At 39.0% G+C, this 57,671-nt stretch carries 46 protein-coding genes and 1 pseudogene (1 of these 47 running past the window's edge); 30 read left to right on the forward strand and 17 right to left on the reverse strand.

The window, feature by feature from the left end; all coding sequences use genetic code 11:
* Nucleotides 1–122: 122 nt before the first annotated feature.
* From IQ236_RS12575 to IQ236_RS12585, 4 genes are all read right to left on the reverse strand, one after another.
* Nucleotides 123–314 (reverse strand): hypothetical protein, encoded by a 192-nt coding sequence (locus IQ236_RS12575; RefSeq protein ID WP_193869574.1) that lies wholly within the window; start codon nucleotides 312–314, stop codon nucleotides 123–125.
* 1 nt (nucleotide 315) lies between these two features.
* Nucleotides 316–951: a recombinase family protein gene (locus IQ236_RS12580; RefSeq protein ID WP_193869575.1), complete on the reverse strand. Its 636-nt coding sequence runs from the start codon at nucleotides 949–951 to the stop codon at nucleotides 316–318.
* A gap of 585 nt (nucleotides 952–1,536) precedes the next feature.
* Nucleotides 1,537–1,710 (reverse strand): hypothetical protein, encoded by a 174-nt coding sequence (locus tag IQ236_RS28040; RefSeq protein ID WP_265578686.1) that lies wholly within the window; start codon nucleotides 1,708–1,710, stop codon nucleotides 1,537–1,539.
* Entirely contained in the window at nucleotides 1,698–2,456 is a 759-nt protein-coding gene (locus tag IQ236_RS12585) for a tyrosine-type recombinase/integrase (RefSeq protein WP_265578687.1), read from the reverse strand. Before IQ236_RS12585 ends, IQ236_RS28040 begins: the two co-directional genes overlap by 13 nt.
* 117 nt (nucleotides 2,457–2,573) lie before the next feature.
* Here IQ236_RS12585 and IQ236_RS12590 point away from each other — a divergent pair, with 117 nt between their 5' ends.
* The 4 genes from IQ236_RS12590 (at nucleotide 2,574) to IQ236_RS12605 (ending at nucleotide 5,216) form a co-directional block, all read left to right on the forward strand.
* Nucleotides 2,574–2,975 (forward strand): helix-turn-helix domain-containing protein, encoded by a 402-nt coding sequence (locus tag IQ236_RS12590; protein ID WP_322744136.1) that lies wholly within the window; start codon nucleotides 2,574–2,576, stop codon nucleotides 2,973–2,975.
* A 168-nt stretch (nucleotides 2,976–3,143) separates the two neighbouring features.
* Nucleotides 3,144–3,428 carry a UPF0175 family protein gene (locus IQ236_RS12595; protein WP_193869577.1) on the forward strand — a complete coding sequence of 95 codons (285 nt, stop codon included), beginning with the start codon at nucleotides 3,144–3,146 and terminating at the stop codon, nucleotides 3,426–3,428.
* Nucleotides 3,429–3,923 carry a DUF3368 domain-containing protein gene (locus IQ236_RS12600; protein WP_193869578.1) on the forward strand — a complete coding sequence of 165 codons (495 nt, stop codon included), beginning with the start codon at nucleotides 3,429–3,431 and terminating at the stop codon, nucleotides 3,921–3,923.
* Between the two features lie 111 nt (nucleotides 3,924–4,034).
* Complete coding sequence (locus IQ236_RS12605) at nucleotides 4,035–5,216, forward strand: MFS transporter (RefSeq protein WP_193869579.1); 1,182 nt, start codon at nucleotides 4,035–4,037, stop codon at nucleotides 5,214–5,216.
* Nucleotides 5,217–5,298: 82 nt separating this feature from the next.
* Here the strand turns inward: IQ236_RS12605 and IQ236_RS12610 are convergent, their stop codons facing one another.
* The 5 genes from IQ236_RS12610 to IQ236_RS12630 all read right to left on the reverse strand — a co-directional run bounded on the left by IQ236_RS12610 (nucleotide 5,299) and on the right by IQ236_RS12630 (nucleotide 8,799).
* Nucleotides 5,299–6,504 (reverse strand): RNA-guided endonuclease InsQ/TnpB family protein, encoded by a 1,206-nt coding sequence (locus tag IQ236_RS12610; protein ID WP_193869580.1) that lies wholly within the window; start codon nucleotides 6,502–6,504, stop codon nucleotides 5,299–5,301.
* A 167-nt stretch (nucleotides 6,505–6,671) separates the two neighbouring features.
* Nucleotides 6,672–7,052, reverse strand: coding sequence for a hypothetical protein (locus IQ236_RS12615; protein ID WP_193869581.1), 381 nt, complete (start codon nucleotides 7,050–7,052; stop codon nucleotides 6,672–6,674).
* A gap of 3 nt (nucleotides 7,053–7,055) precedes the next feature.
* The gene (locus IQ236_RS12620; RefSeq protein WP_193869582.1) at nucleotides 7,056–7,526 is read right to left on the reverse strand and encodes a hypothetical protein; all 471 of its coding nucleotides are present in this window, start codon (nucleotides 7,524–7,526) and stop codon (nucleotides 7,056–7,058) included.
* Nucleotides 7,527–7,662: 136 nt separating this feature from the next.
* A complete protein-coding gene (locus tag IQ236_RS12625; RefSeq protein WP_193869583.1) occupies nucleotides 7,663–8,031 on the reverse strand; it encodes a cupin domain-containing protein in 369 nt (122 codons plus the stop codon).
* Between the two features lie 87 nt (nucleotides 8,032–8,118).
* Nucleotides 8,119–8,799: a DUF6940 family protein gene (locus tag IQ236_RS12630; protein ID WP_193869584.1), complete on the reverse strand. Its 681-nt coding sequence runs from the start codon at nucleotides 8,797–8,799 to the stop codon at nucleotides 8,119–8,121.
* 206 nt (nucleotides 8,800–9,005) lie between these two features.
* On the opposite strand from IQ236_RS12630, the gene IQ236_RS12635 reads away from it, so the two are divergent.
* Nucleotides 9,006–9,431: a hypothetical protein gene (locus IQ236_RS12635; RefSeq protein WP_193869585.1), complete on the forward strand. Its 426-nt coding sequence runs from the start codon at nucleotides 9,006–9,008 to the stop codon at nucleotides 9,429–9,431.
* A 71-nt stretch (nucleotides 9,432–9,502) separates the two neighbouring features.
* A complete protein-coding gene (locus IQ236_RS12640; protein WP_228041592.1) occupies nucleotides 9,503–10,090 on the forward strand; it encodes a hypothetical protein in 588 nt (195 codons plus the stop codon).
* Between the two features lie 115 nt (nucleotides 10,091–10,205).
* Here the strand turns inward: IQ236_RS12640 and IQ236_RS12645 are convergent, their stop codons facing one another.
* Entirely contained in the window at nucleotides 10,206–10,427 is a 222-nt protein-coding gene (locus IQ236_RS12645) for a hypothetical protein (protein WP_193869586.1), read from the reverse strand.
* Entirely contained in the window at nucleotides 10,387–10,956 is a 570-nt protein-coding gene (locus IQ236_RS12650; RefSeq protein ID WP_193869587.1) for a zeta toxin family protein, read from the reverse strand. Before IQ236_RS12650 ends, IQ236_RS12645 begins: the two co-directional genes overlap by 41 nt.
* 253 nt (nucleotides 10,957–11,209) lie before the next feature.
* On the opposite strand from IQ236_RS12650, the gene psb34 reads away from it, so the two are divergent.
* The 8 genes and pseudogenes from psb34 to IQ236_RS12690 all read left to right on the forward strand — a co-directional run bounded on the left by psb34 (nucleotide 11,210) and on the right by IQ236_RS12690 (nucleotide 14,989).
* Nucleotides 11,210–11,377, forward strand: a complete 168-nt coding sequence (psb34, locus tag IQ236_RS12655) for a photosystem II assembly protein Psb34 (RefSeq protein WP_193869588.1) — start codon at nucleotides 11,210–11,212, stop codon at nucleotides 11,375–11,377.
* A gap of 297 nt (nucleotides 11,378–11,674) precedes the next feature.
* On the forward strand, nucleotides 11,675–12,136 hold the full coding sequence (locus IQ236_RS12660; protein ID WP_265578688.1) for a helix-turn-helix domain-containing protein: 462 nt from the start codon (nucleotides 11,675–11,677) through the stop codon (nucleotides 12,134–12,136).
* Between the two features lie 14 nt (nucleotides 12,137–12,150).
* Nucleotides 12,151–12,780, forward strand: a pseudogene (locus tag IQ236_RS12665) (IS630 family transposase); the annotation flags it as partial.
* Between the two features lie 29 nt (nucleotides 12,781–12,809).
* A complete protein-coding gene (locus IQ236_RS12670) occupies nucleotides 12,810–13,091 on the forward strand; it encodes a transposase family protein (RefSeq protein WP_193869590.1) in 282 nt (93 codons plus the stop codon).
* A gap of 147 nt (nucleotides 13,092–13,238) precedes the next feature.
* Nucleotides 13,239–13,442: a hypothetical protein gene (locus IQ236_RS12675; protein ID WP_193869591.1), complete on the forward strand. Its 204-nt coding sequence runs from the start codon at nucleotides 13,239–13,241 to the stop codon at nucleotides 13,440–13,442.
* A 136-nt stretch (nucleotides 13,443–13,578) separates the two neighbouring features.
* Nucleotides 13,579–14,181, forward strand: coding sequence for a hypothetical protein (locus IQ236_RS12680; RefSeq protein WP_193869592.1), 603 nt, complete (start codon nucleotides 13,579–13,581; stop codon nucleotides 14,179–14,181).
* A 56-nt stretch (nucleotides 14,182–14,237) separates the two neighbouring features.
* On the forward strand, nucleotides 14,238–14,654 hold the full coding sequence (locus IQ236_RS12685) for an element excision factor XisH family protein (RefSeq protein ID WP_193869593.1): 417 nt from the start codon (nucleotides 14,238–14,240) through the stop codon (nucleotides 14,652–14,654).
* Complete coding sequence (locus IQ236_RS12690) at nucleotides 14,642–14,989, forward strand: XisI protein (RefSeq protein WP_193869594.1); 348 nt, start codon at nucleotides 14,642–14,644, stop codon at nucleotides 14,987–14,989. Before IQ236_RS12685 ends, IQ236_RS12690 begins: the two co-directional genes overlap by 13 nt.
* A 100-nt stretch (nucleotides 14,990–15,089) precedes the next feature.
* Here the strand turns inward: IQ236_RS12690 and IQ236_RS12695 are convergent, their stop codons facing one another.
* Nucleotides 15,090–18,647 (reverse strand): WD40 domain-containing protein, encoded by a 3,558-nt coding sequence (locus IQ236_RS12695; protein ID WP_193869595.1) that lies wholly within the window; start codon nucleotides 18,645–18,647, stop codon nucleotides 15,090–15,092.
* A 385-nt stretch (nucleotides 18,648–19,032) separates the two neighbouring features.
* On the opposite strand from IQ236_RS12695, the gene IQ236_RS12700 reads away from it, so the two are divergent.
* From IQ236_RS12700 to IQ236_RS12740, 9 genes are all read left to right on the forward strand, one after another.
* Nucleotides 19,033–25,836: a LamG-like jellyroll fold domain-containing protein gene (locus IQ236_RS12700; RefSeq protein WP_193869596.1), complete on the forward strand. Its 6,804-nt coding sequence runs from the start codon at nucleotides 19,033–19,035 to the stop codon at nucleotides 25,834–25,836.
* A gap of 206 nt (nucleotides 25,837–26,042) precedes the next feature.
* Nucleotides 26,043–26,540 (forward strand): AMP-binding protein, encoded by a 498-nt coding sequence (locus tag IQ236_RS12705; protein WP_193869597.1) that lies wholly within the window; start codon nucleotides 26,043–26,045, stop codon nucleotides 26,538–26,540.
* 103 nt (nucleotides 26,541–26,643) lie between these two features.
* A complete protein-coding gene (locus IQ236_RS12710) occupies nucleotides 26,644–28,650 on the forward strand; it encodes a thioester reductase domain-containing protein (RefSeq protein WP_228041594.1) in 2,007 nt (668 codons plus the stop codon).
* A gap of 32 nt (nucleotides 28,651–28,682) precedes the next feature.
* On the forward strand, nucleotides 28,683–29,420 hold the full coding sequence (locus IQ236_RS12715) for a lysophospholipid acyltransferase family protein (RefSeq protein ID WP_193869599.1): 738 nt from the start codon (nucleotides 28,683–28,685) through the stop codon (nucleotides 29,418–29,420).
* Nucleotides 29,401–31,134, forward strand: coding sequence for an FAD-binding oxidoreductase (locus IQ236_RS12720; RefSeq protein ID WP_193869600.1), 1,734 nt, complete (start codon nucleotides 29,401–29,403; stop codon nucleotides 31,132–31,134). The genes IQ236_RS12715 and IQ236_RS12720 overlap by 20 nt, the downstream gene beginning before the upstream one ends.
* Nucleotides 31,131–31,940, forward strand: a complete 810-nt coding sequence (locus IQ236_RS12725) for an SDR family NAD(P)-dependent oxidoreductase (RefSeq protein WP_193869601.1) — start codon at nucleotides 31,131–31,133, stop codon at nucleotides 31,938–31,940. The genes IQ236_RS12720 and IQ236_RS12725 overlap by 4 nt, the downstream gene beginning before the upstream one ends.
* A gap of 8 nt (nucleotides 31,941–31,948) precedes the next feature.
* On the forward strand, nucleotides 31,949–32,878 hold the full coding sequence (locus tag IQ236_RS12730) for a phosphatidate cytidylyltransferase (RefSeq protein ID WP_193869602.1): 930 nt from the start codon (nucleotides 31,949–31,951) through the stop codon (nucleotides 32,876–32,878).
* 8 nt (nucleotides 32,879–32,886) lie between these two features.
* Nucleotides 32,887–33,516, forward strand: a complete 630-nt coding sequence (locus tag IQ236_RS12735) for a CDP-alcohol phosphatidyltransferase family protein (RefSeq protein ID WP_193869603.1) — start codon at nucleotides 32,887–32,889, stop codon at nucleotides 33,514–33,516.
* A 90-nt stretch (nucleotides 33,517–33,606) separates the two neighbouring features.
* Nucleotides 33,607–34,887 (forward strand): MFS transporter, encoded by a 1,281-nt coding sequence (locus IQ236_RS12740; protein WP_193869604.1) that lies wholly within the window; start codon nucleotides 33,607–33,609, stop codon nucleotides 34,885–34,887.
* 139 nt (nucleotides 34,888–35,026) lie between these two features.
* Here IQ236_RS12740 and IQ236_RS12745 read toward each other — a convergent pair whose 3' ends face one another.
* From IQ236_RS12745 to IQ236_RS12755, 3 genes are all read right to left on the reverse strand, one after another.
* Nucleotides 35,027–35,866: an SWIM zinc finger family protein gene (locus tag IQ236_RS12745; RefSeq protein ID WP_193869605.1), complete on the reverse strand. Its 840-nt coding sequence runs from the start codon at nucleotides 35,864–35,866 to the stop codon at nucleotides 35,027–35,029.
* Nucleotides 35,867–36,019: 153 nt separating this feature from the next.
* Complete coding sequence (locus IQ236_RS12750; protein WP_228041595.1) at nucleotides 36,020–39,073, reverse strand: DEAD/DEAH box helicase; 3,054 nt, start codon at nucleotides 39,071–39,073, stop codon at nucleotides 36,020–36,022.
* Nucleotides 39,074–39,219: 146 nt separating this feature from the next.
* Nucleotides 39,220–39,465, reverse strand: coding sequence for a hypothetical protein (locus tag IQ236_RS12755; RefSeq protein WP_193869606.1), 246 nt, complete (start codon nucleotides 39,463–39,465; stop codon nucleotides 39,220–39,222).
* A 713-nt stretch (nucleotides 39,466–40,178) separates the two neighbouring features.
* On the opposite strand from IQ236_RS12755, the gene IQ236_RS12760 reads away from it, so the two are divergent.
* From IQ236_RS12760 to IQ236_RS12770, 3 genes are all read left to right on the forward strand, one after another.
* On the forward strand, nucleotides 40,179–47,297 hold the full coding sequence (locus IQ236_RS12760) for a sigma-70 family RNA polymerase sigma factor (protein WP_193869607.1): 7,119 nt from the start codon (nucleotides 40,179–40,181) through the stop codon (nucleotides 47,295–47,297).
* Nucleotides 47,298–47,395: 98 nt separating this feature from the next.
* Nucleotides 47,396–50,689: an SNF2-related protein gene (locus tag IQ236_RS12765; protein WP_193869608.1), complete on the forward strand. Its 3,294-nt coding sequence runs from the start codon at nucleotides 47,396–47,398 to the stop codon at nucleotides 50,687–50,689.
* A 46-nt stretch (nucleotides 50,690–50,735) separates the two neighbouring features.
* Nucleotides 50,736–51,221 (forward strand): hypothetical protein, encoded by a 486-nt coding sequence (locus IQ236_RS12770; protein ID WP_193869609.1) that lies wholly within the window; start codon nucleotides 50,736–50,738, stop codon nucleotides 51,219–51,221.
* 88 nt (nucleotides 51,222–51,309) lie between these two features.
* On the opposite strand, the gene IQ236_RS12775 is transcribed toward IQ236_RS12770, so the two are convergent.
* Nucleotides 51,310–51,864 carry a hypothetical protein gene (locus IQ236_RS12775; RefSeq protein WP_193869610.1) on the reverse strand — a complete coding sequence of 185 codons (555 nt, stop codon included), beginning with the start codon at nucleotides 51,862–51,864 and terminating at the stop codon, nucleotides 51,310–51,312.
* Nucleotides 51,865–51,997: 133 nt separating this feature from the next.
* On the opposite strand from IQ236_RS12775, the gene IQ236_RS12780 reads away from it, so the two are divergent.
* Nucleotides 51,998–52,618 (forward strand): discoidin domain-containing protein, encoded by a 621-nt coding sequence (locus tag IQ236_RS12780; RefSeq protein WP_193869611.1) that lies wholly within the window; start codon nucleotides 51,998–52,000, stop codon nucleotides 52,616–52,618.
* Between the two features lie 73 nt (nucleotides 52,619–52,691).
* Nucleotides 52,692–53,060 carry a DUF6508 domain-containing protein gene (locus IQ236_RS12785; RefSeq protein ID WP_193869612.1) on the forward strand — a complete coding sequence of 123 codons (369 nt, stop codon included), beginning with the start codon at nucleotides 52,692–52,694 and terminating at the stop codon, nucleotides 53,058–53,060.
* A 582-nt stretch (nucleotides 53,061–53,642) separates the two neighbouring features.
* Here the strand turns inward: IQ236_RS12785 and IQ236_RS12790 are convergent.
* A complete protein-coding gene (locus IQ236_RS12790) occupies nucleotides 53,643–54,053 on the reverse strand; it encodes a GFA family protein (protein WP_193869613.1) in 411 nt (136 codons plus the stop codon).
* 729 nt (nucleotides 54,054–54,782) lie between these two features.
* Here IQ236_RS12790 and IQ236_RS12795 point away from each other — a divergent pair.
* Both IQ236_RS12795 and IQ236_RS12800 read left to right on the forward strand, forming a co-directional pair.
* Nucleotides 54,783–57,341, forward strand: a complete 2,559-nt coding sequence (locus IQ236_RS12795; protein ID WP_193869614.1) for a sacsin N-terminal ATP-binding-like domain-containing protein — start codon at nucleotides 54,783–54,785, stop codon at nucleotides 57,339–57,341.
* Nucleotides 57,334–57,671 carry the start of a DarT ssDNA thymidine ADP-ribosyltransferase family protein gene (locus tag IQ236_RS12800; protein ID WP_193869615.1) on the forward strand. The gene runs 5,005 nt beyond the window's last position, so 338 of the gene's 5,343 nt are visible here — the first part of the coding sequence; the start codon lies at nucleotides 57,334–57,336; the stop codon falls past the right edge of the window. Before IQ236_RS12795 ends, IQ236_RS12800 begins: the two co-directional genes overlap by 8 nt.

Genomic DNA, 57,671 nt, shown 5'->3' on the forward strand with positions numbered 1-57,671 from the left:
TAGCCTTTTTGCTTGCTGGGGGTTTTTGTCCAGATAGTCTCTTAATTTACTCATCTCTCCCGGCGGGTAAAATTCCATTTTACCATCTTTATACCCCCTTCCCTTTTCTATTTCGGAGATGTCTAATCAGCGCGACGGACTGAGCGAATTCCATTGCCTTCTCGCAGTGTTCGATACACCGTATCTTCGGAAATGCCATACAGTTGCGCTATTTCTTGGACTAATACCCGGCGGGATGGACTGCGCGGTGGGAGTTGGTCTAAGCGGCGACGTAGATCTACGATGGCATCAATTGGTATTTGTTTCTTGGGCATCCTATGATTTCTCCACTAATTTATCGGGGCGTGGGTGGAGATGTTTACGTGATAACCAATCGTAGAGAGTCGAAGGTGAACAATCGACCAGTTTGGCAATTGAGCGTTTGCTAATCCCTTTGGCTAGATAGCTGCGAATTTCTGCTTCCCTTGTGTCCAGTTTTAAATGTGCAGATTGTCGTCCTTTAGGTCGTCCCAACGTTTTTCCCTCGGCTTTCCGCTTGGCTAGGGCTTCAGTTGTTCTGAGTACAATCAATTCCCGTTCGATTTCTGCTGCCAAGCCTAAAACCGTTGCTGTAATTCGACTTTGCATTGAGTCATCCAATACCATCCCTTGTTTGGCGATATGGACGTTGATTCCTCGACGCGCGCAACACTCCAGCATTTCTAATACTTGTAGGGTAGAGCGTGCCATCCGACTCACTTCTGAAAAAATGACTACATCGGATTCAAGGGCAGTTTGATTCAGTAGTTGTCCTACACCTCGCTCTAACCATTTCTCCCGTCCAGAAATTGTGTCCTCTATAAACTGGATGGGACTCAAAGCATGGGTGTTGGCATACTCTAAAATGCCATGTCGTTGGTTGTGTACGTCTTGTTTGTCGCTGGAGACCCTCAGATAAGCATAAATAGCCATACCTTTAGTTGCTGTCGGTAAAAACCGCTTTATAGATTTAATTGGACGTTATTAGTCCAAATTAAACCACGAAAAGCGTACATATATGTCCAGTATAAAAGTTCGTATAAATTGGACACCCTGGAGGCAATAAATGCTGTACCCCAATTCCTGAAAGGGTTACGGCTTATTTGCAGTTATTGTGGTTTCAAAACCCTTGTTTGCAGTTTGAAAATCCTGTTTGCAGTTTCATTTGCAATTATTGTGGTTTCGAGACCCCTCTTATTTGCAAATAATGTGGTTTGAAAATTGGCTTGTTTGCAGTTTGAAGCGTTTATGTTTGCAGTTCGCTACAGCTATTTACATGGAACATTGGCTTATTACACGATTGAGCGATCGCAATATTTAACCCAGCAAATGTTACGTTAGTTTACAGCAATACTATGAATATTCAAAATCATAGTCATACACAAAACCCGCCTTCAAAGCCAAGTGACCTGGCGGCTTAAATCTTGATTTTTTTATCAACATTTCTGTCTACCCCCATGTTCCAGAGTAGTATTAATACTCTTGAGTTTAGGATAAATTTACACACTCTTAGCTCTATTACTCTAGCAACTTATCTAAGGCAGTTTGAGCAATTAGTTCCGCTTTTTCTGATGTCACTTTTTGATACTGTAACGTCGTCTGGATACTACTATGTCCCATCAATGCTCGTAATTCTTCTAAACCCATTAACCCGACCCGTTCGGTGGCAAAAGTATGTCTTAAATCATGCAATCTCGCATCTTGAAGTGTCGGGACAAGGGCGATGGCGCTAGCCGCGCCTGCTGGCGCATCGCTTCTTTCCAGTCTTGATACGCTTGGCTGTAGCTGAGGCGGTTCGTTTCTAAGGTTTTGGGGTGCTGGGCGACAAATAACGCTTGGGGATGAGGGCAACGAGGGCTTTGAAGGTAACGGTTTAAGGCGTCGGCGGCATCAACGCTGTAGAAGCACCAGCGTCGTTTATTGCCTTTGCCGATCACTTGGAATTTCCGCTCGGAGAAGTTGATTTGGTCGAGATCTAAGGCGAGGACTTCACTGACTCTGGCTCCACTGCGATGCAGTAAACGCACTAAAGCCATCAGTCGCCAGTTGCAGAGGTGGCGGATGGCTTGATACAGGGCGTTGAGTTGATTGGGTTTGAGGTAACGGATCGTGGTGTCTTCGTGGTGTTCTCCTTGTTCAGCATCGGGTTTTCTGGGTTTGAGGCGGGCGATGGGGTTGAGGGGAATATAGCCTTCATCGACGGCAAAGTTCATGAGGGCGATGAGGATACGTTGATGGCGACGGTGGGTGGTGTAACTCAGGTGGGTTAAGGAGTCGAGGTAGTCGCGCACTTGTTGACGATCTAGTGTTTTAATGTCCCAATACCCATACTGTTGGAGGAAGGGAATCAGGGTAAGTTCATAAGACTTTCGGGTTGCGGGTGAGAGTTCAGAACGCTCTAAAAATTGGGTGGCAAGGGTAGCGAGTGTGGTTGTCATAATGGGTCAGTTATGGTGAAATAGTAAGAGATTAATTTAGAGTATTTTTAGCATATTTTAATGCATACTTTTACATCGGAATTTTTGCCCCAACCCGAGGAAACGCTGGGGGAATACGTGCGACGGCTACGAGGATTGAAGCGTCTGAGTCAAGAGCAGTTGGCGCAAGGGTGTGGGTTGCATCTGCAAAGTATTGGCAAGATTGAACGCGGATTAACGACTCGCCTGAGTCAGAAGGCAAAACGAGGTCTGGCTCAGGTGTTGGGGGTTCCGGTGGCGTATTTGGAGGCGGCGGTGCGAGGGACAGGGGTGGAGGTGTCTCATTCGCTGAAACTGTGTTTGCATTGTTGGACACCAGGGGCGGTACCGGAGTTGGGGTGGACTGACCCTAGAGCTAAGTTTTGTTTTTTGTGTGGGGGGGAGTTGTGCGATCGCTGTCCTGGGTGTTCTCATCCCATTACCTCTGAACAATATCGCTTTTGTCCGATGTGTGGCCAGTCTTATAAAATTCAGGGTTAATTTTGCAATGGTTACGGAGATTTTACGATGACTTGTCAAGAAATAATTGATTGTATTGAGACTTTGACAAATGATCTTAACGACAATAGAATATAACTGTAGAATTGGGAAAATTTTAATTGATGGAACTTACCCTTAATTTAAATATAAAGTTGGGAGAGTTTGAGGATGGCTTTAACAATTGCTGATGAAGCGTTAGAAAATATTCAGGTTTCGGTTGAAAATCGAGAAAAAGCTTTAAAAAAAGCGAAAGAAGGATATGTTATGGCTTTATTGGAGGTAGGAGAAATTAGCAGTGGTAGGGCTGCAAAAATTCTGGATGTTTCTCGATTAGACCTGATTAAAATTATGAATAAATGGGGAATTTCTATTTTTGATGATTCGCAGGACTTGGAGGAATTCCGGCAAGAAGTTGAACAAGCTGAATTGATTTTGAATCAGCAAGGTTTTTAAATGATTATTGTGTCTGACACCACACCTATTAGTGAGTTAGCTAAAGTTGAACTTCTGGATTTATTGCCTCAAATTTTTGAGAAAGTGGTGATTCCGCAGGGGGTATTTGATGAATTACAGACAGGTCAGCATCCCGCCGCGAGTTTTGTGCAGAATTTGGCTTGGTTAGAGGTTGTAACGGTCAATAATCAGCAGATGGTTGAGGAGTTACAAAGGTCTTTTAATTTAGATTTGGGAGAGTCAGAAGCGATTGTTTTAGCGGAAGAGATTGGGGCTTCTCAGTTATTGATTGATGAAAAGGCAGCGCGTAAAGTTGCTATAGCTCGAAAGTTACCTTTAATTGGGACTGTGGGGATTTTAGTATTAGCAAAGCGTCGGGGTTTATTGGGTAGTGTTAAAGATGTTTTAAATGAAATGCAGGTAAAGGGAACAAGAATTTCAGAGCGGCTTTATGGACAAGTTTTAACTTTAGCTGGGGAAATGGAGGGGGAATAATGGGTAAATATAACGCTTATCAGAAAGCAGAGGGTTTAACATCGTTACGCGAGTGCTTATGACACAATGAATGCTAAAGTTTGGGAGTGCCATTGTTGCGATTAAATCACTATGCCACCGCGGATGAAAGTTTCCCGAAACGTTTGGATTTTGGGTCTGACTAGCCTATTCAACGACACCAGCAGTGAAATGATCCATGCGGTGCTGCCGTTATTCTTGGTTTCAACTCTTAGTGCAGACGTTGCCTTGGTTGGCTTAATTGAAGGGATGGCAGAAGCAACTGCATCAATTCTCAAAATATTTTCGGGAGCGATTAGTGACTATTGGCAACGGCGTAAAGAATTAGCAGTCTTTGGCTACGGGCTTTCTACCGCAGTAAAACCACTATTTATCGTTGCCAGTAGCCCATTATGGGTGCTGTTAGCGCGGGTAGGCGACCGCATTGGCAAAGGGATTCGGGTTGCTCCTAGAGATGCCCTAGTCGCGGATTCAACCGATGCTTCTAATCGAGGTGCTGCTTATGGTCTACGCCAATCCCTCGATACGATCGGTGCTTTTTTAGGCCCTTTATTGGCATTTGGATTTCTGAGTACAGGGCAAAGTTTTCGCTTCATCTTTACCGTAGCATTAGTTCCTGGGATCTTAGCGGTGCTCTGTCTTGCTGTAGGGATACATGAGCCTCGACAGCCTTACCATACTTTAAGCCGTCCAAATCCACTCAATTTTCAAGCCTTGAAAAGTCTGGGTACTGCCTATTGGGGATTGGCGATCGCTGCATTACTATTTAACTTGGGCAACTCCAGTGAAGCGTTTCTGCAACTGAAGGCAAAACAAGTCATGATTCCCGATGCTCACATTCCGCTGGTTTTGGTAGTAATGAACCTTAGCTATGCCCTGAGTGCTTACCCAGTGGGAGTATTGAGCGATCGCGTTAACCGTAAAACGTTGCTAATTCTGGGTTGGAGCTTAAATGCTCTCATTTATCTAGGTCTGGCGTTTTCTCAAACCTACTGGCAAGTTTGGCTGTTGATTGCCAGTTATGGCTTGTACATGGGGATGACTCAAGGAGTGTTGCTGGCAATGGTAGCGGATCGAGTGCCGGAGCATCTTCGCGGGACAGCATTTGGGTTTCTCAATCTCATGGTGGGATTTGCTCTATTACCTGCAAGTTTTTTGGCAGGATGGTTATGGCAAACCGTGAGTCCAGAATCAGCATTCCTGGTGGGCAGTGGTTTTGCTGTGGCAGGAATTGTTCTTCTCTCCTTGCAGCAACAAACTGAGTTGGGAATTTGATATTTAATTTAGATTCCTATGTCTTCTTGACATCCTCTCACCGCTAATTCGGAGTACCGAATATAGCGGGGGATTCCCAAGATTACTCTTTGGGTTTCCTCTTTCTACGACTCGGCTTGCATTGAGGAGTTTCCTCACCAATGTAGAGGTCGATGTCTCCAGAGGCGTTTAACGTTCCTGCGTGCCCCGCAGTACGGAGTCCTAGCTCAAGTATGTTGATAGCCGCATTCCAATCCCTATCAAGCACAAAACCACATTGATGACATTTATGTGTTCTTGTACTCAAAGATTTCTTGACGACTTCCCCGCAGTTGGAGCAATTCTGACTGGTGTATTGGGGAGGAACTGCAACAGTCACTACGCCAAACACTTTTCCGAAATATTCCAACCAGTCGCGGAAGTTAGACCATGCCGCATCGGATATGGATTTAGAGAACTTTCTGTTTCTAACCATGTTCCGCACCTGCAAATCCTCATAGGCTACCAAGTCGTTAGACTGGACTACGCATCTTGCCAACTTCACGGCAAAATCTTGACGCTGCCTACTTACTTTGAGGTGCTTCGTGCCCAAACGTTTTCTGGCCTTGTCTCGGTTTTTAGAACCTTTCTTGGTCTTAGAGAACTGGCGGTTAAGGCGTTTAAGCGATTTCTCGGTTTTTCTCAAGTGACGGGGATTTTCAACGGTCTCACCGTTGGAGTCGGTATAGAAGTTGCTGAGTCCAACATCCAACCCGATTGTCTTACCTGTGGGTTCGCGCTTTTCAATTCGCTCGCTTTCGATACAAAACTGAACGTAGTAGCCATCTGCTCGGCGCACTACCCGCACTCGTTTAATCTGTTTCAACTGATAGAAGTGCAGATCGCGAGTTCCCCACAATTTAAAGGTTCCTGCCTCAAAACCATCACTGAAGGTGATATACCTTCTGTCTTCGGACAACTTCCATCCTGTTGTTTTGTATTCAACAGAACCGTGGGTTTGATGTTTTTTGAAACGTGGAAAGCCCTTTTTTCCTGGCTTATTCTTCTTACAGTTGTCAAAAAAACGAGCAATGGCAGACCATGCCCTTTCTGCGCTAGATTGACGAGCCATCGAGTTAAGTTTCCCTGCCCAAGCAAATTCTTTGCCCAAGACAGCACAATATGCACTCAACTCATAGCGCCCCATGCCCCGATTATCCATCCAGTATCTCAGGCAAGAATTACGGACGAAAAGAGCAGTGCGAATAGCTTCATCCAGCTTCTCGTACTGCTCTTTCAACCCCTCAAGTTTTGCCTCAAATACCAACATGGTTACGTTGCTTTACTTGACGTAACTATTTTAGCAAAAACCCTGTCCGCAATTCATCTCACCGCCAAGCTGAGTACAGCTATGGCGGGAGCCTTCTTGCGGTTGAAGGTAAGGGTTTGAGCCACAGGTTGATTATCGTTGCAATACCGCTATCTCGGCTCAATACCCTATTGATTCACATTTTCAATAACTTCCTCAAGCAAACGCACCCGCTCCTCGAAAGTCATTTGGTTGTCAATGAAATTTTTGATTTGATCAGCCATTTCTTTGAGTTCAATCGCTTCATCCCCATTGGGTGTATCGATTGGGGTTTGATCATCTTGGATATTGTAATAGCACTCAGTTTCGGGATCATAGGTGTAGTTCAATCCCTCAAAAGTGAAGCTATAAACAACAATAATGCAGCCATCAATATCATCAATCTCCCCGGAGAAGATGAACGATAAGCTATTGTCAAATAATATTTGTGGAAGACAAGCTTCATCTTTTGAATACTGAATACTTACAACTTTGGAGTCAATTAAGCTGTTGATTTGTGATAGCGTCATAGTTTACGGTTGTGTTGTAATGATAATCCTTAAAATACGCTGCATTTCCATTTCTTCTAAATTAACAAACTGATTTCCTAGGAAACCTGTCCGTAGTTGAATTCTTAATTGATATGCCATGCTAATCAGTTGGATCACATCGTCTTCTAAGTGAGCAAGATTTAAAGGTCTATCTAATAGGGTTTCTGCAATAGTTCGATGCACCATAAATTGATATTCCCACCAATCCCCTTCCTTAACCTCGTGATTAAAATCTTCAATGGCTCCGTAATCATCGTATAAACCAACTCCGATGAATTGGAATGGAGATTGAGGTTGAGGGTTTAGTTGTTGATTTGAGAATTTGTATTGATGACAATCGGACATTAATGTATAGGTATCCCAATTATTTTGATAAGTTACAACTAATAAAACTTCGTCACCAATCCTAATCCCAGCGCGGGAGAATGCACAAGTAACATCAAAAGAACCCATGATATTAATCTCCAAATATTCAATTAAAAAAGATTACTAAAACTTAATATACAACCTAGCCTAACAGTAACAGTTTTTCCTTTAAAAGTAATCTAATCCTCGGTAAGCTATTGAATTTCTGCTTTTTGAATTGGCGTTATTCTTGAACACGACCGGGAAAGGATATTTCCAAAACAACACAGCCAACATCAGTTTTAAAGGGGCCGTGAATTTCTCCAGGGGGTCTACTAGCATAATGTCCACATTCCAACCATAGATCAAAGGCGGCATCATAAAGACGACCACTGACGATAAAAATTTCTTCAGGGTAAGGATGGCTTTTTGCACCCGCCGGGGTTGTATCCGTCCCTGGATGAAACCGAGTTAAGCGGGTATATTCACCTGTTTCTTCATCAAGGCTTAAAGTGAGTTCCTCAATGTGTTCCTCAAACCCTGGAATCGGTTTCCAGTGACCCTGATGTTCTCGGTTTAACGGATTCCAGTAACGAATGGTGGATTTAGGCATAACATCAATTAAATTAGGCAAAGAAATAGCGAGTCAAGTTCCTTCTTTTTTTGAGTTTGTTTGAGTGTAATTAGAAAATAGCATGGATTACAATTGTGATGAGCTTGTATAAACTGAATAAAAATTTTCATACCACATAATTTGAGTTTTGTTATTAATGCTTTTAGCAGATAAAAGCGTGAAATACTTCAGACAGGAATCAAAACGAACGTGCGTCCACGGAACACCATGACCATGTGTATTACACCAAATTGAATCCCCTTTTTCAATGGCAGTTTTGGCAATTTCTCCAACCTTTTTCCACAAAGCGTGTTGCAAATCAACCCCAGCTAAACGACAAAAAGCAGCAAGATGACCATATTTTCCTGTGGCTTTAGGTACGACTAACAACGCATCCCCGGACAAATTAGGAAATGTTGCCACCTGTTCGTGGGGTTTTAACTTTTGAAGATATTGTTGATAAGCATCTGGATTAGCAGACCCAAAAGAAGAAGGAATTAATACGGTAAAAAAAGGATAGGTTGTGGAAAAACCAGAGTGAATTGGAACGGGTTGCCAGAGGAAGTCAAAGGGAATATCAGCCCAAGTTTGATTCCACAGTTGGCGAAAATCCGCTTGATTTGATAACCCCATTGCGATAGCCGACCAAGAAAAGGGGTGCTGGTGGGAATCAACAAACCGAACAAGCATTATGTTTCGTTGCCCAATTTTCAGGGGAATTTGATGGGCAGTCGCGTGATTAATATTGCTTTGTGAACAAAGTTTCATCAGTCAATCCGTCCAATCCTTAAATTTACTTAAATTAAACGATAGATTCTGTCAACACTTTCGCCTGTTCCCAAACTAACTTAGTGAATTGATTTTCATTTTAAGTTATTCATACTCATCTGGGTTGGGAAAAATTTAAACCAGTAACGCTTTTTTATGTTCTTTCTCTTAAAATCTATCTCAATTCAAACTAATATCAAGGAAGCATGAATATATTACGGACTCATGAAAAATGCTCGGCTTTATTGGCAATCATAATAATGGGAGTCGCCAGTCCAGCTTACGGCGGTGAAGTTAAACCGACTCCAGTGCCGTGTTGGTTTTTCCGAGGAGAAAATTTAGAACTTCAGCAAACTTGTACTTATCAGTCGAATTCTTGGCTAGGAGGCGGAGGTAGTTTTTTAATTTGGGAAGATGGTGTGAAAACAAAGATGGCTTGGGGATTACAAGCACGGGCAGGAAAACCTTGCGAAGATACAAGCGTTGATGGGGTTTGTGGTGTTACTTATTTTCGCCACCCCACAACTTTAAAACGCATTTCTCAAGCTGAGAAGGAAAAGTTAAAGACAGAAAGTCAACGAATGATTCGCTGTATAGAAGTACAAGATAAATCCATTTGTTGGCTTCGATAAAAAATCAAGAGGATGCAGCTTAGTCGTTTCTTGATTACCTCTCATTTAACTTTTTATTCTACTTAAATCTAATGAAATTATTGTACTGTCATCAAAGTCAACCTCTTTCTCGAACACTATTCTACTTTAGCGTTTCTCTGATTGGATTAGCCTTGACCTTCTGTATGGCAATTGCCTCCGTTAATGCTCAAGCTAAATTAACAGAACAATCCAAAGTATCGATTTATGGAATTGGCCCAGTCAGCGTCGGGATGACGATTGCTGAAACTTCCAGTGCCGCAGGAACTCCTTTGATTAAAACAACCAGTCATGGAGCAAGATTGGGGTGTTTCTACTATGAGCCTCAAGGCGGGCCAGAAGGAGTGAGCTTTATGGCTATAAATGGCAGAATTGCTAGAGTTGATGTTAGTAATGAACGGATTACAACCGTTAGTGGAGCCAAAATTGGAGATACCTTGGACAGAATCTACTCACTTTATCCTGGACAAATTCAAATAACAGATATAACATCGGGTGGCAGAGTTCGTTATTTTGCATTTGTTCCTACTTCTGTCGAAGATAAAAATTATCGTCTTCTTTTTGGAATGATTCAAGGTTCTGTTCGGTTTTTTATAGCGGGTCAACTTCCTGAAGTTGAATATCCTGAAGAATGTTTGTAAGTTTTACGACATAATCGCTATAACTTACGCCGTCATCTCGGAGGACGTTGCAGTAATTCCAAAGCTTTTGAACAATGGTAGATGATAAGTTACTCATAGGGATTTAAACTAATAATTAACTTTGATTATCTGCTGGAGGTTGAGGAATTTCCTCTGCGGTTAAGGTGACAACTTTTCCATTTTGCCAAACACTGACAGATTCCCCTAATTTCCGATGTCTATCTAAAGCTTTAGCGATAGCAATTTTCACCCCGGCATCAATTTTTTGATGAAGTTCGGTTAGGGGAATTGGGGGGTTATTCTCGGACGGTGATTTGATTCCAGATGGCGGGTTCATAAATGATGATCTCTTGGTTGTTTCCTAATGCAGCTACTAATTGAGGGCTAGTCCCCGAATTGTCGTAGGCTATCCAAGTATCGCATAGGGGTAAATACAAATCCGTGAGGTTTTTCCGTCCCCCTTCATAGCGACGGCGAATCACTTCTTCTGGAATATTGTGACCCCCACTTTCGACCCGTCTGCGTACCCTAGCAATCGCTAATTCCGGGCTTTGTAACCAAAAGTAAATTAAGTTAATCTGATACCCTTGATTTTTACAGTTTCTCAAAAACCGGGCATAACTGCGAGTTGCTAGAGTGGTTTCAAAGGCAAAATCAACTCGATTATTAACTAAACTTGCCAGTCTTTCTAACATTAATCGTCCGGCTTGAATGGCAACGGATTCAGGATTAAACGGAGAAAGACCCGCCGCAATTTCATCGGCATTGACGTATTCAAACACTTCAAGAAAATCAGGGAGAATTTGCAGGGCTGAGGTAGTTTTACCAGAACCATTGGCTCCACCAATTATGTACAGATTGGGCATTATTTTAAGGGAAATTCAAGTTGTAAATCTGATTTGGCTTTTGAACGGCAAACTGTTTGACCCGATTTTACAATGATTAATTTCCCTTGACATTTAGGGCAAAAGTCATAGATTCATCTTCACCCGATTCAGAGATTCCTGAAAAGTTCTCTGTGATTAACATCACTTCAGGTGTTGAGTCAAGTCACTGTTACAATCTTTTACATTACGTTACATTTATTTACAGAAACAAGCGAGTTCAAGGAGAAACACCATGTACACCACCAACGAAAACGGAATCCTGAATAACTACGCCACTGAACCCCAACTTTATGTAGCTGAGTACCCCTCACCGGAACAGCAAAGTCGCTATGCCCTTCAAGGTGCTGCTGCTGTCCTTCTGGTCACTTCCCTGCTTCTGATTGCTTTCGCTGCCTCTTAAACAACCATCATCTCTTGTCAACCTGAAAATCATGATTCTTTAAACTGCCTCATCCGGGGCGGTTTTTCCGTGTCTAAGCCAAATATCGAGGCTTCTGCTGGCCTCAACTGTGATTTCCCTCACTTAAAATGTTCAGATGCCTCACCCAATTTTCCCCGAAGAATCATAGGTGTTAAGGATTAAAATCAATTTCTAATCGAGACTGCTAGTAGATGATTAAAGATGTCAACCCCCACAGGGATTAAACATCATGAAACTCATCTAAGTAGGTGGTCATAAATAGAGTTAAAATAGAAAATGAAGAAGTATCGGAGGAACAGTCATGCCAATGCGGTTAAGAATCCAACTAACAGAAGAAGAAAAAAAGAGGTACTAACTCTGTATCAGCAAGAGAAAGTTCCGAAAAGAACAAAGCAGAGGATAGATATATTAATGTTTAGTAATGGAGGATGGGGAGTATCAAAAATAGCCAAGAACTTAAGGTGTTCAGAAGCGATGGTGAGAAGAACAATAAGTCGATGGATAAATCAAGAAAAAGAAGGATTGTTTGATGCGCCTCGTCCGGGGAGAAAACGGAAGTGGGAAGAAAAAGATATAGAATATTTAGAAACTTGTATAGAGACAGATGAGAGAACGTATAACAGTCGTCAACTGTCGGAAAAACTGTTGCGAGAGAGAGCGATCGCATTAAGCGGAGAAAGAATTAGAAAAATCTTAAAAAAAAAGACTGGCGGTGGAAAAGGACAAAATCGAGTTTAAAGAAAAAACAGAATCCCGAAAAAACAGCGAGGAAGCGAAGAGACTTGGAGACGTTAAAGCGTTATGAGGAAGAGGGTTTGGTTAAATTAAAATATTTAGATGAATCCGGCTTTTGTTTGTGGACTCCTGTGAGCTACAGCTATGCAAAGAAGGGGAAGCAGAAACAGATAAACCAGACGAAAAAGCGAGGAAAAAGAGTGAATGTAATTGGAGCATTAGAAAAAGGGAAAAGTTTTGAGTACGGTCTAAGTCTATCAGGAATTACAAGTGAAACTTACATAAAATTTATAGATTGGCAAGCGGAAAAAGCCGAAAAGCATTTTCAGAAAACCGGACAAGTTACCGTGATAATTCAAGACAACTATAGTGTCCATAAGAGTCAAAAAATCCAAGAAAAAGAGAGGGAGTGGCAAGACAAGAAATTAGAGTTTTTCTTTCTTTCTGCTTATAGCCCCGAATTGAATGAAATAGAACCCGAATGGCATCAATTGAAAGAGCATGAACTGGCAGGAAGAATGTTTGAAGATGAATATGATTTGATACAAGCTGTGATTCAAGCTATTGAAGATAGAAATGAAAGAAATAATTGTACCTACCAACGATTGCGATTTAATTCCCTTAGTAACTCTCAAGAATTATCCTAAACAATCTTTTTGTATTGTTTACTTTATTTGTGACCACCTACTTAGGAGAAACAGCAATTAATACACCCCATAAGAAACCAAGGAATCAAGAAATGTCGGCTGAAAATCGAGAAGAAAATCGGTTAAAAGCTAAACAAAGGATTGTGGTTGAACATTTAATCAGGCTGATAAAAATTTATCGAGTGGCTTCAGAAAGATTTCGGTTAAAAAGGAGAAATTATGAAGCAGTAATCTTGACAGTATGTGGATTAATAAGATGGCGAATAGGAGCGATTGTACTATCATCGAAGAATTGCCAAGGCTTCTTATGAGAATTGATTAAATATTAGAGACAAAATTCATTAATTATTATTAATATAACTGAAAAAGCTTATGAATCCGTTACTTTTAGGCAACTTGGCGCAGGAGTGCTAGAGATTTAAAAAGTAGTGATAGCGGGCATTTGGGGATTTTCGGAGATGTCTAGTAGTCAACCCACCCCGACCCAAATTGCCGAATTTCGTCCCACACCCGAAATGCAGTCTCGGTTACTCATTCTGTTAAATCGTCGTCAAGGAGGAGATTTAACTCCCGCCGAACAACAGGAACTCGATGAATATGAACGCATTGAACATTTAATGATTTTGTTAAAAACAGGCAATTCACCCTTTCTAACGAGTTAATCTGGAAAGAAATAAGCCTAAAAACAATACTCGATTAGCTTGTCAAGGAGTTGTATAATTTAGGGCATCAACAATCTGTTAGGAGAGTGTCAAATTCGAGGTCTTTTAAATTTATAAACAGATTGGGAAAACTTTTATGCCTTATAGTAAATTTACACTGAGTAAAGCAGTAGATGATTTTCAACTCACGATTGTGGAAGGCGATCGCTTTCTCCCAGAGATTTCCCCAGTCAATCCAACTGCTTTGCTCAAAGATACGTTGAAAGAATCGTTACCTTGGGCAATCGCAGTAGGGAGCGAAAAAGCCCGTTCTGAAGCGATTATCAATCCCGTTTTATTAGAAGTCAAACGTCAGCTTAAGGGACAAATTAGTGTTTTTTCGGGTGAAGAATTCAACGTGCAGCCAGAGGTTGATTTAACAGGTTATATAGATTTTCTAATGAGTCGCTCTCCAGAGCAATTGTTTATTAAAGCACCTGCTGTGGTTTTAGTAGAAGCGAAGAAGGAAGATTTGAAACCCGGACTGGGACAGTGTTTAGCTGAGATGGTGGCTTCCCAACGGTTTAATCAACAGAAACAGCAACCGATTTCAACGATTTACGGAACAGTGACGAGCGGTACAGTTTGGCGGTTTCTCAAGCTGGAAGGGCAAATTGTGACGATTGATTTGACTGATTATCCACTCCCCCCGGTTGAGCAAATTTTGGGTTTTCTGGTTTGGATGGTGCAAAATGGCTGAGGATTGGGATTTGGTATCATAGGTTAGAACTATACCTCTAGAGCGGATTATCTGTTGTGGCTAAGGATCGTTTTCATCAAGTTGTTAAGAAGGCTCTAGCTAAGGAGGAGTGGAATGTGACTCGCGATCCGTTTCAGATTAAAGTAGGTGGTGTAGACATGGAAATTGATTTGGGAGCAGAAAGATTACTGGCGGCGGAGCGAGGAGAGGAGAAAATTGCGGTAGAAGTTAAAAGTTTTTTAGCTACTACATCGGCAATTTCCGAGTTTCATACAGCACTGGGGCAGTATATTAACTATCGGGCTGCATTGCGTCGTGAAGACCCTGATCGCATTCTCTATCTAGCCGTACCCGAGCTAGTTTATAACAGCTTCTTTCAACTTGATTTTCCCGCCTCAATGCTGCAAGAAAATTCCGTAAAAATAATAGTTTATAATATTGAAATGGAGCAAATTTCACTATGGAAGGAGTAACGGATAAATTAACATACTATCAGCAAATTGTGCAGCAATTGTTGATGGGTTACGCAGAAGTTAAGCCGGCTTATGGTGATTTTGAGGTAGAGACTATTTTTGATACCCAGCGAAATCATTATCAAATTGTGCATCTAGGTTGGCAGCATAAACGCTGGGTACATCATTGTGTAATACATCTTGATATTCGGAGTGAGAAAATCTGGATTTTTTACAATTCAACGGAGCATGATATTGGGGCAGATTTAGTCAATTTGGGCGTACCCAAACACGATATTGTGTTAGGTTTTTATCCTCCTTTCATGCGGGAAATGAGCGACTATGCTGTTGGCTAAAAGCAGAAGAATGACGGGGTGACAAGATGGTTAAAAGGTACATTGAATCAAACCTCATAGCTCTCTCCAGGGCTGTTTTATCCCAGATATTTAAGAAAATTTAATTTTCGATTAAATTGGAACTAGAATTGCTCATCTCTACACCTTCTTGAATCGCGCCTAATGCTTTGAGAGTGGCTTTTTGCCCCTCGCCCAGCCCTGTTACCCCCGTAATATTCATACCTTTGTAAGGGAGAATGCTCTTTAAAGTTTGTGTTAATTTATAAGTGTGTATATCCCACAGTTGAATAGGTTGTTCCAAAAATGCGATCGCCAATAACGGTTTCACCGGATTCCAATCCACTGACCAAGCATGATTTTTACCCTCAATGACTTGCTCACACTCACCCGTTTTGACATTCCAAATTCTGACGGTGGTGTCACTACTAGCACTCGCCACCTGATTGCCATCGATATTCCAAGCTACGGAATAAATATGTCCAGTTACCTGGGACTGTAATATTCTTAAACACTCTCCAGAGGCGACATCCCACAGTTGAACGTTCCCATCATAATCTCCACTCACCAGAGTTTGACCATCAGGACTCAAGGCAATCGAATGGATCGGATGATTCACCTCAATGACGCGATCGCAAACCCCTCGGCTTAAATCCCATAGCCGAATCGTTCCATCCGAACTCCCACTCGCTACCCGGTTGCCCACTGGGAACCGAACAACCGACATCACTGAGTTCTGATGACCGGATAGGGTTAATAAACATTCCCCAGAGTGAGCATCCCAGATCCTCACGGTTTGATCGTTATTGCCACTAATGACATAATTTCCATCCCAACTCCAAGCGACTGAGCGTACCCAATTGTCATATTCTGATAATACCGTTAAGCATCGTCCCGTCTGCACCTCCCAGATGCGAATTGTGGCATCTGCACTGCTACTCGCCATCAAGCGTTCATCGGGACTCCAGGCAACGGATAACACTTCTTTAGTATGTCCCTGAAATACCCTGAGACATTCACCGGTTTGGCTGTCCCAGAGTTGCACGGTATAGTTTGTACTGCTACTCAACAGCCGAACTCCGTCTTGGCTCCACCGAACAGACCAACAGGAATCACTATAGCCCCGCAATGTTTTGAAACACTCACCCGTTTGAGGGTTCCAAAATTTAATCACTTGATCCTGGGATACACTGACGAAGGTACCGCTATCGTGGCTCCAGGCGACCGCCCAAATCCAACTCTGTTCTCCCTGAAACACGCGCAAACAGTTCAGAGAACTATCCCACAGCGGCATAATTTGAGCAAGACTTCCCCCGACTAATCTATGACCATCTGGACTCCATTCCAGACTATAGAGATAATCCTGGATGGTGGTTGCCTGTAAACACTCTCCCGTTTGCCAATCCCACAGTTTGACGGTTTTATCCGCTCCACTGCTTGCCAGGACTTTGCCATTCGGATGTAACGCTAAAGCCAACGTCCAATACTCGTGGGCCGGAATTACCCGAATACACTCCCCTGTAACGACATCCCAGAGTTTAATCGTGCAATCGTTGTCGGCTGCTGCCAAGAGAGTCCCATTGTCAAGCCATACGACATCATGAACCCAACAACTCTCATCATTGGGTTTGCTAGGGCCTAAGCGAGTCAGACAGGTTCCCGTTGCCACATCCCAAACCATGATGAACGAATCTTGCCCTACACAAGCCAGTTTTTGACCATCGGGACTCCAAGCTAGGGCAAAAATCCATTTCGTATATCCCTGAAACTCTCGCAAACATTGACCTGTGCGACTATCCCAAAGCAGAATTCTGCGTTCGGCACTACAGACTATCATTGTGCCATCTGCACTCCAGTCGCCCGCCAGAATCCAGCCTTGTCCCGCCTGAATTCTCATCAAGGGCTGCATCGGTTCAAACTGCCAAATATGCAGTCCTCCGTTCATATCTCCAATGGCAAAGCGTCGCCCATCGGGGCTAAATTTCACCCATACTCCCCCTGTAAAGAGTTGGGTAAAGGTGGATTGAGCAAAATGGGCGGATTGAAAATTAATGTGGTGTAAGGTCGCACCCCGGAAATCGGCATGGCGAATTTTTAAATGAGAAAAGTCCCATCCCGTCAGGTCAATTTGCAGATGTCGGCACAGATTGATGAAGTTACCCACACCGTAGCTTAAGAATGGCGTGGGGGCGTGGCGTAATGCAGTTAGAATCGATTGCAGATGCTGCTCTAGGGTTTCAGAATTGTAAAGTGAGTCTTGGAGTTTTTGGATTAAGGGCTGTAAAATTAATCGGACTTGACTGTCTCGAATATAGTCTAAAACTGTTGTTTTAATCAGTGCATATTGATGAAAATAGGAGAATTTAACCGTTAACAGTTCCGTCACAAGTTGCTGAATTAAACCGTCTGTAACATATTCCATAACAACGGGCTGTAAGGTATACTCGCCGGAGCGCTTTTCAATTAAGCTGCGCCGCGTTAAGGATTCTAGGGATTCTAATAGGGTTGCCCGTGAAATTGGAGGTACAATATCATCTTGTAGTTCTGCAATCGTTGTCCATTCTCGATTGATTGCTAACCAATACATGATAGTTTGTTCGACAGGAGACAACCGCTCAAATTGCCGATTTAATAAGCGGTGAATCCCATTAAATACTAATATATTTTCTTGCAAAAAAGAGTTAATATTCCCTTCAAACAAACTCTGAATCGAGGCAGCCACAATTTTTAAGGCAAGGGGATTGCAACAATATAACTTACACAGGCGACGTTTTTCTGTATCAGTTCCGATCAGTTGTTTGGAGTTCATTAAGGCAAGGGAGGTTTCCCAGGAACCGCTTAGGGAAAGCGATCGCACTGCTCCGTTTAAGTCTTCTGATATGGCAACTTGTGCGGATTTCTCACGACTGGTGAGTAAAATACAACTCTGATGAGAAGTTTCTCCCAGTAATTGCAATAATTCACCATAGTCTGTGAAATCTGGCTGGTAGTATCCGGCGCAATTGCCAGCTTGTAAAATCGTTTCTTGATTATCCAAAATCACTAAGCAGCGATGGGTTTGCAGCCAGTACAGGAGTCGTTCGGGTTTAGCTTGAAGATCTTGCTGGTTAGAAAGGAAAGGCACCAGTTCGGACAATAACGTATCTAAGTGAGGGGCGTTGCGGAGACTTCGCCAAATGACAAATTCAAATTGGTCTTGTAAGCGTTGAGCGACTTTAGCGGCTAAGGTACTTTTACCAATTCCCCCCATTCCCACCAAAGCAATGAGTTGGCAGCGATCTTGTATTATCCATTGGGTCAGGGTTTCAATCTCTTCACCTCGACCTTGGAAGTTGGAAACATTGATCGCTTCACCCCAATCAATTGACCGTTGGGCTTGAGGTTGAGGAGTAGTCGTCGGGGCATTAAAGTGAGTAATAATGCCGCGCAGATTGGTTTTGTTGACTTTACGGCCCAAAGCCTCACTGAGAAGTTTCCAAAATTTGGGGCCGATGTCCCGTTGGAGATAGTTGATAGAATAGCCCGATCGCTCGGCAATGCGATCATAAGTGAGGTTATTCCAAGCACCGAACAAAAGAGAAACTTCAACCTCAGTGAGCGTTCTAACAACTTTGGGAGCGATCGCATGGTTGACCACTTCCACTACCTGCTCAAATTCCATCTCTTTTCTCGCTCTATATAAAGCTGCCTCTACCTTAAATCATACTTTCCATACTTGACAACTCCATACTTTCCTGTACAGACGGCATCGGGGAGTTGGGATAGATTGTTAAGAACCAGACTTTGAAACCCTTTAGAGCTTAATCCTCATCTACCTACTTAGATAACTCTCTCGTCAACGAACTCGCAAAAAAACAAGTTACTTGTGCTTTTTAAGAAGCATTCACATAAATTTAGCAACGCTGATAGCTAATTTTTGGCTAATTAACAGCCTAAAGTTGCCTATTCAGAACGAAAATTTTGAGGGGTTTATGGGTGGTAGCCCTGATTTCCTGAACAAGATTTAGCTAGTTTGTAAAAATCTTCCAAAAACGAAAGGTAAAACTATGTTGCTCTCCAATTCCATTCAAAAAACGAACCTTTACATCAATTGCATTACCCACGAGGGAAAAGTAGTGCTGTTTGGTACTGCTCCTGATGGAAAAATTTACTACACAGTCAAGCAAGATGGATATGAGGATAACTACAACAAAAATGGTTGGGAGGATTGGCAACCGTTATTGTTTCCCAATGAAAAGCCAGATTCCTCAGTTGTAGAAAAGGAAAGAAAAGAATTAACTCACCAAGATTTTCCGAATAGCTTTATTTTGCAATCCCGCTACAGAACTAACGAAGAATCTGCTTTTGCTCCAGTTCAACTGGTATCTGGATTGGGTCACATCTATGTTTTCCGGCAGTCTAAAACGAATACATTGCTGGTCGATCGCTTCGTTTTAGACGGCATGACCAATGAACTTAATCGAAAATTGGAAGTCCGCTATCAGCAGAGTCGCAAAAAATATGAACCCAATAAGCCTAATAAAAATAGCTCAGGGATAGGTTTATCTAGTTTTGATTCTCTAAATTTTCAAGATAAGAATAAGAACAAATTCTACGAACCTACAACAGAAATTAGCGTTATTAACACACTCCATAATGGCTGGTTTTCAGTAGTATTATTACCCACTAATGAATTGGATAAGTACCGTTGGCATATTTTTGCGTATAACCACAATACGAAGAAAGTTGATATCATCTCAATTCTTGCTTCTGAAGAGGGTTTGTTTGATGTCAAAGACTCTACCGTATTCGATCCAAAACCCGGAGAACCCAGTGTTTTAGTACCTCGTAGCATACCAGGAATTATTCGCCGCAGTTTGGAATTAAAGGACGAGAAAGGTAATGTCTTAAAGATAGTTAATGGGCTGTCTGCGACGAAATATGATGTGCAGTCTGAGATTCTAACTCAAAATAGTGAAACTCAATTGATCAAAGATGCCTCGAAAATCATGCTGGTTATTCCTACAGATCAAGGGAATACAGTAGCATTAAGTTTTGCTGCTGCAAAGGATGGAACTCTATCGCAAATTTCTGAAGATGGAACATCTCAGATATTGCGAAGTAATAATCGCTATGTTTTACTGCCTTTGAATACCTTGGATGAAATAAGAGCAATTGGAGATAGCACTCCACCTGCTACAGGGATAATCGCTGGTATGACGAGAACTGAGGGCGATCTCATCCAAATCACTTCAGCCCAAGCGGTCACATTAAATTCAGGGGATAATGTCAAAATTCAAGGGACAAAGCACTACAACGGCTATCATGTCGTTCAAAAAGTTGATGATAATACCTTTGAAATTGAGGCGAAATGGGTTGATGGCAACAGTGAAAACTGGCAGGTTGGAACTTGGGAAGAGCTTCCATCAGAACAAAGTGGTTTAGTTTTTGATGGAATCATTACCGCCTTTGAACGCACAGTCGAAGGAAAGTTAAGGATTACCAGCCCCAATCATGGACTCGATAATGGGGATGGAGTCCAAATCTCAAATACCCAGAGCTCTGATGGCACATATCTCGTGACTGAGGTTGATAGCAATGGGTTTACCCTGGATGTCAAATGGCAACCGGGAGCCGCCGCTAACGTTAAACTCGAATCTCGCAAGCAACGGGGTATTAACTTTGATGGCATAGGAGACTATATTGAGATTCCAGCCCTCAGTGAGTTAAAGCCGCCATCTCCAGACTATTCTTTTGGCGAAACCTACTCGGCTTGGATTTATTGGTCGAACAACGGAACTGGAGAACAATTAATTGTTGGTGAAAAAGGTCAACTAATGCAGTTGGCAATTAACAATAATCATGCAATCCTGAAAGTCTTTTTCAGCGATGGTTTTCGCCAAATTGAAGATCCACTTCCTGTAACCACAAACCAATGGGTGCATTATGCAGGCATTTTTTCATGCGAACAGAAAACAACTGACGATCAGAAAACAACAGAAACTAATTTAATTCTGTGTCGAAATGGGGAGCAAGTTGCCAAGCAAGTAGTTTCTGCAACGCCTGAAACCAAACCTCAAGCTCAAGATAGCGCAGGAATCACTAATGCAAATAAAAATAAATGGCAGTCTGGATTTCTGATTGGAGGCACAGCCAAATCAAACTATTTTACTGGCAAAATTTCCGATGTCCAGGTGTGGAACCATGCCCGTCAACCCAAAGAAGTTCAAGATAGTATGTATCTGCGACTGACGGGTAAGGAAGTTGGTTTAGTTGGGTATTGGCGACTCGGTGCGATTGTTGAAGGTGACAAACGAGAAGTGGTCGATTTTTCCGTCTTTGGTAACAATGGCATTGTCTATGGCGACGCATTTGTTAGTGCTGTTACCCTTGATCGCAAGCTCAAGGACAATAAAACCCTAATCGTTCAGTACACTAATGATGAAATGTTTGCTGTGACCCAACGGGCGACCTATGTAGAGAGCTTTGAGTTTAAGTTGGATACGCTCATCGAGCCTAATAACATTGATAAAAACGGAAATCCAGTCTTTCAACCTTTCTATTGGGGCAAAGCCAATCGAGATTCAAAAAAGCAAGAGAACTTCTTCTCAACAAAATTTGAATTTCAAAACCTAAATAATGGTTGGTATCAAGCTTCAGCAAGTTTTACTATCCCTGATGGGGTAAAGATGGTTCGTTCTTTTGGGCTTGTTGATGTCAAAGGTAATAATTGGACAAAACTTGAAATTCGCAAGCATCGGATTCAATTAGTATCTGATGCCATTACAGAAGCCCAATACAGTGACGAATTTAAGTTGCAAACTCTAGAGAATCAACAATCAGAAGCCAACAAAAAATTACAAACATTAACGCGATATGAGCAAGAAGAGGCGACCTTGCTGCTTCGCAAATGGCAATTAGAGCAAGCCAGTAAACCCGAAACAAAGATTAACTTAGAAAAGAAAATAAATGACCTTGAAGGGGAGGTTAAGCAACGTCAAAAAATGTATGAGGCTGCGAAAGCAGACCGTCAAAATTATTGGTATAAAATTGTTGCGAAGCACAGTGGCAAGGTTCTGGATGTAAGTCGTGATGCCAGAACGGAAGATGCAAATGTTCACCAGTGGGAATGGTTAAATCTAGATAACCAAAAATGGAAATTTGTGTTTGTGGGGGATGACTACTATGAAATTGAATCTAAACAGAGTCAAAAGGTTCTAGATGTATCTGCAGCAAAGAAAGATAATAATAGAAATGTCCAGGTGTGCAATCGGTTCAATGTAGATAACCAAAAATGGAAACTTGAGTGGTTGCCGGAAGGCAACTGCTATAAAATTGTTGCCAAACACAGTGGCAAGGTTCTGGATGTATCAGGAAAATCCATGAGCAATGGGGGGAATGTCCAGCAGTATGAATGGCAAGCCAAAGATTCTCGAGGTCGAGAATGGTTGATTTATGAGCTAGATGAATATCCGAATGATGCAATTAAAAAGGAGAACGAGGCACTACAAAGCAAAACCAGTGAACTTCTCAAATCTAAACAAGATTTAAATGATCTCAATGATGCCAGCAATTTATTGAATATTGTGAACCGACGACTCACTATTATTCAGAACGAGATTAATAACTTAAATCCGAAAGAGATTGGTGGTCAATCAAAACCCGTGATAATGACAGTTCTGGCAACTGATCGCCGGCAATTGACAACTCAAGGTGCATTATTGGACTTTGTTAACTCCACCAGCCGATTAACTGCTATTGAAACCTGTGAAGGTAATGTCCAACTAAGCTACTTTGATAATCAAGGCAAGATGCGACAAATTAACTTTGACGCTACTGCTGACAGTCGTAATGCCTCATTTGAACAGTGGATTCCAGATCAGCTACCTCTTTGTTTAAAACTTTCTAATAGTGGTTCGATTAATTGCGGTAACATTGCTCTTGACAACCGGAGTTTTACAATTGAGTTTTGGGCAAAACGGGATCAGCTTGGGATGGGTTTTTGTGTTCTCAGTCAAGGTAGTGACGAAAAAAATAAAGGCTTACACATCGCCTTCCGCGAGACTGGAAAGTTTACCTTTGCTTTTTACAGCAACGATCTCGACACAGACGAAAGTTATAACGATTGTGACTGGCATCACTGGTGTTGTGTTTATGACATTCAAAGTGATGCAAAAAAAACACGAACTATTTACCGAGACGGAGAAAAAGTCCTCCAGTCAGAGAACATAGCTGGAGATTATCAAGGTTCTGGTAATTTAGTCCTAGGAAAATTCCTAAATTCATTACCCGGTTACTCTGCGGTAGGTAGACTTGCGGAAGTAAGAATTTGGGAAGTTGCCCTCCGTGCGGAGGAAGTTGCCGTTAACAGTAAAGTTCGGCTCAGTGGCAATGAACCTGGGTTAGTCGCATATTATCCTCTGGATGAAGTAGATAAAATCCGAGATCTGACTGGGAAACAAGCTGATGGAACCATTCAAGGCACTCCTAGTTGGTGCAAATTTACTGCACCGCTTGGTCATCCCGGACAAAAAATCATCGAGTTTAACGGGGTAAATAGTTCTATAACTCTGCTTCCAGCTAGTATCCCTTCAGGTAATGAAATCACAATCAGTTTCTGGGCTAAGGGAGGAAGCAAGCTTCCTAAGAATACTTGCTTGATTGAAGCGGTTAATGCTGAAAATCAGCGGATTTTAAACATCCATCTACCTTGGAGCGATAGCAAAATTTATTTTGATTGTGGTTCTTTAGCAGGAAATTATGATCGCATAGAAAAAATAGCGACACCAGATGACTTTCAAGGTAGCTGGACTCACTGGGCATTTACAAAAAATGCTACAACAGGTGAGATGAAAATCTATCTCAATGGAAAACTTTGGCATAGTGGTACTAGCAAAACTAAAACTATCCCAGTAGTAACAACAGTTGTTCTAGGAAAAGCTGCTGCAACCGATCAGAATTATTATGATGGTGCTGTTTCAGAACTCCAGATATGGAACAAAGCTCGCACTGAGGAAGAAATTCAGGCTAATATGCACAAGCAGCTAACGGGGACAGAATCAGGACTTGTTGGATATTGGCCACTTAATGAGATTCAGGGAGATCAAGTATTAAACCTTAAAGGTACTATTCGTGGCACAGTCAAGGGTGCTGCGATAACCGAAGACTATGCCCTGCCTATTTGGGAAGATGCACTGATTAGCTGTGAATATAGCACTATCGGGTTAGATGATAAACAGCAAAAATCGGCTATGATGCGACGTTTCTTTGCCTTTCCTAGTATTGCCGGGGTCAATCTATTACCTGACAAACGAATTGAAACCTTAGAAATGACATGGATTGGCAATGCTCAAGTTAATCCTACCTTGTTGGGTTACATAGAGGGTGCGCCTCCAGTACCCAGCGAAAATCTAACCTTACTTACCTCTGGTACGGCGGCACTAAAAAGTTATAATGATGCCTCATCCGTTGAGCTTGTTACTAATGAAAGTGTATCTTATAGCTGGAATCGCGCTCAAGATGCGGGATTAGGATACAATGTTTCAGCATTTTTAGGTACTGCTTGGGAAAGCGAATTATTTAAAATAGCATACAAGGGAAAACAGGGTTTGAAATTTGATTCAACAGGTAAATATAGCTTCTTAAATGCTACTAACATTTCAGCTGCTTCTGGCTTGCAGATTACCAATAAATTAAATCTTCATGGTGCGGTAGAACAGCAGACTAAGTTTCCATCTTTGGGAAAACGGTTCATCCCTAAAAATATTGGTTACGCATTAGTTGTGTCGGGATTAGCAGATGTTTATATACTCCGTCTAAGCCGTAGCAAAAAAATGGTGGGCTACCAGATTGAACCTAACAAAGATATTCCCCTAGATGTGAACACCATCACATTCTTAATTAATCCCGCATACACTATGAACGGTAGCTTAGATGGGATGACAGGCACCAATGCAACCACTGATCGATTTTTTCAACAGGTTCCAGAGATGCGATTGCAATATGGTTCTCTCTATCCAGCCAGCTATTTTCGTTTGCTTGAAGCTTATAATTTGAAAAAGCAGATCGACTATCGAGATCAGCAGCGGAAAGCCTACTTTCAACAATTTAACGCCCGTTTAACCGATGAAACTTCCTTACGGCGAGAGGTAGGAAAACAAGATTATGATACTGGGGAACCTTCTCTTAATTCTGAAAACACAAAAGGTTCTAAATCTCAAGAAGCAACCCCTTCCCAGGACGAGATAAAAGCGAGATTTAAACAACAACAGCAGGCAGTGAATGCTTCCGAGAAATTTGCGGGTTGGCAACAGAAAATGGAAGATTTACAAATCCGAGCGGGTAAGCGTAATATCGTCAATACTTATGTATGGGATGCAGATGGAGGTATTTATGCTGAAGCTCAAAATTTTGCTTCTACGATTGAACATACGGTAGGTGGATCATTTAGCTTTACTGGTGCTTTGGGCTTCCAAGGAGAAGGAGTAGTTACTGGGTTTTTTGCGTGGGGACTTACCGCTCAAGCAACTGTTCACATGACCCAAACGATGACCAAAAAAGAAACCCAAAGCAAAGGATTTGCTCTAAATGTGTCAGTGGCTGGTGTAGAACGTCAAGGGATTACCGATTACAAAGATCGCCCTATTCTACCGGGTGAAAAAGTTGATCGCTATCGCTTTATGAGCTTCTACCTCGAAGGCAGCACCAACAACTTCAATGACTTCTTTGCCTATGTTGTAGATCCCGAATGGTTAGCTAGTAATGATGAAGAAGCGCGTGCTTTGCGTCAAACTGCGGCTGGTTCACCCAATAAGACTTGGCGGATTTTGCATCGGGTCACCTATGTGGAACGTCCAGCTTTGATGGGTTAGGAAAAGTTACTGCAAAGTAAGTAAACTGCTTTTGAGCATTAAGTGCGATCGCCTACGTTCACAGCCTAATTCAGTCAACATGAGCCAACTGAAGAGCGTGAATAGGGCGATCGTTCCTATCCATTAACGTCCAAAGAGTTGTTCCAGTCATCGAGCAAATTGAAATAAGAAGGCAGGTCAGCTTATAAATCTTTGGGTAAAAATGTATGAAAATTACAAATTTTGTTGATCTTATTCAATTAAGAGCTTTAATTGAGCCAGATAAAACCTCTTTTATTTTTCTGCAAGATGGAGAAAGAGAAGCCACCAAACTTACCTATAAAGAATTAGAGCAACAAGCAAAAGCCATCGCATCTCAACTACAAAAAATCGCCACTCCAGGGGATCGAGCTTTACTTCTCTACCCACCAGGACTTGATTTTATTACAGCCTTTCTTGCTTGTTTATATGCTGGAGTAATTGCAGTTCCAGCCTATCCACCCCGACGCAATCAACATCAGTTTAGGTTAGAAACAATCATTGCAGATGCTCAACCGCTAGTTGTTCTCACTACAACTGATTTATTAGGGAATATCAGCAATCAACTCAGCCAAAATCAGCAATTCTCATACTTGCCATGTATTGCTACTAATAATCTGCTGAGTCATGAAAATTTTACTCCTTATCAAGCTACTTCAGATACCCCAGATTTTACGAGATGCTAGGATTTTAAGGATTTTTGAAGGGCCAACAGAAACCCTCAACAGTTTCTTAGGTTCTCGCTTAGTTCATCAGGGAGAGGAACTAGCTCGATTTTTGAGCGAAGGATTGAATGCTGCCACAATTTCTCAACGTTTGCAAGCTTTAGCAGCACAGATTTATCATCAATATAGTGAATCGAAAGTAGATCCCATTACTGCAACTCGTTGGGCTTATCTACTCATTGGTGAACTGGCAACCAAAGGGATTTTGTTAGCTGCGGCTGAGTGGGCATATACACGCTCTGAATCACCCCATCTGCATCAAACTGTTACTTGGGCACAACTACAATTTGAGCAAGCAATTGCAAACACACTTTGTCAATTTGAAAATAATGCTCTTTTTTGGCAAGCAAACAATATTGTGGAAAGAGTTAGCAGCTACGTTAATAATATAGGCGATCTAGAACAAAATTTAGCAGGTGAATATCGTGAATTAGATAATTTTCTGCGAAAAAGTATCAATAAAAATCTTGACGATGATCCTATAGAATCTAAGATATTGGTTGAATTTGAGCAAATTAAACAGGAGAATACGGTTTTAGATAGCGCAGAGATTACAGAAACACAATTCAGCAATAATTATCAATCTATACAAGATTGGATTGCTAATTGGTTGGCTGGAAAACTAAAAGTTACTGTAGAAAAAATTAATATCAACCAATCATTTTCAGACTATGGCTTAGATTCAGTAACAGCTATAGAACTCTTACACGATCTCAACCAGTGGTTAGCAAGCCCTCTAGAATTAGAAACCTATCTAATTTGGCAATTTTCAACCATTGCCCAGTTAGCTAATTACATAGCCGAGCAATTAGAAAAAAAATCTTCTCCTACTCCTAATAGGGTGCAAGTTAGTTTACTATCAGATGAGGCTATCGATCTTAATTGTGAAGCGATTTTAGAGTCAGAAATTACCCCTATATCTAACCAATCTTCTGTTATATCGCAATCATCAACCATTTTTTTAACGGGAGCAACTGGATTTTTAGGTGCTTTTTTATTAGCAGAACTATTACACAAAACATCGGCTAAGATTTATTGCTTAGTCCGAGCGGTAGACGAAAATAAAGCTTTAATTAGAATCCAAAATAACTTAGATTATTACTCACTTTGGCAGCCCATATTTAGTAAAAGAATAATCCCTGTGTTGGGTGATATATGTCGTCCCCAATTAGGTATTAGTAATGAATATTTTGCCAAACTAGCGGCAGAAATTGATCTGATTTATCACAATGCGGCTGTGGTTAATTGGGTATTTCCTTACTCTAGCCTAAAATCAAGCAATGTATTGGGAACTCAAGAAGTTTTAAGATTAGCGACTCAAAGCAAAATTAAACCAGTACACTATATCTCAACAACAGCAGTATTTGAATCTCCATCCTATGCAGGAAAAGTAGTTTGTGAGCAAGACCCTTTGATGTTTAGTGAAGGGATTTATTTAGGCTATTCACAAAGTAAATGGGTAGCAGAAAAATTAGTAGCGAGCGCACGAGATCGAGGTTTACCTGTTTCCATTTACAGACCTCCGTTAATTTCTGGACATAGCAGAACAGGAGAATGGAATATTGATGATTTCACCTGTTTGATGATTCGAGGTTGCGTGCAGATGAAAGCGATGCCAAAATTAGATTATCTGATGGATCTCGCACCAGTTGATTTTGTAAGTCGTTCTATCGTTTATTTATCCCAACAGCCAGAATCTTTAAATCAGGTATTTCATTTGAATAATCCCTATCCTCTCCATTGGAATAAGTTTATCGAGTGGATACGTGAATATGGTTATTTAATTGATCAAATTCCTTATCAAGACTGGCTCAATCGCCTCAAGCAAGAATCAATTTCTACAAACAATCCTTTATCACCGCTATTAAGTTTTTTCCTCAAACAATGGTCTGACACACAACTAACTATACCTCAAATGTATCAGCAAGAATCTAAACCCAGAATTGACTGTCAACAAACTATCTTGGCTTTAGTTAATAGTGGGATTACTTGTCCTCAATTAGACGATCAATTGCTGCATACTTACTTTGAATATCTATTAAAAAAAGGAGAACTAAATCCACCCGGTTAATTGCTAAAGGTAAGTTAATGGGGAAATAAGAGATGACTTTACTCACCAATGATCCATCTAAATTAATGAAAAAAAATCACCTTCCAAATTGTCTTGTTAATCCAGTCCAAAATATGATTTGGATTGGGGGTAGAGCCATTTACCAACATTGGTTTAAACTGAAATGTCAAGGAATAGATAATATTCCCCAAGGGCAAGCTTATATAATTGCCGCTAATCACGTTAGCCATCTTGACGGCCCAGCACTGATAGCAGCCCAAGGTAAACATTTTAAAGATGTTTATAGCCTAGCAGCAAAAGATTACTTTTTTCAAGAACCGTTTAAAGCTTGGGTGTACAAGAATTTCTTTAATATGATTGCTTTTAAACGAAAAAGTAATTTTTTAAGTTCTGTGCGCTACTGCCAAAAAATTGTTGCTGAAAATAAAGTAATTGTTTTTTTTCCAGAAGGAACTCGTTCTGTAACTGGTGAACTACAACCGCTAAAACTAGGGTTAGGCTTATTAGTGCTTCACTTAAATGTTTTGGTTGTTCCTGCTTATATTTATGGGACTTATCAATCTTTGCCTAAAGGTAAACGTTGCCCTAAACGACATCCAATTTATGTAAGTTTTGGCTTACCTTTAGACTTCAGCCATTATCAAGCTAAAAAACATCTACTTGACAATCGGCAAATTCAACAAGAAATTATTAATGATGTGTATGTAGCGATCTCTCAATTGCGTGACAATTTATTAGGAGGTTTGACTTATGAAAACTTGGGGACATAAATGGGGGTTTGCCGATACCCAGTTTGTAATTAATGAGGATCGCTCTGTAACGTTGACAGGCGATCGCTACAATCTATCAGGTTATAAAATGCCTAATTTCCTTCCCTATATAGAAGAAGAATTAGGGATTAAAATTAATTCCCATGACCAACAACAAGAAATTACAGAAAAGTCGATCAACCCTCCAACCATTAACAAAGATTTTTGTCAAGCCTTGGCAAATATATTTCCTAGTAATCAATATACTTTTGAAGATCGAGAACGCCTATTTCACAGTCATGGACAAAGTGCTTTTAAAGAAATTTACAAAGTGCTTTATTCTAAGTTAGACCGAACTGTAGATATGGTATTTTGCTGCCAATCAGAATTAGATGCAAAAGCAATCATCAATCTTGCCATAGAACATAATATTTGTCTGGTTCCTTTTGGAGGTGGAACTAATGTTAGCTGTGCTTTAAAGCTACCAGAAAATGAAAAAAGAATGGTAGTTTCTGTCGATATGCGACGGATGGATAAAATTGAGTGGATCGATCCAGAAAATCTCCGCGCTTGTGTTCAAGCAGGAATTACAGGTCAACAGCTTGAGGAACAGTTAAGAAACGATGGTTTTATTTGCGGTCACGAACCTGATAGTTTAGAATTTTCAACTTTAGGAGGTTGGATTTCTACAAATGCCAGTGGAATGAAAAAAAATCGCTATGGTAATATTGAGCAAATTGTAGAAAATATTACTCTCATTACTCCCACAGGCACAATTGAACAAATACAACCAACCCCCCGCTCTTCGATGGGAATACAGATTCAAAATCTCTTATTCGGGAGCGAAGGCAACTTAGGATTAATTACCAAAGCCGTGATTAAAATTAATCCTTTTCCCGAAGTAAAAAAATACGGTTCTCTCGTTTTTCCTAACTTCGAGTTAGGAGTAAAATTTTTATATAACTTAGCTCATAATGGATTTGTACCAGCTAGCATTCGCTTAGTTGATAATAACCAATTTCGCTTCAGTCAAGCACTTAAACCAAAGTCAACTCATATTAAAGCATGGATTGATAAACTCAAAAAAATCTATGTATTAAATCTGCGGGGCTTTAATCCTCACCAAATGGTAGCAGCAACTATTGTGATGGAAGGCTCTGTTCAAGAGGTTGCCTATCAACAAGCTAATATATATGCCTTAGCTAAAAAATATCAAGGTTTGGTATCGGGGGCAGAAAATGGACATCGGGGCTATATGCTAACTTATGCTATTGCTTATATGCGCGACTTTTTATTAAAGTTTTATATTATTGGTGAAACATTTGAAACCTCTGTTTCTTGGAGCCAAATTCATCAACTTTGTCATGCTGTTGACCAGACATTGAAAGAGCAACATCAGAAATTTAATCTACCTGGAAAGCCTTATCTATCTTACCGAATTAGTCAAATCTACCATACAGGGGTTTGTTTATATTTTATGTTTGGCTTTTACAGTAAAGGAGTGGAATTCCCAGAAGTAATTTCTACTCAAATCGAGCATTCTTTGAGACAAGCAATCATGGCAAATGGGGGGTCTATTTCTCATCATCACGGTGTTGGCAAAAGTCGCCAAGAATTTATTAAAAATACTCTATCAGATGATAGCATTGAATTAATTAAACAGATTAAACACGCTAACGATCCGCAAAACATTTTTGGAATTGACAATTTTTCGAGAGATAGTAAAACAATATGAACAAGTTTAAGGATTTAGTAGCATTAATTACTGGGGCATCTTCTGGTATTGGGGCAGAAATTGCCAAAGAACTTGCTCGTGAAGGCGCAAAGGTAGCACTTTTAGCAAGACGCATAGAACGATTAACCGCTATAGCCACAGAAATTGACCCTAGTGGTCAAAAGGTAATAGCGATTCAGTGTGATGTAGCTATAGATGAAGAAGTTGAAAAAGCTGCCAGTTTTGCTCGAAGTAAGTTCGGTAAAATTGACATCGTTGTTGCCAATGCGGGTTGGTCTTTAAAAGGGAAAGTAGCCGACTTAAGCGTGAATGATTACCGCAAGCTATTTGCTACAAATGTGTTTGGAGTTCTTAACACAATCCACGCTACTTTAGATGACCTGAAAAAAACCCAGGGAAGATTAGTGGTGATTAGTAGCGTTAAAAGTTACATTGCTTTGAGTGGTGATTCTGCTTATAGTATGAGCAAATTTGCTTTACGGGCTTTATGCGAATCCTTATCTCAAGAATTAGCGACTGATAAAGTATCGGTAATACACATTTGTCCTGGGTATGTGGCAACGGAAATTCGCCAAGTCGATAACGAGGGGGTTTGGCATCCAGACTGGTCAGATTCTATTCCGTCATTATTATTAATCTCTCCCACCCAAGCAGCCCAAGAAATTGTGAAGGCGATCTCCCAAAGAAAACCGGAAAAAGCTATTGCGAACTATAGCAAAATAATTATTTTTATGAAACGCCATCTACCCGGTTTAGTCAGATGGATAATATTCAGATTCAAAATTAAAGTGTCTTATAAAATGTGAGGATAATTGTGGAAATTTTCAATCCGTTAATTGTACCAACGCTGACTCTTTTGGGGGGAGAAATTGCGATAGCGCTATCCTTTTTCACTCTATTTGCCATCATCTATCGACGGGATGCCGCTAAAATTAAACATCATGCCTTAAAATTAGCCATCTTAATTGCCATTGGGTTAATTTTAATGGGTGCGGCTGGACTGGGAAAATACGGATTGCTCCCTGTGACTTTATTACTAGCCTATTTTGGCTGGCAGGAATTACTCAATACTGTACAAATAAAATATGGTGCTATTCCTTTAGTAATGTTGTTACAACTGTTAGGAACTGTTGGAATTGTTGGGGGTCTGTGGGAAAATCCTTTAGCAATTTTCTTCGGGGTGATTGTTGCTACTTGGGTCGGAATTGCCCTCCCCATTTTTATCTTTGATCATCCCCCACCCATGTACGGAATGTTAACCACAGCTTTTGGCATGGTTTTGATCACCCTACCCCTCGCCTGTTTACTCACACTGGTTGACTCGTTTTATCAAGAATTTAATCTTCTCATCTTACTGGTTTTAACCCATGATGGTTTTTCTCAAGGGGTTGGTCAAATCTTAGGAAAAACTCCTCTAATTCCTAAAATTAGTCCTAATAAAACATGGGAAGGAACTATAGGAGGACTGCTATCTTGTCTACTTTTGGGTGGTTTTGCTCATTTTATTTTACCAGAATGGCAGCTTTGGCAAGTTTTGTTATTATCAGGAGCAGTTGCTTTTCTGGCACTCACGGGTGATTTGATTGCCTCTTGTCTCAAGCGAGAAGCAGGAATCAAAGATTTTAGTCAAATCTTAGCAGTAACGGGAGGAATTTTAGATAAGTTTGATAGCCTTATATTTACAATTCCAATTTTTTATATTATCGTAAATTTTCAACATCATCTCAATTTTTTGATGAATTAAGGAGCAAAATGTTTAGTCCTATTCTGCGTCAACTTGATTTAGCTAACAGTTTAACTTTAACCGGATTAGTTTTGAGTTTTTTTTCGGTTCTGTTTACTGTAAACGGATATTATAATCAAGCCTTAATTTGTATGATGTATGCTGGCATAATTGATTTATTTGATGGGTTTGTTGCTAAGAAAATTTCTCGTACAGAATTACAGTCCGAAGTGGGTAAGCAATTAGATAGTATTGTTGATCTTTGTTCCTTCGGTTTGAGTCCAGCAATTTTTGCGTACTGCTTTGGATTGAACGATTTATTATCGATCACAATATTAATAGTTTATTTAGCAGCAACTACTTTGCGATTAGCATATTTCAATGCCACAGGTTTAATAAATGAAAGAAATGAACAATATTATACAGGCTTACCTGTTACTTATGCGGCTCTGTTTATTCCTTTGGTATTTACAGCGAGATTTGTCTTGCCTGATAACATAATGAAGTTAGTTTTCGATGGTCTTTACTTATTATTAGCTTTAGCAATGTTAGGAAACTTTAAAATGCTGAAGCTGGTCGGTATTTGGTATGCAATATTTACTTTCGGTGCAATTGGACTAACGGCTGTATATATTTGGGCGATCGCCCTTGGCATATAGTTATACCATGATCAATAATAAAGAGCCTTGAAATCAGCAGAAAAAGCGCAAAACTGGCAAAAGCTATAGCAAAACTTAACCACTAGAAAAATGCAGACTTTCCTTTTGATTTGGTTTGGACAGCTAATCTCTCTAATTGGTTCTGGGTTGACTCGCTTTGCATTGGGAGTGTGGCTGTATCAGACTACTGGCTCATCAGTACAATTTTCGCTGATGTATGTATTTGCTGAATTACCTTATATTATCCTTGCTCCTTTTGGAGGCGCAATTGCTGATCGATGGAATCGACGTTTGCTGATCATTTTAAGTGATATCGTTGCCGCTCTTTGTACTCTTTCTATTGCTTTGCTGATGTGGCAAGGTTGGTTACAAATTTGGCATCTTTATCTAGCAGTTGGAGTCAGTTCTGCTTGCAAAGGATTTCAACAACCAGCTTATTATACAATCCCAACGATCTTTGTTTCTAAAGAAGATTTTGGTCGGGCTAATGGTATGATTCAACTTGCTCAAGGAGCAGGACAATTATTATCGCCTATCTTAGCTGGAATATTAGTCGATACAATTAAAATATATGGTGTTATTTTAATTGATTTTATTACCTTTTTTATAGCTATATCAACACTAATATTTATTTCATTTCCTAATGTCCCTCATCACCATTATGGCAACTTTTCTCCAACTTCACTGTTAGAGAATATCGTTGAAGGTTGGTATTATATCAAAGTTCGTCGGGGTTTATTAATGCTCCTAATATTCTTTTTTATTACTGACTTCACGATTGGGTTAGTACAAGTATTAATAACTCCAATGGTGTTAAGTTTTACCAATGCGAAAGTTCTAGGTCAAATTTTTTCTATAGGTGGAAGCGGTTGGTTATTGGGAGCTATTTTAATGAGTACCTGGAGCGGTTTTAAGCGGAAAGTTGATGCTGTTTTATGCTTTGAATTTATATTAGGCTTTTCAATTTTAGTAGCAGGTTTGCAACCTGAACCAATGTTAATTAGTGCTGCCGCTTTCTGTGCTTTTTTTAGCGTTCCCGTGATTATTAGCTCTCATAATTCAATTTGGCAGGTTAAGGTTGACCCAAAAGTTCAAGGTCGTGTTTTTGCCTTGCGGGGTGCGATCGCTTGGGCTGCTTTTCCCTTTGCTTACCTTGTGGCTGGCCCTTTAGCAGACTATGTATTTCAGCCGTTATTACTTCCAGATGGATTACTAGCAAATAGTGTTGGTCTAGTGATTGGTGTCGGCCCAGGCAGGGGTATTGGCTTACTATTCATTTTAGTAGGAATATTTGTAATATTAGCAACAGTTGCTGCTTATAATTATCCAACTATTCGTAGGGTAGAAGATGAATTACCTGATATTGAATAACAAACTCAGTAGATCGAAAAATTCTGTGAAATCGAACAATGACTAACGACCGATGGCTATCAGCTATCGATTAATCACAAATAACTTAACAAAGAACAGTATCGATTGCTACTCAAACGCCTTATTCTTCATTTCTCAGCTAAATCAAATTCTTATTCTTAGTTTTGACTCGTTCATAAAACTCTTCCATAACTTGAATAAAAGACTGTTCTTTTTTCCAAAAAGTCGGAAAATCTCCTTGTTTCTTAATCAAAATAGCAGGTAAACTCACAGCAGAGGGTTCTTCAACAACTTGAGGAAGTCGATGGGTTCCTAGCCAAAACTCTCGCGCACTCATCTTCTCTGGTATTCCTTCCGTTTCCACAGTCGTATAGAAAGACGTTGAAGGTTGTACAGAAACTTCCTGGGTTGTCAATTCTTGAGATAAAATCTGTCCTAAAGGAGATTGAGATAACTCGGCTTTGAGAGCATCTTTCGATAAACCCCTCAATTGAAAAAGTAAAAACGGATCATCATCTAATTGGGATGCTACTAAATAATAAACCCCCGCAATATGTTTACAAGGATTTGACCAATCTGGACAAGAACAATTGGTTTTAAAATCCTTTTGACTCTGGGGAAGTAAATGTAACCCTAAATCTGAAAACACATCTTCAATATTATCAGGAACTTCATTCATTAATAATTTAGACACAAAACTTGCTTTTGAAGACAAATGTTGAATCGCTTTCGACCAATCGCTAGAACTAATCGGTGTAATTTCAATCGTCGTATTATATCGGGGTTCTTTATAAACTCCAAAGTAGGGATTAATTGAACCTTTAACCGTTGCTGTAATTCGATTCTGATCAATTTTCGACTTCAGAATCTTACCATTCCTTGCATAAGAACGTCCTCGACCCAAACGTGCCGGGTCGCTAAAGGCTTCTAATGCTTCAATAAATTGTTTTCCCCACCAAGTCCGACTAAATTGAGCCATAATAAATCATACTCCTTTTAAACACGACAAAATTAACTACTCTAATAAAGCCACTTTATTCAATTGAATAAGCTGTTGAAACGCTTCATTATCCAATTCTGTTAACCAGGATTCATCACTACCCACAACCTGAGAAGAAAGCTTTTTCTTATCTTATATCATAAGATCAATTTTTTCTTCTAAAGTTCCTAAAGCCACAAATTTATGAACAAATACATTTTTGGTTTGACCAATCCGAAAAGCTCGATCTGTTGCTTGATCTTCCACCGCCGGATTCCACCATCGGTCAAAGTGAAACACATGATTAGCTTTTGTTAACGTAATTCCCACCCCTCCCGCTTTTAGAGAAAGAATAAATACAGAAGGTTCTGTCTCAGGATTTTGAAATTCAGCAATCATTTGTTCCCGTTTCGCCCGATTTGTACCCCCATGAATATAATAGGTGTTATAATGATAATGATGTTTAAAATGCCGTTCTAAACCATCACAAACGTCTTTAAATTGGCTAAAAATTAATAAGCTTTCACCTTCTGATATGGCTTCTTCTGCCATTTCTGATAATCGTTGTAATTTTTGCGATCGCTCGGCTGAAAATTCACTTCCATCCTGTAAAAATTGAGCCGGATGGTTACAAATTTGTTTTAACTTCATCAGGGTCGATAATATCAATCCTTTTCGTTTAATCCCTTCAAATTCATTAATTTTTTCAGCCACATCTTTCACTAACGCTTCATACAAAGACGCTTGTTCTTTGGTTAAGTTACAATAAACTTTTTGTTCCACTTTATCGGGTAAATCATTAATAATTAAAGGATCAGTCTTAACTCGTCTCAAAATTAACGGTTCTACCAGTTTCTTTAAAGTTATCGATTTCATCCGGTCATTATCTTTTTGAATGGGAATTTCAAAGGACTTGCGAAATTGAGCTTCTTTCCCCAAATATCCGGGATTCAAAAAATTAAAAATTGACCATAAATCTAGGAGACGATTTTCAACGGGAGTTCCGGTTAAAGCTAATCGATATTGAGCCGAAAGTTTTAATATCGCACGAGTTTGAGCGGTTTTAGGATTTTTAATATTTTGAGCTTCATCAACAACAATTCGTCGCCATTCCAGATGATTGAATAATTTTTCATCTTGACGCACTAAAGTAAAAGAAGTGATTACAACATCACAATTCAGACAAGCCGATTTAAACGCTTCTGGCTCTTGAATTCGACCGCTACCATGATGTATAATCGTTTGCAAATGAGGAGCAAACTTTTCAATCTCTTTTTGCCAATTGCCAATCACGGAAGTGGGTGCAATTAATAAGGTAGGTAAAGTAGAATCTGCTGTTTCTTTTTCTTGAACTAATCGAGCAATAACCTGAACGGATTTTCCTAAACCCATATCATCAGCTAAACAGCCATTTAACCCTAAATTTTCTAAGTATTGTAACCAGGATACTCCCCGTTTTTGATAATCCCTTAAGGTTCCTTGCAATTGGGGAATATCAGCTACCATTGTGAGTTGACTTTTATCTTGCAATCTCCCCATCAAATCAGATATCATTGAGTCGTGTTCGATTTCTAATTCATCTTCTAAGGAAGACGACATTTTCACGAAATCTAACAGTTTGATTTCGGGTTGTTCTTCGGCGTGTTTTTGCCAAAACTCCAACATTTGCTGCATTTTCTGTTGGTCTAATTCCATCCACTGACCCCGAAATTGAATCAGGGGTGTTTTAGCATTCACGAGTTGTTCCCATTCTTTGGGGGTAACAATTTCACCGCCAATGGAGAGGGAATATTGATATTGAATTAACGTCTCTAAATTAAAAAATCCTTGATTGGCTGATGCTTTTCCTGAAGAACGGGAAGAGGTTTTTAAACGAATTCTAGCGCGACGACGACCTTCAGGTGTCCACCAAGCGGGAATGATGACTTTATATCCTGCATCTTCCAGTATCCAAGCACTTTCTTTAAGAAATTCAAAGGCTTCAATCAGATTTAATTCTAACCCAACCGGTTGATCTGTTTCTAATCCCTGCCACAGTTTAGGATACATTCTTGCTGCATATCCTAAATTAAGTAATAGGTATTTTTCAAAATCTTTTCCGACATAATTATACAGTTCTTTTTTCTTTTTTTGAGGTTGTTGCCAATAATCCTTTAATAATAACTTAAAGGAAGGATCTTGTTTCGAGGAAACGGAAAAATGAATTAACCAATTGTCTTGTTCGTGAGTGGCTTCTTGGAGTTGAAAGCACAGGTCAAAGGCAGCTGTTGTTTGGCTGTGGGTGAGTTTTTCTTTCCAAGCTAACCATTGTTGATATTCTTCAAAATCTGCTGAACTGGTTCTGGGATTTTGGGGATTTGGATGAATACAATGATCGACTAGCGTATCAGCAATTTGTTGATTAAACTTAGCTGTTAAGGGAGTTTGCGTAACAATTTCATGCAGTAAAGATTCCGAAAAATGGCGCAGTAAAGTTTCTTTGTTATAAAATTGAATTGGATTTTGAGGAACTAGAGAACCTGATACACAGGCTAAAGGCATTGAGTTGATTGATTGAGTAATTAAGGATTGATATTGTTCTGATATGATTTCCCAGCCAGAATAAATTTCAAATAACGGAGTTTGAGTTGAACGTTTACCTTTGGTTTTAGGAGAAGCAAGCTGACGATATTTAAGCGCGGGGATATATTGATCTTTATAAAGAATTTGTTTAAAGGATTGGGTATAGTGATACCAAAAGAAGAGGTCAGAACCGAGACTCATTTCTGAGGGGTTTTGTTGAGCGAAGAAATGGATTTCTTTCAGAAGTTTGATAATGGTGTTGAGGGAATTATAGGTATTGCGGCTAGATGCTAATTGATAGGTTGTAATTTCCCAAGTCGCAAATTCTTCAAAGTCTAAGCTATGTGTTCCAGTTTCTAAGTATTTTGCTAATTCAGGTGAAGGAAGCGGTTGCCCATTAACGGTTGGTAGGGTAAAGTATTTCAGGGAAATCCGATTTGAGATTAAACGGGAATCCGGTTCAGAAATCCCCAGTTCATTTCGCACAAATGCTTCTAAATTCGAGGCTGTTAGATGTTGGGGATGAAGTCTGTCTGAGTTTCGCTTTGTTTTGCGGGTCGAAGTTTCAACCCAAAGGTAAAATGCACCTTGTTCGATGAAATCACCTGTTGTTTCAGGAATCCAGGTTCCGTGCAGGATTTTCATGGTGGGATGTTATTTTTATTTGCTTATATTTTATATCGGGTTCTAACAATCATACTCGATTAGTTTGTCAATCCGAACATTTTCAATAAATCTTGAATTTTCTCACCTCTGAGAAGTTGGATTAGTCTACAACTTAATCACGATTGTCAATTAAACAGAAGTTGAGTGATTTTCTGCTCGATTTCAGTGCGAATTGGCACAGGTAGTGCCGCAACGGCTTCATCAATTCGTACCCATTCCTGTAAACTCAGTTCGAGAGGTTGTGCGAGTTGACGACAACACTGAGCGCATCCTCGGCGACACGGCCACCAGTCACGAGAAGCACGAATATCTTGTACCCGGACTTCTATGCGCTCTTCAATATTGAGTAATTTTTGTTGTGCTTGGTTCATTAAAAAACAATTTTTATTGCAAATTAATATTATATAATCAATGACTGGGGAAAAATTTGCCGAACAAATTGCTTTCTGATCTGTGTTTAACTGTTTTTACATGCGTAAAAATTTAACCTAACAACTGTGGCAGTAAATTAAATAACCTCTAAGTCCTATAATTGTTATTGGTAATCTTTGAGATAATATCTTCTGTCAATATAACTGAGTTACTAGAATGGGGGATCGCTCAATTAAAAATTTTATCCCCTACTGAACAAGATGCGATGGCTCTAGCCCCGCCAGAAGAGCGCACCGCCAAATCTTAAAAGCCCTTTCTTGTTAACATTTATTAATTTTCAATCAGAAACTCAGGAATACAAAAGCTACAATCCTCTCTGTAGAACACCCTTGCCTTGTTATTCTCTCTTAGAGAGTCAGAGTCTGTTCTACCAGTTCGTAAGTCCTGTTAAGGAAAAACTTTGCTGTAGTGGAGTATTAGCACTTTTCAGCACCTAACAACAGTAAAATTTGTTCTTTGATGTTCAGTATAAATACAGTTGAAAGTTGAATAAGTAGGAAAAAGCTCACTTAGAAGTTCAGTAAAAATTAGGTTTTTATAAAACCCCTAATCTTTTACAATAGACTTAAATAAAAAGTTCAAAACTCCTAACTTGCCAAGGCATTAGGAACAAATCCTTGTAACTACTGGTTCAAAAGCGTTTTGCCAAAGTATGCCCAATCGACGAGTAGAGTTAGATGATATCCGAAAGATTAACAGCCCAGAAGAAGTGGCAGTCTTATTTAGCAACCTCGGTTATAATACTATTTGTCAAAGCTTAGATGTGAGGGATTTGGAACTCCCAACCCAAAGTGCTGAAGCTATTAAGCAGGTTTATTTAATTTCAGATCAATGTCATGGAGAGCTACAGGTATTTTTATTTCAATTCTATCCTAATCAGTGGAATTCGCTGCATGAGGTAACAGATCGAATGTTGGCAATTGCCAAGAGTTTTTGTAAACGCCCTTCTTACTTCTTATTTTTAGGAACAAAGGACTACAAACAGTTGTTATTAGTCAGTCCTCGCCAAAGTTTTGATCAGCAAATGAATTTAAAAGTTAATATTTATAAGTATATAATTAACTTGGCTGATCCAACTTATCATGATTTAAACCAATTAGAAAAAATTTATGCTTTTAACCGAGACTCTCAAAGCCTTTATAAAATTCAGCAAGAAGTTCTAAAATTTGGAAATATAAAAACTCCTTTTGAAACACAAGATTCTGTGAATCTATATTTACAAGCTATTGGTAAAATTAAACTTTTAACCCCATTAGAAGAGCAAATTTTAGCTCGACAGTTTTTTGCATTAAAAGAAGTCGAGATAGCCAGAGACAAACTGCAAACGAAGTTGAAGCGACATCTTCAGGATGAAGAGTGGGCTGATGGAATTAATATATCATTATTAGAACTTCGCCAATGCGTTTCTAAGGGACGTGAAGCTAAAAACAAGTTAATTGAGGCTAATCTCAGATTAGTGGTTTCAATTGCCAAACAATACATGAATCGAGGAATTGATTTTTTAGATTTAATTCAAGAAGGAAATTTAGGCTTGATTAAAGCTATTGAGAAATTTGATTATAGGAAAGGTTATAAATTATCAACTTATGCAAACTGGTGGATTCGCCAAGGTATAAGACGAGCGATCGCTAACCAATGTCGTAGCATTCGGCTACCTATTCATCTGAGAAACACTATTTCTAAAATTAAGGATTTTAGAAATTTATTTTTTAAACAAGTTGGTTATTATCCCTCTTTTAAAGAGATCGTAAATCAATTAAATATTACACCCGAAAAACTACAATTTATTTTGACATCAAATCTTCCCATAATTTCCTTAGAAACACCCAATAATGATTTAGAAGATTTGACCTGGATGGAGTTGATTGAATTTCAGGGAGAAACGCCAGAATGTTATATACTTAAACAAGAAAATCGAGATTATCTCAAAAGTTTTTTTGAGACTCTTAATCCCCGTCAAAGGGATGTTTTACGTCTTCGTTATGGGTTAGATGATGGTCGGGAAAAAACTTTACAAGAAATCGGTGATCACTATAATCTTACACGCGAAAGAATTCGTCAAATTGAAAAGCAATCTCTCGCTCATTTACGCAGGGTTCATGATCAAAATATAGCCAAGCCAGCAGTAATTTATAAAAATCCACCTAGAGTTACGCCAGCAGATTTTATTGCTCAAAATACATTAAAAAACAAAATAAATATAGAAAAAAACCAGAATATTGAACCGATTAACATTAAAAACCATAATAATTGCTACCAGGGGCAGGAAACAAATAAAACTTTGCTTAATGATTTAAAAGATAACTATTGTAAGAAAGGATCGGAACTAATGCCAGAAAGTTTAACTGATGTATTACAACAACTAGCCTCTTTAGAGTTCAAGTTTAACCAACTCAAGGATCAAGTTTTTGATGAACATCTTAAGCTGGTTGATCCGGGTATACCGATATCGGAAAAGCTAATTGTAGAACTTGCAGAATCTCGGAGTCAATTTGTTGAACTTTATCACAAATCAGTATCCTTAGCTGAAGCTTTAGGATTACAAAATTCTCAAAATACCAATGATATTGTTTCACTGAAAGATATTAAATCTTTATTAGATGCCGTTGATTATGCTGAAAAGAAAAAAGGTAAAATAGCGAAAGTTAGAGAAAGTGCATTAATAGTTTTAAATCGAGTTTTGTCAATTACTTATCGGGAAAATAGTGATTTTCAACCTTTGCAAGAATGCCAGAAAAAAGCGTCCGATCTCTATTTTACTATATCTGCTCAATCACAGGAGTTGAACTTAGCTCCTGAGAGTCAAGAATTAGCAGAGGGAAATCATCCTTTTTCACACCTATTAACACTCATTGAACACTGCGACGAGCTAGACGATGACACCTGCACCAATCTACAAGAATCTGTTGAAAAGTTTTTCAGTAAACCTCTATCAGTAGTAGCAGTCAGAGGAAAGTTAGTTATTTCAAGCGATAGTGAAGTTAATTCCCCAATCGTGCCTAAAAACTTAGTTACACCTGAATTGGAAACGGCACAACTTCCCAAAACCAATAATACAGAATTAGACTCTGGTTTAGCTTCTAGCTCAGAAGTCATTACACTCCAAGAAACTGATGAAATAAAACTCGAATTTCAGCCTATTGAATCCTTACAGTATATAACTCAGAGTGAAACAATTGAAATCGCAAACACCCCAGAGTTAGTACAAAAAGAGCAAGATATACTGCTTGAGGAAGAATTAAATCGAAACGATATTAATCTACAAATTGCTGTGTTAGTCCCCGATGAAATTAGTGAAGAAGAGCCACTAGCTACTCGTGCTCCAATTTGGAAACTTCTGTGTGAAAATAAACTCAGCCTTGCTTTTCATTTAGCGCGTTGCCTTGAAACTAAACACCCTAATTTTAAACCCCATTTACCATCAAGAATAATTCGGGGAGTTATTTTAGGTCGATATGTACGCTATGACGTTGGAATTGGAGAAATTGCCAATCTTCTCAAGGATGACTTTACTGATTTGACTCAGGATTGTTTTATGGCTGGTGACAGTGAGTGGAATCAAGCAGTTAGTTTACTTTTAGTTACAGCTACTTTGCGCCCTGCTTTATTAGCACCTCATACTCAGGCTTCACAAATTCTTAATTCACTTCGCTTAGGAGAAGGTTTGAATCAACTTTATCAATATTGCCAAATTATTGCCCAGTATAGTAATCAAGGTTTGGCTTTAGATATCACAGCAATTAAAACAGTCAAAGATCTGACGATCTGGGAAAAACAACAGTCAGATTTGATCCAAAACGTTGAAACATGGTGGTCTCAAGCTTCAAATTTCAACATGATTTATGGCATTGCCAAGCTAGTTTGGAGAGAATTATTTAAGCCAAATAAACTGCTCGATTCTCTTTTATTACCTGTTAGACAAAATGATTTGAACAAGCTAGATGTTGCTAAAAATCATGTTGAGCGGTTCTCTAATGAAACTGAAATTAATGAAGAAGTTAAGCGAACACAAAGAGAACTCGGTCTTTTTCGAGGTAGTGGTCGTGCTATCAGTGGTATGGCTTTAGATAGAATTCGTCAAGAAGTTTTTGTAGCCGTTGATTTTGTACGACAATGGATTAATATTCAAGAAAATCGACCTAATCAAACCAATAATTATTCTCATAAACAAACTCAAAAGTTGAAACAAGATCTTTCAACTCTTCACCAAGCTGTTTTGACAGAACTAGATATTGTGGATGAAAAAAACTCCTCAATTTATATTCAGGCAGGAATCTTCTGTTGCCGAAAAGCCGTAGAAGACATTAAAACTTTATTTGAACCCAATCAACCCTTACCAACACTAGAACCACAAATCAAATATCTACTCAATGCAGAGTTACTCAAAATTCCTTCACTACCGATGGATTTAGAATGGAAGCCCGAAGAAGGTAGCCAAGATTTAGTAAAACAACTTCTTCATCTAGTCAACCAAAATCCTTGTAATTGGGTGCAAGCTTTTGAAGCTCGGAGTCATCACAAAGACCATGAAGCAACGGGGCGAATTATTGAGTATCTTCGTGCTTATCCTGAACCTTCAATTAATATTCATGAACTGGAACAGGAACGAAATGCTCAGATGAAGAATTGTCGTGTTGAGCTAGAAAGAGTGGTTAAGGAAACTCGAAAAAAACTTGAAGGTGATCTAGCTTTAGGTTTAGTTGAAGAAAAAGATCGTTTAGATTATGTAGCACAGATTGATACCATAGAAAATGCCCTAGAGATGACTGTGCATTTTTCTGAACAGCTTGAACATTTAGAAGCAATTAATAACAATTTTCAAAAAAACAGAAATAGAAAAATTCAGGAAGTTCGAGAGGAAATTCTTGATAAAATTGGCTTAGAACATCCAGCCTATACTCGGATTAGTTCTGTTTTGGATACAGGTGATATCCTAACAGCGAATGAATATATTGATCTAGTTCAAAGAAATCAACCTATTCCTGAACCTGAAGATCATAGAGAAAGCCACTTTATCGACTTTTTCAAGAAGTATACTAAGATAGAAGATGTACTTGAGCCTGTTGATCGAAATTCTAATAAGCGAAGCGATCTAATTCTCAATATTTCCAAAGGCAAAAATATTGGGCCGATTTTGATGCAAAAAGTACCAGGTACTCAAGCCAAAAAAGCATCTGAAATGCTAGATACTTGGTTTGCCGTCAAGGGAAGAAAACAAGGTGTTACAGAGAAAGATGTTCGTATAATTCTGAGTAATTTGGGTTTTAATTTAGCAAAAATTGAGATTAAGAACTTTGTAAATAACACCAAAATTGATCTAAGAACTGAACCAATTCAAGACAAAAATCGTTGTCCAGTTCCTACTTTTGGCTCTCAAGCTCATGGACACTACCGCATTCTTTGTCTATGGGATAGACCGAATGAAGAAGATCTTCTGAATGCGGTTGGAGATACTTCTAGCAGTTCTCCAATGATTGTATTTCATTTCGGACGAATGAGCGAAAAAAGACGTCGAGATCTCGCTCGTTTGTGTCGGGAGCGTTGTCGTACTTTTATTGTCATTGATGACACCCTCATGTTGTACCTTTGTGGAGAAAGAGGTGCCCGTTTACCTGTGTTATTTGACTGTAGTTTACCCTTTACGTTCTTACAACCTTATACAACAACAGCAAGCCAGTTTATCCCAGAGATGTTTTATGGACGAGAACGAGAACGGCAATCGATTATCGATCCGATGGGTTCCTGTTTGATTTATGGGGGACGACAGTTAGGAAAAACAGTTCTCATGCGCTATGTTCAGCAAAGTTTTAACAATCCAAATCAGGAAAGGTTAGCTGAGTTTTTAGATATTAAAGAAGTTGGAAGAACACAACCTCAAGATGAAATTTGGTCTATTCTGATCAGTAAATTAGAAGAAATGAAGATAATCGAAAGCAAACGACGTCATCTTCCTGATGCTAAAAATCTACAACAAATTATAAAAAGTTGGTTAAATGTAGATGGCAAACGGCGGATTCTTTTATTGTTGGATGAGGCAGATAATTTTCTGGAATCTGATGGCAAAGAAGGGTTTATAAGATGCGATGAATTCAGAAAATTAATGTTAGAAACCAATCGACGTTTTAAAGTTGTTTTTGCTGGCTTACATAACGTTCTGCGAACAACTAAACAGGCGAACCATCCCCTAGCTCACTTTGGACAACCTATCTGCATTGGCCCTTTATTAAATAATGGTGAAATGCGGGAAGCTCGATCTTTAGTAGAACGTCCATTAGGGACTATTGGCTATTGCTTTGAATCCCCTGATTTAATTACAAGAATTCTTTCGCAAACGAACTACTATCCCAGTTTAATTCAACTGTACTGCGAACAATTGCTGAAGCACATTACCAATCCTGATGCGGTCAATTTTGATGAAAAACATAGTCCTCCTTATGTGATTACTTCGGCACAGGTTGATGATGCTTACAATAACCAAGACCTTAGAAAATCTATTCGTGAACGCTTTATGTTGACTCTACAACTGGATCAGCGTTATGAGGTGATTGCCTACTCCATTGCGTATGAAACACTGGAGAATAAAATAGGGATGGTCGAAGGATTTTCGGTGTCGTGGATTCGCACTGAGGTTCTGTCCTGGTGGTCTGAAGGATTTCGCAATTTGTCATCAGATGAAATCCAAGTCTTACTAGAAGAAATGGTGGGTTTAGGGGTTTTACGAGAAACGCGACGAGGATACTTTACCCTCAGAAGCCCTAATGTTTCATTACTGATGGGAACCCCAGAAGAAATTGAAGTTGCACTCTTAAAACACCGTGAACTTCCTCTCCTCTATGAACCTGCAACTTTTCGTTCTCGCTTAAATAAGGATGATTCCCGTCGCAGTCCTTTAACGGCTCAACAGCAATCGCAACTTCAAAGTTGTAAAAATGGCGTTTCCATTCTATTCGGTTGTCCTGCTGCTGGACTTAATGACTTGAAGGTTTTTTTGGAATTAATGTTCAGTGAAAACAAGGAATTTTTTCAGTATTTCGATGATATTTTATCTCAGGTTGATTTTACCCAACGATTACAAACCACGATTCGTAATCGAAAGAAAGAGGGTACAACAGTTGTTTTTATGCCTTACTCATGTCCTTGGGATCAGCATTGGATTGAGCAAGCCATTTCACAAGTCGGAAAATTGAGATCAAAAAACTCATTTGTGCAGGTTGTTTTTATCGCAGATCCTCAGAAGGCATGGCAATTAATTGCTAAGAAAAATCTAAATTTTGGTGAAATGGAAGGATTGAGTATTTTAAGTTTAAAACCTTGGCATGATGTCGCTCTTCGACAATGGCTAGAGGATTATAATTTCCCCAGTGAACAACAAGCTCGTGAAAAAGTCACTGAAGTGACCGGAAATTGGTCAATGTTGCTTCAACGTTTCTATGAAAATTCTAAGTCTGATATCCATCGCTGGGAGTCTCATTTACAAATGCTTAAACATTCCGTGAATAGTTCCAAAGAAGCACATCATTTGATCGTTGAGTTTGGCATTACTCGCTCCGAACAACGTAAAGTTTTAAGGGGGTTAGCTGAATGGTGTCAACCTCCTGATAATGGAGTATCTATTAAAGATTTAGTTGATTATTTAGAAGATATCTCAGAAGAAATGGTGAAAAAAGTTCTTAACTGGGGTGATCAACTCTGTCTTGTCAACCAGAAAGAAAATGACTTTTGGCAGATTAATCCGGTCATAGGTTTTGCTCTCCAATCAATCGGTGATTAATCTTACTATTTATGATCAGGGGGTGTTTTTAAAGTTACCCCCCTGATCATCTGATGCAGATGACTTTTAAATATTTTTATAATAGAAATAATTAAATTATGAAAATTCCTGATTATATCGATAATAGCCAATATAAACTTGAAGAGGTTTTGCGATCGCTGATTTTACAAAAAAGCCAAACCAACCTAGATATTGCAACTGGATTTTTTAGAATAGAAGCTTGGATCAAATTAGAACAAGAACTCAACACTCTCACCCGTCTGCGCTTACTAATTGGTCGTGATCCAGCGATTCGACCTGCCGAAAGCGATCAAATTAATCTAATAGAATATTTCTGTCAAGACCTTAAAAAACAACTAGAGCAGAAAAAATTAAAGCAAGAATATAAACAGCAAATTGATCGGGTAATTGCTTATTTTCAACAAAGCCATATTCAAGTGAGATTATTTGGAGCAACGACAGGAGAGTTTCTACACGCTAAAGCTTATATTTTTGATCACTATAGCATTGTCGGATCTAGCAATTTTACTTTATCGGGGATTCAGCGTAATAGAGAGCTAAATTTAGTAAACCGCATTCCAGAAGTTGCTCAAAATTTAAAACAGGACTGGTTTGAAAAACTCTGGAATGATCCCAGCGTTGATCTCAACTATAAACCCAAGTTAATTGAGGCTCTAAATGCCTCTAAATTTGGGAGTAAACCTTACACTCCTTATCAGGTTTTCCTGAAAGCTTTGTATGAACTATTTAAAGATGACTTCCTTAATCTTGAAGGTGATCGCACAAATTTAGAACTAGCCAGTTTCCAGCAAGAAGGGTTTGAGAGAGCGATCCGACTGATTGAAAAACATCAAGGCTGCATTGTCGCTGATGCCGTAGGGTTAGGCAAAACTTTTATTGGTTTGCGAGTTTTAGAATACTACCTGATGAAGTTAAGAAAACCTCGATATGTTCCTAAAGCCTTGGTTATTTGTCCAGCCCAGTTAAGAGATTTAGTTTGGAATAAAAAACTTGATGAATCTGGAATTAAAGCCACTGTTTTATCCCATGAAGAGATTAGCCGCCAAAACTTTAATATTCGTGAATATAGTTCTTATGATTTAGTGGTTGTAGATGAATCCCATAATTTTCGGAATTCTGCCACAAATCGCTATGGTAATTTACAACGATTAATTAGTGGTGGACGACGCAATAAGCGAGTTTTGCTTTTGACTGCTACTCCTATTAATAATAGCATTTTTGATTTATATCATCAAATTTTACTCTTGACTAGGGGAAGTGAAACTTACTATCGAGACCAGTGGATTCCCAACCTCAAAACTTATTTCCAGGGGATAGCGAAAGGAGATACAATGACAAACTTGCTATTTGAAACAATGGTACGTCGCTCCCGTCAAGATGTGATCCGCAGACAATTAGCTGGAGAAGAAATCCGTATTGCTGGCAAGCTGATTAAATTCCCCAAACGACAACTTGAACAGTTTACTTATAATTTTGAGGAAAACTACAAAGGGCTTTATAGCGGGATTGCAACTATCATCGAAAATTTAAACCTAGCTCCTTATAATATTAAGGCGTTTAAGAAACGTAAGGGGAAAGAGGATGAAACGGAAGTTAAACGCAATCAAGCTTTAGTAGCCCTTCAGAAAGCTCTTTATTTAAAACGGTTTGAAAGTTCTCTATTAGCTTTTAGAAATAGTATCAACACTCAGCAAGAATTTCAGAAAAAGTTCTATAAAATTCTGACAGAATACGGCAAACTTTTAGATAGCAAACGGTATCGAAAACTAATTTCACTGTCGGAATCAGATGATGAGTTATCAGAGAACTCAATTGATGAAATTATTAATTTGTTAGAGGAAATTAATCCCAAGGATTATGCAATTGATGCGTTGCGTTCTCATATTGAACAGGATCTAAATGCTCTTGACCGAGTAATTGCCAAATTAGATAACATTCAAAACTCTGTGGAGAAAGGTACAGACTATGATTTAAAATTGGTTGCTTTCAAAAATTTATTAGAGACTAATATTAAAGGTCAGAAGATCCTAGTTTTTAGCTACTTCAAGGATACTGCTATCTATCTCTATGAGCAACTGATGCAGGATACAAACTGGTTAGCTGCAATGGGAAATCCTGTGATTGAAATTATTACAGGAGCTACACCAGGGAAACAACGGGGAGAATTAGTTAGACGATTTGCCCCTAAAGCCAATACTGAAACGGCAGAAGAATACCAGCAGCTTCTCTCTCGTATTAAACCAATTGATATTCTCATCTGTACGGATGTCCTCTCAGAAGGTCAAAACTTACAGGATGCAGGGGTGTTAGTCAACTATGATTTACACTGGAACCCTGTACGGATGATTCAACGGGCTGGACGGATTGACCGTTTAGGCACAGAGTATGAAACCCTTTATATCTATAACTGTTTTCCAGAGGAAGGGTTAGAGGCACTATTAGGATTAGTAAGCCGCCTCCAAGAAAGGATTGCAACAATTGACCGAGAAGTGGGATTAGATGCCAGTGTTCTAGGGGAAACGGTTTCTGAGAAATCTTTAGAAGAACTTTACCGACTCAAAAAAGCGGATACTGAAGCGGAGAAACAAGCAATTTTAGAGGAACTCGAACAAGCCTCAGATTTAGTTTCCTTAGATGAGATGCGGTTGCCGTTGTTAGAGTTTATTCAACAAGTCGGTCATGAACTGGTTGAGGAAATTCCATTAGGAATTCACAGTACCAGACAATTAACTCCTGACTCCAATAACTATCCTGATGGGGGAATCTTCTTAGCGTTTCGTGCAGGAGAAGATCATTTTTGGCATTTCTACCCTCGAATTGGGGTGCATATTTCTACTGATATCAACCATTTAATTACAGATAAACGTAAAATTTTCAACTGGATTAAATGCAAACAGTCGGATTTTCCTCCTCCTGATGCGTTGCCTCCAGTTCAGTTTGATAATGCAATCTTTTCAGTATTAGAAGGAGCAACTCGTAACTTAATGGAATACTTTAAGAAGCGAGAATCAAGTAGTAAACTTAAACCTCAACTTTCAGGGATTTTACAAAAAATTTATCTAGCCATTAATCAAGAACAACTAGAACTTTTAGAAAAGAATGAATTAGATGAAGAAATTCAAAAGCGAGTCATAAAGATTGTGACTAATGTTACTTTAAAACCATTTGAAAAAGACATCAAGAAAATCTGGGAGAGTTACAGTCAACATAAAACGGTTAAAACTTTAGTTTTAGAGCTTGATGATTTTTTCACAGAACAGGATCTCTATAATGACTATTATATTGAAGATGATAAACCTTTAAAACTAATTCAAGAGCAAGATATTCAATTAGTTTGTTACGAATGGTTTAAACCTTTGTCAATTCAATGATGAATGATAAACCAGATAGCCATTAAGCTCAATAAGGAACATTGCTATGACAAATCCCAAACTGCCTAAACCACCCCTTCCGTCTAATCAACCTAATCCTTCCTTAAATGAATTGATAGCGATTAAGAGCGAATTGAAAAAACTGAATCAGAAAGTGTTAGAGATTGAAGGAGCTTTTGTTAAACCTAAAGGCAAAGTTAAATTTAATATAATTGAATTCTTAAAAACTCAAGGTAAAGCTTTGATTCTTATCAGTTTACTATTAATAATATTGGCAACATTAATGTTTGCTTTACTGCATCAATTTCCCAAAAGTTTAGCATCTCTTGACCGGGGTTTAGCATCTCTTGAACAGAGTTTAAATCAACCTCCTGAGTATGAATATCAAGTTGTATCTCCTAATGATATAGGTTTTGAAGAAGCTATGACTCGCTATGGCAGTTCTGGATGGCAAGCCGTAACCTGTAGACGAGCCAAAGACAGTTTAGATATTATCGGCTATGAATGTATTATGATTCGGCAAAAGCCGTAGATCATAGGTTTTGAGTAGCAACTGTGCAGAAAGTGCTGTTAAGGATTTAGCTTTCACTGTACCAGTTAAACCTTCGTAATGGGATTATTCAATCTACAAGCTTAATTTGACTTTCATGAATCCAACCATCTGCACCCTCGCAAGCTGGGGTTCGATACCAACCATTTACAGAGTTTCCACGAATCTGAATCCTTCTTTTGTCACCGATTGTACATAGGACTTCACCATTAGGGGAATATCGGACATTAGAAGGCGGATCATAAATAATCCAAGTTCTCTCTCTTGTCTGTTGGCTCTGATTAGATTGACGAGATTGACTGTTAAATGCAATTCTACAGGCTGTAGATATAAGATTTTGTGTTGCTTGAGATTGAGGAGTATAGTGTGTCGAATCCCCTTCTACAACCCAAGATCTATTTCTACAGCTAATACTTGCATCTATTCTTTCGTTATCCAGATAATATGTCGCACTGATGAATAACCCAGTACCCATTGGTGTCCATAGTGAAACAGAATCAGTATCGAGAGTAAGGGTTTCTCCGGTGGAAGCTGTACCAAGAACTACCATTTCAGCTTGGGCAGGTTGCCAGACAAAAGGAGCTAGGAGAGTGATCGCTAAACCTATCAATCTGAATTTATTCACAACTTTTTCTCTAAGTAATGTATATATGTAGTATAAAACTTGTAGCAAGTTAATTCAATAATTGTAAAAATAAATAAGTTATTTTAATTTTCGTAAATAAGGATAATTGAATCAAAACCTTTAGATAATTCAAATGATGAAACAATTGTGTAACTGGTTTGCTTGGCTCTTCTTCACTACGGGAGCGATCGCTGGCTGTTCTCCATCGATTCAACAAACATCAAACACCCCTGCGCCTCCACCATCAGCAGTGGAACCAACACCCCTGAACACTCCAAAGCCGATATCAGGCATCAATGTAGCTGCGGGTAAACGAGTGATTGCCAGAAATGGAGGGATTACCTATCCGGGCTGGGCTAATGCTAACGATCCTGCTGATTACCAAACAACAACGAATTATCCTAAACTGGGGCGGTGGGGAAACGAAACCAATCAAGGCACTGGCACCTTTCAAATTGTCGATTTAGGTGCGGTTTATTCCCTCAACGGTGTTGGCTACAATATTGATTGGGATGGTGCGTTTAAGAATTCATTAACCTTTCGCATTGAGGTTTCAACTGATAATAAAACTTGGCGATTAGCTTCTGAAATAGTTCATCCTTACTCTCCAAATACCAGTTTCAATAAACTTGATATTAATGTGGCAATTCCCCCGATGAGCGCTCGATATGTCAAGTATTGGGAACCACCAGACGGTCAATGGAATGGTTGGGGGACGTTCTTTCAACTCCGAGCTTACTTCCCAAAAAAGTAAGAGGTTCAAGTGTTTACTAGCAAGTCTTACGCAAGTACGCTATAGCAATCGGTCATTCTTTCTAATACCATTTATGAACAATCAATCTGAATTGTCATTAGTGAAAAGATTAACAGCAATCGCCGCTTTTTTACCAGCCTTTAAAGAGAGGAAAGACAAGTTTAGTCTCAATCAGTTCGTAAATGCTGCCTATGCAAATAACTGGGTCAGGGGTGATATCAATTGGGGAAAGTGGATGGGAACTGATGAAGCTAAAAAATTACGGGATGATCCGACTGCACTCGCTAAAGCATCAGAGTATGACTTAGCTTGCTTGCTAACCACTTTAATTCGACAGGATCGCTTTTTTGCGGGTTCGTTGGAAGGGGCAGTTGATTCGGGTTTACTCACAGGGATATTGCAAAGAGCAGCATCAATGCTAGATGAGATGACTTCTAAATAGCAGAATATCAAGTTTTGCTATCCTCATGAATAACGCTATTGTTGCTATGCTATGCAAGGACTAAAAAATCTTCTGTTGGTTGTGATGGTTTCTCTCAAGCCTAAATCCAATAAACTCAAATCCTACCAATTTTCAGGTATATTGCCTCGTTTTCTGGCGACTACACTAACATAGTGAACAGGTTTTCCATTCGTCATATACCGATGTAAGTAATAGTGTTTGTGGCAAATTTCTAAAATTCAGGCTTCAACCATTTTATGATAGAGTTGGCTGAAATTAACAGCATCTCGACTGAAATCAACATTTTCTTCAGGGAATCGAATTTGATAATCTACTTGACTCATTGAATTTACTTGAGGTTACAAGTTTAAAATACATTAATAATATTATTGCAGTTATTTTATCTATGCAAGGATTAAAGAATCTGATAGGGTATTTCTTCTATCTTTCCCCTAGAACAAACATTGTGATCGCCTTCTATTCAACTTCCAATTCCCCTAGAACAAAGATGACTATCACTCTCTATCCAATTTCCGGTATTTTTAAGCCAAGAAGTGCGAGGGCATTGTGATGTACTGTGGCTTAAGTTTCCTCATCGAGCGCAAATTTGGCAAATACTTCTGCTTCTGTCAAATTTAAGGTTTGATTGGCAAATTCATAGTAACTCGGTTTCCGGTCGATAAAGATTTGCTCATGGAACTCAAACTCAATTCCATTCTGAAACAAACCGGCTGGAACAAAATAGTCATTGGTTGGCAATAACTTGTAAAAAATATGTGTACCACATTCAGAACAAAAAGCTCTTTCCGCCCATTCTGAGGACTGATACACTTTGAGTTTATCAATACCCTCGATCTGCACATCAGAGCCACAAGCTATTCCTAATGCTGGCCCCCCTCCCCATCGGCGACACATCCCGCAATGACAGGCATCAATGCTCTTTTTGTCTGGGGTTCGGACAGTGATTGCACCACAAAGACAGTTACCATCCATTTGTGATCTCCTTGCACTCTTCCACGAAGAGCGAGAACAGTTCCCTTCTAGTTTAGACCACGATATAGGAAGTTGTTCTAGGGGAAACGTTGTGAAGAAGTGTAACAGTTTGAATAAATTTTCGACTATAAATTGACTCATTAAACTGTGAAGGTATAGGGTTAAAATTATTGTGAATTCAGGGTTTTCAAGGGAAAACCATAGTCAACAGTAAGAGTTATTTAAAAAATCTTAGTTATAAGTTTCGTAAAATTAAGGTGCAGTGGTTGTCAATCATCCTTTAGACTGATATTGGAGAACAACTAGAAAAGTTAAGGAGCAGCATCAAAAAAGATCTAAAAGAAACGTATGAAGATTTCGTTTGTTGTTAAGGTAATTGATGACATAGAAAATAAATCGTCAACAAATAAAAATTTAAAAGGAAAATAAGATGGGAAATTTTTATAATTTTGGAAAACCAAAACCGGAAAAAAAATTAACAAACTAATATCGACACTAAAACCGGAACTTCCTTTTAAAAAGCCTGAGTTTAAAATTTTAGATGACTTTATTACATATTGCTCTAGTCATCTAAACTAGAAATATAAAGAAATAGAAAATAGTTTAAAGATCATGAATTAAGACGATGACAGGAGCAACCTTATATCAGTTAAATTTGAATTCAATTTAACTTCTACTCTAAGTCAAACTCTTACGGTAACTCATTAAAAATGTACTCAAGTTGGTATTATGGCAGGCTACAAAACTTTACCTGGAACTATTGTAAATACTATTAAAAGCCTTTTGAAGGAACGATATAAACAGGGCTTTCCAATTATTAAAGAAATTATTCAAAATGCTAATGATGGGGGTGCAACTACCTTAGATTTTGGTATTGTTCAAGGATTAGATCAATCTGTTAACCATCCTTTACTTAGAGTTCCTGCGTTGTTTTTCCTCAATAATGGGACATTTACTCCATTAGATCAAGAAGCGATCGCTTGTTTTGGGATTGATGCTAATGCGAAAGATCGAGGAAAAATCGGAAAATTTGGTTTAGGTCAAAAGAGTATTTTTCACTTTTGTGAAGCTTTCTTTTATATAGCTCGATCTATCCCCATTCCAAAGGGATGTGGAGAGTTTATTAATCCTTGGGCTACTCCCGATGGTAAAGATTCTAAACGACCTGAATGGATAGAACTTTCCCAAGCAGATCAGCAAGCTTTAGAAAACTATTTACTGACCCATCATTTAGTCAGTTCACATAACCCTCAATACTTTTTATTGTGGGTTCCACTTCGGAAAAGAATGGGAGATGAGCGCTGTATTTTAGCTAACTACTGCAATGATGCAAACTCAGTTCAAGAAAACCTTCCCCCAGATATGGAAGTGCGAATCGGTCAACTCTTACCTCTCCTAAAGCATCTTAAAACTATCAGATTTTTTATCGAGAAGAATTCTAGACATCTTGAACAGCAATTTTCTGTGTCATTGGATGATAATTTATTATCGCGCTGTATCTATCCTAATAATCAAATTGAAAATATTGAGTCTAAAGAAAATAAATTACAAGGAAAAGTTAGTTTAAGCTCAGAGAATATAAAAATTAGTTTTGCAGGGATAGAACGAGTTTTACCTGCCCAGGATTTTACATTATTACTTGGTCAAAATCCTAATAATATTTCTCAGTATTTCTGGACTGATTTACAGCAATCTCCGTTTTGGAGTAAAAGATCTTCCATTAATGAATATGGAGACAATGAAATTGTTCCTGATAAATCAATTCCCCATTGTGCCGTTGTTTTTACTCAGCAACCTTTAAGAAATAAACTAAAAGCAAAGTTAACTCTACAGTGGTCTGTTTTTCTTCCCTTAGCGAGTGAAGATAATCATTTACAACAAGAAGAAGCAGAACAAGAAGCTCATGAGGAAATTGGCTGTAATGGGGATAAAAATTACACCCTGTTTCTTCATGGTTACTTCTTTCTCGATTCAGGTAGAAAATATATAGAAGGACTTCAAAAAATTCGCACGGGTTCATTTCTTCCAAAAACGCCTGATAAGGAAGATGAAATGATTGCTCAGTGGAATTATTTACTAGCAACTAGAGGGACTTTAAGACTGATCTTACCTTCTCTCAAATATTTTGCTGAAAAACATCAATTGTCGGATATAGATATTTCCAATCTTTGCAGTGCCATTTTTAAATCAAGATTGTTTAACAGTGAAGTCTACAGAGAAAGCATTTGTGCTGAATATCAGTGGATATTCCGTACTCAGCCATCAAATAACGGTTGGGAACTGATTCCAGTGGATGCAAGTTTGCGATCGCTTCCTGGTATTCCGCCTAAGTGGGAAGCCTTTCCAAAACTTCAGGAACTCGCACAGGAACATTTCTTTATTATTCAAGACAAACCTAATCTTTTATCGTTAAATAGCAATGGAAAATGGAATCACCCAGAAATCTGCTCTATAATTGATTCTCTTGACCCTGAATTAATTTTTTCAAACCCTGATTACCTTCGCTACTTAACCCAGTTCTTAAACCTACAGGAAAATTTCATTCAACAACCGGAAGTACAGACAAGTTTGATTAAGTTTCTCCGCAACGTATTTAGTAAAAATAGCTTATCGAGTTTACAAGGGGAATCCCTGCAACTTTTAGTAAAACAACTCATTTCAAAAGTGAGTCCCCATCAACGGTTTAAAGTTGCACGGTTTGAAGCTGATCCTAAAGCTTTAGATACTATTTTTAACCATCTGTATCAACAAAATCTAAATCTATTGTTAGTTTATGAACCCTTTGAAGTTTCGCAGACAAGCCAAGGTGTTTTAACTTTGAATGAATTAATTTCTCTGCTGACTGCTCTCAGCTATTTCTTCAAAGTAGAACCCTCCAGCTATAAACTGACTTGCGAAATTATTTGTCAACTTCTTAGTTCAAGTCGAGAAATTGAACCTGCTCTTGATCAATTGCAAGATTTACCCCTGTTTATTGGTTATAATCATCGATTAGAAAAACAAGCTCTCTATAAATATAAATTATTAAAAATAATAAATCAAAGTAAATGTTTATTTAAAGGCAAATGGAAGACACCAATTTCTAGAGCATTAAAAGAAGCTCTGCCTAATAGTGATTTAATCTTTATTGACAGTAGGCTGGCTTCGATTCTCAGTAGAACTTCATCGCTAAGACATATACCTGAATGCAACGCGAGGAGTTGTTTAGAACTTCTAGCAACACAACCCGATTTAGCTCATCCTAATCAACGGACTAATCTTTTAAAGGAACTGATTCATCATGTCTAAACAACAATTACGATATTTTCTACATGGTCAAAAAGAGCAATATGAAAATGTAAAAACCTCTTTGTATGTCACCTCCCAAGACAGTACAGTCTGGCAAAAAGTAGGACAACAAGTTCTTCATCAAAAAGGTGAAGCTTGGCGCTTACTTGACTCTGTATTGGTAGAACATATTCATATATTAAGAGTGCCTAATAATGTAGCCAAACATCAAGAAAAATTAGCCGCGTTAGATAAAACTAAACATCCTGAAAATATTCAGCCAGAGTCATGGCGACAAAGTGAAGGATATTCTTATATTCGGACACTATTTACATCTTGGAACACTGAAAC

Origin of the sequence: Planktothrix mougeotii LEGE 06226 (assembly GCF_015207485.1) — a bacterium.
Classification (GTDB): Bacteria; Cyanobacteriota; Cyanobacteriia; order Cyanobacteriales; family Microcoleaceae; genus Planktothrix.

Excerpts from the sequence above, each read along its gene's own strand:
- IQ236_RS12625 (WP_193869583.1), bottom strand. The coding sequence starts at position 8,031 with ATGCCTAAATCCACCATTCGTTACTGGAATCCGTTAAACCGAGAACAT.
- IQ236_RS12635 (WP_193869585.1), top strand. The coding sequence starts at position 9,006 with ATGAATATATTACGGACTCATGAAAAATGCTCGGCTTTATTGGCAATC.
- IQ236_RS12785 (WP_193869612.1), top strand. The coding sequence starts at position 52,692 with ATGAACAATCAATCTGAATTGTCATTAGTGAAAAGATTAACAGCAATC.
- IQ236_RS12725 (WP_193869601.1), top strand. The coding sequence starts at position 31,131 with ATGAACAAGTTTAAGGATTTAGTAGCATTAATTACTGGGGCATCTTCT.
- IQ236_RS12765 (WP_193869608.1), top strand. The coding sequence starts at position 47,396 with ATGAAAATTCCTGATTATATCGATAATAGCCAATATAAACTTGAAGAG.
- IQ236_RS12615 (WP_193869581.1), bottom strand. The coding sequence starts at position 7,052 with ATGACGCTATCACAAATCAACAGCTTAATTGACTCCAAAGTTGTAAGT.
- IQ236_RS12660 (WP_265578688.1), top strand. The coding sequence starts at position 11,675 with ATGAAGAAGTATCGGAGGAACAGTCATGCCAATGCGGTTAAGAATCCA.
- IQ236_RS12735 (WP_193869603.1), top strand. The coding sequence starts at position 32,887 with ATGTTTAGTCCTATTCTGCGTCAACTTGATTTAGCTAACAGTTTAACT.
- psb34 (WP_193869588.1), top strand. The coding sequence starts at position 11,210 with ATGTACACCACCAACGAAAACGGAATCCTGAATAACTACGCCACTGAA.
- IQ236_RS12795 (WP_193869614.1), top strand. The coding sequence starts at position 54,783 with ATGGCAGGCTACAAAACTTTACCTGGAACTATTGTAAATACTATTAAA.
- IQ236_RS12650 (WP_193869587.1), bottom strand. The coding sequence starts at position 10,956 with ATGCCCAATCTGTACATAATTGGTGGAGCCAATGGTTCTGGTAAAACT.
- IQ236_RS12630 (WP_193869584.1), bottom strand. The coding sequence starts at position 8,799 with ATGAAACTTTGTTCACAAAGCAATATTAATCACGCGACTGCCCATCAA.
- IQ236_RS12760 (WP_193869607.1), top strand. The coding sequence starts at position 40,179 with ATGCCCAATCGACGAGTAGAGTTAGATGATATCCGAAAGATTAACAGC.
- IQ236_RS12740 (WP_193869604.1), top strand. The coding sequence starts at position 33,607 with ATGCAGACTTTCCTTTTGATTTGGTTTGGACAGCTAATCTCTCTAATT.
- IQ236_RS12595 (WP_193869577.1), top strand. The coding sequence starts at position 3,144 with ATGGCTTTAACAATTGCTGATGAAGCGTTAGAAAATATTCAGGTTTCG.
- IQ236_RS12780 (WP_193869611.1), top strand. The coding sequence starts at position 51,998 with ATGATGAAACAATTGTGTAACTGGTTTGCTTGGCTCTTCTTCACTACG.
- IQ236_RS12575 (WP_193869574.1), bottom strand. The coding sequence starts at position 314 with ATGCCCAAGAAACAAATACCAATTGATGCCATCGTAGATCTACGTCGC.
- IQ236_RS12690 (WP_193869594.1), top strand. The coding sequence starts at position 14,642 with ATGGAAGGAGTAACGGATAAATTAACATACTATCAGCAAATTGTGCAG.
- IQ236_RS12695 (WP_193869595.1), bottom strand. The coding sequence starts at position 18,647 with ATGGAATTTGAGCAGGTAGTGGAAGTGGTCAACCATGCGATCGCTCCC.
- IQ236_RS12755 (WP_193869606.1), bottom strand. The coding sequence starts at position 39,465 with ATGAACCAAGCACAACAAAAATTACTCAATATTGAAGAGCGCATAGAA.
- IQ236_RS12580 (WP_193869575.1), bottom strand. The coding sequence starts at position 951 with ATGGCTATTTATGCTTATCTGAGGGTCTCCAGCGACAAACAAGACGTA.
- IQ236_RS12605 (WP_193869579.1), top strand. The coding sequence starts at position 4,035 with ATGCCACCGCGGATGAAAGTTTCCCGAAACGTTTGGATTTTGGGTCTG.
- IQ236_RS12790 (WP_193869613.1), bottom strand. The coding sequence starts at position 54,053 with ATGGATGGTAACTGTCTTTGTGGTGCAATCACTGTCCGAACCCCAGAC.
- IQ236_RS12675 (WP_193869591.1), top strand. The coding sequence starts at position 13,239 with ATGTCTAGTAGTCAACCCACCCCGACCCAAATTGCCGAATTTCGTCCC.
- IQ236_RS12610 (WP_193869580.1), bottom strand. The coding sequence starts at position 6,504 with ATGTTGGTATTTGAGGCAAAACTTGAGGGGTTGAAAGAGCAGTACGAG.
- IQ236_RS12585 (WP_265578687.1), bottom strand. The coding sequence starts at position 2,456 with ATGACAACCACACTCGCTACCCTTGCCACCCAATTTTTAGAGCGTTCT.
- IQ236_RS12715 (WP_193869599.1), top strand. The coding sequence starts at position 28,683 with ATGACTTTACTCACCAATGATCCATCTAAATTAATGAAAAAAAATCAC.
- IQ236_RS12645 (WP_193869586.1), bottom strand. The coding sequence starts at position 10,427 with ATGAACCCGCCATCTGGAATCAAATCACCGTCCGAGAATAACCCCCCA.
- IQ236_RS12745 (WP_193869605.1), bottom strand. The coding sequence starts at position 35,866 with ATGGCTCAATTTAGTCGGACTTGGTGGGGAAAACAATTTATTGAAGCA.
- IQ236_RS12720 (WP_193869600.1), top strand. The coding sequence starts at position 29,401 with ATGAAAACTTGGGGACATAAATGGGGGTTTGCCGATACCCAGTTTGTA.
- IQ236_RS12705 (WP_193869597.1), top strand. The coding sequence starts at position 26,043 with ATGAAAATTACAAATTTTGTTGATCTTATTCAATTAAGAGCTTTAATT.
- IQ236_RS12680 (WP_193869592.1), top strand. The coding sequence starts at position 13,579 with ATGCCTTATAGTAAATTTACACTGAGTAAAGCAGTAGATGATTTTCAA.
- IQ236_RS12750 (WP_228041595.1), bottom strand. The coding sequence starts at position 39,073 with ATGAAAATCCTGCACGGAACCTGGATTCCTGAAACAACAGGTGATTTC.
- IQ236_RS12770 (WP_193869609.1), top strand. The coding sequence starts at position 50,736 with ATGACAAATCCCAAACTGCCTAAACCACCCCTTCCGTCTAATCAACCT.
- IQ236_RS12620 (WP_193869582.1), bottom strand. The coding sequence starts at position 7,526 with ATGGGTTCTTTTGATGTTACTTGTGCATTCTCCCGCGCTGGGATTAGG.
- IQ236_RS12600 (WP_193869578.1), top strand. The coding sequence starts at position 3,429 with ATGATTATTGTGTCTGACACCACACCTATTAGTGAGTTAGCTAAAGTT.
- IQ236_RS12640 (WP_228041592.1), top strand. The coding sequence starts at position 9,503 with ATGAAATTATTGTACTGTCATCAAAGTCAACCTCTTTCTCGAACACTA.
- IQ236_RS12700 (WP_193869596.1), top strand. The coding sequence starts at position 19,033 with ATGTTGCTCTCCAATTCCATTCAAAAAACGAACCTTTACATCAATTGC.